At 64.7% G+C, this 57,671-nt stretch carries 46 protein-coding genes and 1 pseudogene (2 of these 47 cut by a window edge); 36 read left to right on the top strand and 11 right to left on the bottom strand.

Annotated features, from left to right (window positions below; all coding sequences use genetic code 11):
* The 3 genes from ACVILL_RS07465 to ACVILL_RS07455 form a co-directional block, all read left to right on the top strand.
* Nucleotides 1-1,510: the 3' portion of a SulP family inorganic anion transporter gene (locus ACVILL_RS07465; protein ID WP_456728482.1), read on the top strand. Its footprint begins 185 nt before the window's first position; 1,510 of the gene's 1,695 nt are visible here — the last part of the coding sequence; the start codon falls outside the window, past its left edge; the stop codon is at nt 1,508-1,510.
* A 187-nt stretch (nt 1,511-1,697) separates the two neighbouring features.
* On the top strand, nt 1,698-4,448 hold the full coding sequence (locus ACVILL_RS07460; protein WP_456728481.1) for a decarboxylase: 2,751 nt from the start codon (nt 1,698-1,700) through the stop codon (nt 4,446-4,448).
* A gap of 92 nt (nt 4,449-4,540) precedes the next feature.
* Nucleotides 4,541-4,975 (top strand): hypothetical protein, encoded by a 435-nt coding sequence (locus ACVILL_RS07455; RefSeq protein ID WP_456728480.1) that lies wholly within the window; start codon nt 4,541-4,543, stop codon nt 4,973-4,975.
* A 41-nt stretch (nt 4,976-5,016) separates the two neighbouring features.
* On the opposite strand, the gene ppk2 is transcribed toward ACVILL_RS07455, so the two are convergent.
* Together ppk2 and ACVILL_RS07445 are read right to left on the bottom strand one after the other, a co-directional pair.
* Nucleotides 5,017-5,817, bottom strand: a complete 801-nt coding sequence (gene ppk2, locus ACVILL_RS07450) for a polyphosphate kinase 2 (protein WP_456728479.1) — start codon at nt 5,815-5,817, stop codon at nt 5,017-5,019.
* A gap of 22 nt (nt 5,818-5,839) precedes the next feature.
* Nucleotides 5,840-6,295, bottom strand: coding sequence for a hypothetical protein (locus tag ACVILL_RS07445; RefSeq protein WP_456728478.1), 456 nt, complete (start codon nt 6,293-6,295; stop codon nt 5,840-5,842).
* 155 nt (nt 6,296-6,450) lie between these two features.
* Here ACVILL_RS07445 and ACVILL_RS07440 point away from each other — a divergent pair, with 155 nt between their 5' ends.
* The 8 genes from ACVILL_RS07440 to ACVILL_RS07405 all read left to right on the top strand — a co-directional run bounded on the left by ACVILL_RS07440 (nt 6,451) and on the right by ACVILL_RS07405 (nt 13,759).
* A complete protein-coding gene (locus ACVILL_RS07440) occupies nt 6,451-6,912 on the top strand; it encodes a hypothetical protein (RefSeq protein WP_456728477.1) in 462 nt (153 codons plus the stop codon).
* The gene (locus ACVILL_RS07435) at nt 6,905-8,137 is read left to right on the top strand and encodes an HlyD family secretion protein (protein ID WP_456728476.1); all 1,233 of its coding nucleotides are present in this window, start codon (nt 6,905-6,907) and stop codon (nt 8,135-8,137) included. The genes ACVILL_RS07440 and ACVILL_RS07435 overlap by 8 nt, the downstream gene beginning before the upstream one ends.
* A gap of 33 nt (nt 8,138-8,170) precedes the next feature.
* The gene (locus tag ACVILL_RS07430; protein ID WP_456728475.1) at nt 8,171-8,575 is read left to right on the top strand and encodes a hypothetical protein; all 405 of its coding nucleotides are present in this window, start codon (nt 8,171-8,173) and stop codon (nt 8,573-8,575) included.
* A 91-nt stretch (nt 8,576-8,666) separates the two neighbouring features.
* Complete coding sequence (locus ACVILL_RS07425; RefSeq protein WP_456728474.1) at nt 8,667-9,977, top strand: TAXI family TRAP transporter solute-binding subunit; 1,311 nt, start codon at nt 8,667-8,669, stop codon at nt 9,975-9,977.
* An 87-nt stretch (nt 9,978-10,064) separates the two neighbouring features.
* Nucleotides 10,065-11,750, top strand: coding sequence for a DUF3300 domain-containing protein (locus ACVILL_RS07420; protein WP_456728473.1), 1,686 nt, complete (start codon nt 10,065-10,067; stop codon nt 11,748-11,750).
* On the top strand, nt 11,747-12,679 hold the full coding sequence (locus tag ACVILL_RS07415) for a DUF2950 domain-containing protein (RefSeq protein WP_456728472.1): 933 nt from the start codon (nt 11,747-11,749) through the stop codon (nt 12,677-12,679). Before ACVILL_RS07420 ends, ACVILL_RS07415 begins: the two co-directional genes overlap by 4 nt.
* A gap of 28 nt (nt 12,680-12,707) precedes the next feature.
* On the top strand, nt 12,708-13,130 hold the full coding sequence (locus ACVILL_RS07410) for a hypothetical protein (RefSeq protein WP_456728471.1): 423 nt from the start codon (nt 12,708-12,710) through the stop codon (nt 13,128-13,130).
* 200 nt (nt 13,131-13,330) lie between these two features.
* Nucleotides 13,331-13,759, top strand: a complete 429-nt coding sequence (locus ACVILL_RS07405) for a universal stress protein (protein ID WP_456728470.1) — start codon at nt 13,331-13,333, stop codon at nt 13,757-13,759.
* Nucleotides 13,760-13,898: 139 nt separating this feature from the next.
* Here the strand turns inward: ACVILL_RS07405 and aspD are convergent, their stop codons facing one another.
* The gene (gene aspD / locus ACVILL_RS07400) at nt 13,899-15,524 is read right to left on the bottom strand and encodes an aspartate 4-decarboxylase (protein WP_456728469.1); all 1,626 of its coding nucleotides are present in this window, start codon (nt 15,522-15,524) and stop codon (nt 13,899-13,901) included.
* Between the two features lie 367 nt (nt 15,525-15,891).
* Here aspD and aspT (ACVILL_RS07395) point away from each other — a divergent pair, with 367 nt between their 5' ends.
* The gene (aspT, locus tag ACVILL_RS07395) at nt 15,892-17,583 is read left to right on the top strand and encodes an aspartate-alanine antiporter (RefSeq protein WP_456728468.1); all 1,692 of its coding nucleotides are present in this window, start codon (nt 15,892-15,894) and stop codon (nt 17,581-17,583) included.
* A 13-nt stretch (nt 17,584-17,596) separates the two neighbouring features.
* Nucleotides 17,597-19,291: an aspartate-alanine antiporter gene (gene aspT, locus ACVILL_RS07390; RefSeq protein WP_456728467.1), complete on the top strand. Its 1,695-nt coding sequence runs from the start codon at nt 17,597-17,599 to the stop codon at nt 19,289-19,291.
* A 55-nt stretch (nt 19,292-19,346) separates the two neighbouring features.
* Here the strand turns inward: aspT (ACVILL_RS07390) and ACVILL_RS07385 are convergent, their stop codons facing one another.
* Nucleotides 19,347-20,864: a helicase HerA domain-containing protein gene (locus ACVILL_RS07385; protein WP_456728466.1), complete on the bottom strand. Its 1,518-nt coding sequence runs from the start codon at nt 20,862-20,864 to the stop codon at nt 19,347-19,349.
* A 534-nt stretch (nt 20,865-21,398) separates the two neighbouring features.
* Here ACVILL_RS07385 and ACVILL_RS07380 point away from each other — a divergent pair.
* From ACVILL_RS07380 to ACVILL_RS07365, 4 genes are all read left to right on the top strand, one after another.
* On the top strand, nt 21,399-23,663 hold the full coding sequence (locus tag ACVILL_RS07380; protein ID WP_456728465.1) for a TonB-dependent siderophore receptor: 2,265 nt from the start codon (nt 21,399-21,401) through the stop codon (nt 23,661-23,663).
* Nucleotides 23,664-23,682: 19 nt separating this feature from the next.
* On the top strand, nt 23,683-24,828 hold the full coding sequence (locus ACVILL_RS07375) for a PepSY-associated TM helix domain-containing protein (RefSeq protein ID WP_456728464.1): 1,146 nt from the start codon (nt 23,683-23,685) through the stop codon (nt 24,826-24,828).
* A complete protein-coding gene (locus ACVILL_RS07370; protein ID WP_456728463.1) occupies nt 24,828-25,019 on the top strand; it encodes a hypothetical protein in 192 nt (63 codons plus the stop codon). The genes ACVILL_RS07375 and ACVILL_RS07370 overlap by 1 nt, the downstream gene beginning before the upstream one ends.
* 147 nt (nt 25,020-25,166) lie before the next feature.
* Entirely contained in the window at nt 25,167-26,456 is a 1,290-nt protein-coding gene (locus ACVILL_RS07365) for an MFS transporter (protein ID WP_456728462.1), read from the top strand.
* A 51-nt stretch (nt 26,457-26,507) separates the two neighbouring features.
* Here ACVILL_RS07365 and ACVILL_RS07360 read toward each other — a convergent pair whose 3' ends face one another.
* From ACVILL_RS07360 to ACVILL_RS07350, 3 genes are all read right to left on the bottom strand, one after another.
* Nucleotides 26,508-27,662 carry an OpgC domain-containing protein gene (locus tag ACVILL_RS07360; RefSeq protein WP_456728461.1) on the bottom strand — a complete coding sequence of 385 codons (1,155 nt, stop codon included), beginning with the start codon at nt 27,660-27,662 and terminating at the stop codon, nt 26,508-26,510.
* 156 nt (nt 27,663-27,818) lie between these two features.
* Nucleotides 27,819-28,433, bottom strand: coding sequence for a TetR/AcrR family transcriptional regulator (locus tag ACVILL_RS07355; RefSeq protein WP_456728460.1), 615 nt, complete (start codon nt 28,431-28,433; stop codon nt 27,819-27,821).
* A gap of 90 nt (nt 28,434-28,523) precedes the next feature.
* Complete coding sequence (locus ACVILL_RS07350) at nt 28,524-29,696, bottom strand: acyl-CoA dehydrogenase family protein (RefSeq protein WP_456728459.1); 1,173 nt, start codon at nt 29,694-29,696, stop codon at nt 28,524-28,526.
* Nucleotides 29,697-30,354: 658 nt separating this feature from the next.
* Here ACVILL_RS07350 and aspT (ACVILL_RS07345) point away from each other — a divergent pair.
* From aspT (ACVILL_RS07345) to ACVILL_RS07315, 7 genes are all read left to right on the top strand, one after another.
* Nucleotides 30,355-32,043, top strand: a complete 1,689-nt coding sequence (aspT, locus tag ACVILL_RS07345; protein ID WP_456728458.1) for an aspartate-alanine antiporter — start codon at nt 30,355-30,357, stop codon at nt 32,041-32,043.
* A gap of 40 nt (nt 32,044-32,083) precedes the next feature.
* On the top strand, nt 32,084-33,679 hold the full coding sequence (locus ACVILL_RS07340; protein WP_456728457.1) for a bifunctional aspartate transaminase/aspartate 4-decarboxylase: 1,596 nt from the start codon (nt 32,084-32,086) through the stop codon (nt 33,677-33,679).
* A gap of 100 nt (nt 33,680-33,779) precedes the next feature.
* Complete coding sequence (locus ACVILL_RS07335) at nt 33,780-34,877, top strand: asparaginase (protein WP_456728456.1); 1,098 nt, start codon at nt 33,780-33,782, stop codon at nt 34,875-34,877.
* A gap of 206 nt (nt 34,878-35,083) precedes the next feature.
* Nucleotides 35,084-36,532, top strand: coding sequence for a xylulokinase (gene xylB / locus ACVILL_RS07330; protein ID WP_456728455.1), 1,449 nt, complete (start codon nt 35,084-35,086; stop codon nt 36,530-36,532).
* A gap of 185 nt (nt 36,533-36,717) precedes the next feature.
* Entirely contained in the window at nt 36,718-38,241 is a 1,524-nt protein-coding gene (locus ACVILL_RS07325; protein ID WP_456728454.1) for a sugar ABC transporter ATP-binding protein, read from the top strand.
* Nucleotides 38,234-39,271, top strand: coding sequence for an ABC transporter permease subunit (locus ACVILL_RS07320; protein ID WP_456728453.1), 1,038 nt, complete (start codon nt 38,234-38,236; stop codon nt 39,269-39,271). The genes ACVILL_RS07325 and ACVILL_RS07320 overlap by 8 nt, the downstream gene beginning before the upstream one ends.
* A gap of 66 nt (nt 39,272-39,337) precedes the next feature.
* Nucleotides 39,338-40,285: an ABC transporter substrate-binding protein gene (locus tag ACVILL_RS07315; RefSeq protein ID WP_456728452.1), complete on the top strand. Its 948-nt coding sequence runs from the start codon at nt 39,338-39,340 to the stop codon at nt 40,283-40,285.
* A gap of 8 nt (nt 40,286-40,293) precedes the next feature.
* Here the strand turns inward: ACVILL_RS07315 and ACVILL_RS07310 are convergent, their stop codons facing one another.
* Nucleotides 40,294-40,836: a sigma factor-like helix-turn-helix DNA-binding protein gene (locus tag ACVILL_RS07310; protein WP_456728451.1), complete on the bottom strand. Its 543-nt coding sequence runs from the start codon at nt 40,834-40,836 to the stop codon at nt 40,294-40,296.
* Nucleotides 40,837-41,006: 170 nt separating this feature from the next.
* Here ACVILL_RS07310 and ACVILL_RS07305 point away from each other — a divergent pair, with 170 nt between their 5' ends.
* The 5 genes from ACVILL_RS07305 (at nt 41,007) to ACVILL_RS07285 (ending at nt 47,687) form a co-directional block, all read left to right on the top strand.
* Nucleotides 41,007-41,987 (top strand): AraC family transcriptional regulator, encoded by a 981-nt coding sequence (locus tag ACVILL_RS07305; RefSeq protein WP_456728450.1) that lies wholly within the window; start codon nt 41,007-41,009, stop codon nt 41,985-41,987.
* Between the two features lie 60 nt (nt 41,988-42,047).
* Nucleotides 42,048-42,854, top strand: coding sequence for an MBL fold metallo-hydrolase (locus tag ACVILL_RS07300; RefSeq protein WP_456728449.1), 807 nt, complete (start codon nt 42,048-42,050; stop codon nt 42,852-42,854).
* Nucleotides 42,855-42,939: 85 nt separating this feature from the next.
* Nucleotides 42,940-44,802, top strand: coding sequence for a molecular chaperone HtpG (gene htpG / locus ACVILL_RS07295; protein WP_456728448.1), 1,863 nt, complete (start codon nt 42,940-42,942; stop codon nt 44,800-44,802).
* Nucleotides 44,803-45,147: 345 nt separating this feature from the next.
* Entirely contained in the window at nt 45,148-46,353 is a 1,206-nt protein-coding gene (gene zigA / locus ACVILL_RS07290) for a zinc metallochaperone GTPase ZigA (protein WP_456728447.1), read from the top strand.
* Between the two features lie 185 nt (nt 46,354-46,538).
* Nucleotides 46,539-47,687, top strand: a complete 1,149-nt coding sequence (locus tag ACVILL_RS07285; RefSeq protein ID WP_456728446.1) for a DUF3095 domain-containing protein — start codon at nt 46,539-46,541, stop codon at nt 47,685-47,687.
* An 82-nt stretch (nt 47,688-47,769) separates the two neighbouring features.
* On the opposite strand, the gene ACVILL_RS07280 is transcribed toward ACVILL_RS07285, so the two are convergent.
* From ACVILL_RS07280 to ACVILL_RS07270, 3 genes are all read right to left on the bottom strand, one after another.
* Nucleotides 47,770-48,231, bottom strand: a complete 462-nt coding sequence (locus ACVILL_RS07280; protein WP_456728445.1) for a DUF2147 domain-containing protein — start codon at nt 48,229-48,231, stop codon at nt 47,770-47,772.
* 72 nt (nt 48,232-48,303) lie between these two features.
* Entirely contained in the window at nt 48,304-49,689 is a 1,386-nt protein-coding gene (locus ACVILL_RS07275) for an MATE family efflux transporter (protein WP_456728444.1), read from the bottom strand.
* Between the two features lie 156 nt (nt 49,690-49,845).
* Nucleotides 49,846-50,388 carry a GNAT family N-acetyltransferase gene (locus ACVILL_RS07270; protein ID WP_456728443.1) on the bottom strand — a complete coding sequence of 181 codons (543 nt, stop codon included), beginning with the start codon at nt 50,386-50,388 and terminating at the stop codon, nt 49,846-49,848.
* A 139-nt stretch (nt 50,389-50,527) separates the two neighbouring features.
* Between ACVILL_RS07270 and ACVILL_RS07265 the strand changes: the two genes are divergently transcribed.
* The 7 genes and pseudogenes from ACVILL_RS07265 to ACVILL_RS07235 all read left to right on the top strand — a co-directional run.
* Nucleotides 50,528-51,127 (top strand): superoxide dismutase, encoded by a 600-nt coding sequence (locus ACVILL_RS07265; RefSeq protein ID WP_016846956.1) that lies wholly within the window; start codon nt 50,528-50,530, stop codon nt 51,125-51,127.
* 264 nt (nt 51,128-51,391) lie between these two features.
* Complete coding sequence (gene crcB / locus ACVILL_RS07260; protein WP_456728442.1) at nt 51,392-51,778, top strand: fluoride efflux transporter CrcB; 387 nt, start codon at nt 51,392-51,394, stop codon at nt 51,776-51,778.
* Between the two features lie 1,097 nt (nt 51,779-52,875).
* On the top strand, nt 52,876-53,589 hold the full coding sequence (gene tolQ / locus ACVILL_RS07255) for a protein TolQ (protein ID WP_016846954.1): 714 nt from the start codon (nt 52,876-52,878) through the stop codon (nt 53,587-53,589).
* Between the two features lie 43 nt (nt 53,590-53,632).
* A complete protein-coding gene (locus tag ACVILL_RS07250) occupies nt 53,633-54,100 on the top strand; it encodes a biopolymer transporter ExbD (RefSeq protein WP_097676111.1) in 468 nt (155 codons plus the stop codon).
* Nucleotides 54,101-54,130: 30 nt separating this feature from the next.
* Nucleotides 54,131-55,063, top strand: a complete 933-nt coding sequence (locus ACVILL_RS07245; RefSeq protein WP_456728441.1) for a cell envelope integrity protein TolA — start codon at nt 54,131-54,133, stop codon at nt 55,061-55,063.
* Nucleotides 55,064-55,135: 72 nt separating this feature from the next.
* Nucleotides 55,136-56,461 (top strand): Tol-Pal system beta propeller repeat protein TolB, encoded by a 1,326-nt coding sequence (gene tolB, locus ACVILL_RS07240; protein ID WP_456728440.1) that lies wholly within the window; start codon nt 55,136-55,138, stop codon nt 56,459-56,461.
* A gap of 187 nt (nt 56,462-56,648) precedes the next feature.
* Nucleotides 56,649-57,671, top strand: a pseudogene (locus tag ACVILL_RS07235) (putative bifunctional diguanylate cyclase/phosphodiesterase); it runs 1,297 nt beyond the window's last position.

Raw genomic sequence — 57,671 nt, 5'->3', positions numbered from 1 at the left:
CTATCTGCTCGGGGGCCTGGGTTACGCCTTGCTGGGCTCGTCCCGTCAACTCGCGGTCGGGCCGACCTCGGCGATCTCGCTGATGATCGCCGGCGCCGTCGGCATATTGGCCGGCGGCGACGCCACGCGTTACGCGCAGATCGCGAGCCTCGTTGCCTTCAGCGTCGCAGTGCTCTGCCTGATTGCCTGGCTGTTCAGGCTCAGCCTGCTGGTGCGGCTCATCAGCGACAGCATTCTGGTGGGCTTCAAGGCCGGGGCGGGGCTCACCATCATCATGAGCCAGCTGCCGAGCCTGTTCGGCGTGGCAGGCGGCGGCCACAACTTCTTCGATCGCGCGATCAAGCTTGTCGGCCAGCTCGGCGGCACCAGGCCGCTGGTGCTCGGTATCGGCGCGGCTGCGACCGCGCTGCTCTTGCTCGGCGAGCGCAGGCTGCCTGGAAAGCCCGTGGGGCTGGCGGTGGTCGCGCTATCGATCGTGACTGCCGGCGCATTCGGGCTTGCAGACCTGGGATTGCCGGTGACCGGAGCGATCCCGACCGGATTGCCGACCATTTCGGTGCCGACTTTTGGCCTGCTCGAATTTGACGATCTGTTCCCCATCGCCGCGGGATGTCTCGTGCTGGCCTATGTGGAAGGCGTGTCGGCCGCGCGGAGCTTCGCCGCAAAGCACGGCTACGCGCTGGATGTGCGGCAAGAGTTCCTGGGGCTCGGCGCTGCCAATCTCGCTGCAGCCTTTGGACATGGCTATCCCGTCGCCGGTGGCCTGTCGCAATCGGCCGTCAATGACGCCGCCGGCGCGCGGACGCCGCTGGCGCTGGTGTTCTGTTCAGTAACCCTCGCACTCTGCCTGCTGTTTTTCACGGGCCTCCTGACCAACCTGCCGAAGACTGTGCTTGCCGCGATCGTTTTTTCGGCCGTTTACAAGCTGGTCGATATCCCGGCGCTCGCCAGAATGTGGCGGATCAGCCGGATCGACTTCTACGCTGCGGTCATCGCACTGGTGTCCGTACTATTCCTCGGGATATTGCAGGGCGTGCTGCTGGCGGCCATCGCGACGATCTTCCTGCTGCTGCTGCGCGCGTCGCAGCCCAACATCGCATTTCTTGGCCGCCAACCCGGCAGCGGCCGCTATTCCGACCGGGCGCGGCACGACGACGTCGAGCCTTTAACCGGGATCATCGCGTTCCGCCCGGAAACCTCGCTACTTTATATCAATGCCGAGACAATCTTCGAGACGGTGATGGCGGCATTGCAGGCGTCCCCCGACGTCAAGCTGGTGGCTTGCGACCTGTCGGCCTCGCCGTTCATCGACCTCGCGGGGTCGCGCATGCTGCATGACCTTCACCAGCAACTCGCATCGCGCCAAATCACATTCTGCATCGTTGGCGCGCACGCGCAGTTGCGGGATCTGCTTCAGGCGGATGGTCTTGCCGACAAGACTGACAGCAGTGACTGGATGCGCACGCTCGACAGCGTATTGAGCAACAGAAAGCCGCAGACAAACAGCTAGCATGCCGGCAGCGGGGACGGCTCTGAGCATTCCAGCTTTGTGCGGCGCAAGACGTTGCGATCACCCGGCGGCTACGAGGCCAGTCGCAATCCGGCTGCGGCTTGACCTGGATCAAAGGGCGCGATGGGCGCGGTACGTACGATCGGACAGGACCAGCGCCAAGATTGGGCAAGATTGGGAGAGATTGATGGCCCACGACGCGAAGCCGGCACAGCAGCGCATCGACCAGTTCTTCTCCGGACCCGGCGGACGAGCCGACAATTGGCGCGATCTGGTCGCCGCGGCAAAGGCGTGGAGCAACGGCGGCGACCGTGCGACGTATGACGCGGCGCTGTCGGCGCTCGCGGTCACGGAGGAGTTTCACGGCTACCCCGGGCTTCATTTGATCACGGCATTGAAGGAAGCCGCCTCGTCCGGCGACGCGGCCACGTCGCTGGCGCTGTCGACCAGGATTACGCAAGCTTTGCAGACCCGCTCGTTCCGCCACCACGCCGGCGATTGGAGTGCCGAAGGCGAAGGCGAGAACGGCGTTCCCGATCTGCTGCCGCCGACATTCGGCAATGCAGCGGCGCGCCGGCCATATTTCGAGACCCTGATCGTCACAGGCGTTGCGGCCCAGAGCTGGCCGGGCCTGTGCGCGGAATGGCGGAAGCTGCGGCGTCCGGTCGACGCCTTCATCTACGAGCCCGTGGTCGTCGGCAGCCTCGAGGACGCCTTCTGCGCCGCTATCCTGAACCCGAATATCGCAGCGGTCGTCATCAATGAGGGCTTCGCGCTGCGCTCGCGTCACGATGCGCCGGTGCTGCGATCCATGATGGCCGCAATGGGGCTCAACAATGAGGCGGACGCCTCTGCGCTGGAGCTGGCGCACGTCCTCAAGCGGGTACGTCCGGAGCTCGACATCTACCTGATGTCGAACCGCGATGTGGAAGCCATCGCCGGCAACCCCGAGGCCGATGTGGTGCGCCGGGTATTCTACTCAGTCGAGGATATCCTCGAATTGCATCTCTCGATTCTGGAAGGCGTGCAGGATCGTTTCGACACGCCGTTCTTCGACAATCTGAAGAAATATGCGCAGCGGCCAATCGGGACCTTCCACGCGCTGCCGATCGCGCGCGGCAAGTCCGTGTTCAAGTCGGACTGGATCCGCGACATGGGCGAATTCTACGGGCTCAACCTGTTCCTCGCCGAGAGCAGCGCGACCACCGGCGGCCTCGACAGCATGCTGGAGCCGACCGGCAACATCAAGAAGGCGCAGGAGAAGGCCGCGCGCGCACTCGGCGCCGACCGCGTCTATTTCGTGACCAACGGCACCTCGACATCCAACAAGATGGCGGTGCAGGCGTTGCTGGGTCCAGGCGACATCGCGATCGTCGATCGCAACTGCCACAAGTCGCACCACTACGGGATGGTGCTTGCCGGCGCGCAGCCGCTCTACGTCGAGGCCTTCCCGATGACCGAGTATTCGATGTATGGCGCGGTGCCGCTGAAGACGATCAAGCAGGCGCTGCTGAACGCGAAGGCCGATGGCCGGCTCGACCGGGTCAAGATGATCGACCTGACCAACTGCACCTTCGATGGTCACATCTACAACACGCGGCGGGTGATGGAGGAGTGCCTCGCGATCAAGCCGGATCTCATCTTCCTCTGGGACGAAGCCTGGTTCGGCTTCGCGCGGTTCTCGCCCTTCCTGAGGCGGCGAACCGCGATGGGCGCGGCCAACGAGATCGACGCATGGATGCGCGATCCGAAATCGGTTGCCGCCTACGAGAAACAGCAGGCCGAGCTCGGCAAGAACCCTCCGGACGAGGTGCTGCTCAAGACCAGGCTGATCCCCGATCCGCGCCAGATCCGGTTGCGCGTCTACCAGACCAATTCGACGCACAAATCGATGTCGGCGATCCGGCAGGGCTCGATGCTGGCGGTCAAGGACATCGAATTCCACACCGTCGAGGCGCAGTTCAAGGAGGCCGTCTTCACGCACGCCTCGACCAGCCCGAACCAGCAACTGATCGCAAGCCTCGACGTCTCGCGCCGGCAGATGGAGCTCGAGGGCTATGGACTGGTGGCCAATGCCATGGAGATCGCTTTCGCCATCCGCAATGCGGTCAACACCAATCCGCTGATATCGAGGTATTTCCGCGTGCTCGGCGCGGATGCCATGGTGCCCAAGGACTATCGCCAGAGCGGCTTCACCGACTATCTGGCGGCCGGCACCAACTGGGCGAGCGCCTTGAAGAGCCTGAACGACGACGAGTTCTGCCTCGATCCGACCCGCATGACATTGGTCTGCGGCACGGCCGGGTACGACGGCACGCAGTTCAAGGGGTTGCTCGCCGGCCGCTACAACATCCAGGTCAACAAGACCTCGCGCAACTCGGTGCTGATCCAGTCCAACATCAACAATACAAGGAGCGACGTCGCGCATCTTGTCCGGGTACTGGCCGAGATCTCCGGTGAGATCGACCGCAGCCTGGCCAAGGGCGGGGCGAACGCCAGGGTCGATTTCGACGCGCGGGTCAACAGCCTGATGAAGGACGTGCCCGACCTGCCGAACTTCTCGCATTTCCACGACGCCTATCGCGGCGATGCGGGCACGAAGACCAACGAGGGCGACATCCGCGGCGGCTTTTATTCAGCCTATGATGTCGCGGGATGTGAATATATTCGCCTGAACGATCCGGAAATCGACCGGCGTCTGAAGAACGGGCCCGATCTCGTCTCCGCGAATTTCGTGATTCCGTACCCGCCGGGCTTCCCGATCATGGTTCCCGGCCAGGTCATCACGCAGGAGACGATCGATTTCATGCGCAAGCTGGATGTGAAGGAGATCCATGGCTACGACGCGGCCGAGGGTTTGAAACTCGTGACGACAGAGGCGCTGGCCAGGATGGGCAAGCCGCGGGCGGCCGCGCCGAAGTTCAAGGCCGCATCATAAGGGGAAGAGATCACGCAAGGCTGCTTCGCATTCTTGCAGCGATGCTGCTTTGCGCGACAGGTCGTAACGCAACCGGTTTCTGGAGGGAAGTCATGAAGAAAGTGGAGTTGATCGGAGCTCTTGCTGCGCTGGTGTTGGGATCGGCCGGCTTGAGTACGCCGTCGCTGGCCGAAACCGGCTCGGTCGCCGTCATCTTCACCAAGGGCGGTTTCATCGTCGGTGTCGGAGGCGGCGAGGGCGTGTTGACCCTGCGGGGCAAGCACTATCCGTTCACGGTGTCGGGCATGAGCGTCGGCTTCACGATCGGCGCCTCGACCACCAAGTTTGTCGGGCGCGCTCTCAACCTCAGGGGCCCCGCCTCAATCGAAGGCTCTTACAGCGCTGCCGGTGCCGGTGGGGCGATCGCCGCCGGCGCCGGTGGCGTGCAGCTGCAAAACGCCAATGGCGTGATCCTGCAGCTCAGCGGCCCGAAGGTCGGCGCCGAAGTATCGGCCGCCGTGGGTGGCGTTTCGATCCGCTTGAAATAGGTCTGAAGGGCCAGGCCGCGCGCCGAGCGCGGCCTGTTCTTTCAATAACGTTCCTCGACGAAATTCATCCCGCGCAGACCGGCCTGATCGTTGTAGCGCCCCTTGTTGGAGCGCTTCGGCAGTTCGACCTTGTCGCGCTTGACCCGTCCGTGGGGAATGGTCTTCAGCAGGAACGAGATGCAGTTTAGTCGCGCCCGGCGCTTGTCGTCGGAACGGATGACGTTCCAGGGCGCGTGCTTCGAACTCGTCGCCTTGAACATCAGGTCGCGGGCGCGGGAATAGTCGTACCAGCGGCGGTAGGATTCCGTGTCCATCGGGCTCAGCTTCCACTGCCGCAGCGGATCGTCGATCCGCGCCCTGAAACGGCGCTCCTGCTCGTCCATCCCGACCTCGAGCCACAGCTTGATCAGGATGATGCCGCCCTCGATGATGTATTGCTCCATCTGCGGGCAAAGCGAGAGAAACCGCTTGTGCTCAGCCGCCGTGCAGAATCCCATCACATATTCGACGCCGGCGCGGTTGTACCAGCTGCGATCGAAGATGACGATTTCCCCGGCCGCCGGAAACTGCTGCATGTAGCGCTGGATGAACAGCTGGGACTTCTCACGGTCGGACGGCGCGGGCAGGGCGACCACACGAAACACGCGCGGGCTGACCTTCTCGGTGAGGGCCTTGATCGTTCCGCCCTTGCCGGCCGCGTCGCGCCCCTCGAACAGGATGATGACCCTGAGATTGTTCGCCTTCACCCATTCCTGAAGATGGCAGAGCTGGATCTGCAGCTTGTGCAGCTCTTCCTCGTAGTCCTTGCGCTTCATCTTCCCGGCAGGTTTGTCTTTCGCCATTGATGGCCATCCATCGTTTGAGCTAGTCGCCCCAGGCAATGACGATGCCGATGTCGCCGGGCGTGCCGCCGGGGTAATCGACGACCTGATAGCGGATGCGGTATCCGCGCGGCTGCAGATAGTCCGCCCAGAGCTGGTATATTTCCTTTGGAATACCAGTCAGCGTCTTCTCCCAGCCGGTTTCCATCTGATTGATGGCCCGCCCCTTGTCGGTGCACAGCGTGTTGGGAAATCGATAGACCTGCACTTCGGTCAAGCCGTTACGGACTGCGCGCTGAATCACCGTCGATGCCAGCTTGATCTTCTCGTCTTCGCTGAGCCCGGACGGCTTGCTCAGCCGTTCGATCAACGCGAGCTTCTCGGCTTCGACGGCGGCCGCGCGCTTGGCATGCTCCTCGGCCTTCTGCGCTTCCTGGAGCGCGGCCTGCTTCTGGATCTCGTGTGCATTCGGGATCAGGTCATCGATTTTGTCTCGCATGGCTGGGGACTCCTAGCCCGGTCTTCCACCTTGCCCCCGAAACGGTAGGCACCGGCCATCCGGCTTCCTTGATCCAAATCAAGCCGGCGCGATGAGATCCTCGGCACGGTCGATCAAGATTCGCTTGCGGTTCGAACGCAACTGGGAGACTTCGCTTGAGCGAACAGATTCATCCGCTGGCTCCGCATCATTTGCCCTTCTACCTGGCGCCAGCCAGCGGGACCGACGTGTGGATGGTGGCGATGGGAATTTTCCTGGTCGTCACCGTGCTGTATGTCGGCAATCTCTATTGGAAATTGCACAGCCTTCCCGAGCGGATGGCGCACAAATCGGAGAAGCTGCAGTTCGAGATCGTGGCGATCCTTGGCCTGATCGCGCTGTTCACGCACATCCACGCCTTCTGGGTCGCGGGTCTCCTGCTCGCGCTGATCGACATCCCCGACTTCGGCACGCCCTTGCGCAGCATCGCGGGGTCGGTGGAGAAGATCGCCGACGCGTCGGATGCAGGCACGAGCCCTGCGGGGAACAGCGGTGAGGCGCCGCATCAGTCGACCACGGGCGAACCAGGTCTGAGTGTATCTGACGCCGCCAAGCAGGAGGTGCAGGGCCATGCTTGAGCTCATCCTGTGCTCGCTGTTCACCCTCGTGCCCGACTACCTCTATCGTCGCTATGTTCAGGGCAAGCGATTCGGTAAGGAGATTACGTTCTATTCGGTCTGGTACGAGCTGCGCTGGGGCATCACCGGCTGCCTCATGCTGACGGTCGCGTTGATCACCACGATCTTCTATTTCCATCCGTCGACCACCAGCGCCGCACTGTTCTACCGGACAATTCCTATCCTTCCCGAAGGCTCGGGACGGGTTGCGGAGGTCAACATCGGCTTCAGTGCGCCGGTCAAGAAGGGCGAGGTCCTGTTCCGGCTCGACAGCTCGAAGCAGACTGCGGCGCTCGACACCGCAAAGCGCAAGGTGGCCGAAGTTGATGCTGCGCTGGTGTCGGCCGAAGCCGACGTCGCAAAGTCGGAGGCGCAGATCCAGGAAGCCAAAGCCGCCCATCAGCAGGCCAAGGACGAGCTCGACGTCAAGACCGAGCTGCAGCGTCGCAATCCCGGCATCGTTCCGCAACGCGACATCGAGAAGCTGCAAGTGCTGGTCGATCAGCGCCAGGCCGGCATCGATGCCGCCACAGCCATCAAGCAATCGGCAACGCTCCGCGTCTCGACGCTGCTGCCCGCGGAGAAGGCGAGCGCCGAGGCCGCGTTGGCGCAGGCGCAGGTTGATCTCGACAAGACGGTGATCCGGGCCGGCGTCGATGGACGCGTCGAGCAGTTCTTCCTTCGCACCGGTGACGTCGTCAACCCGCTGATGCGCCCGGCGGGCATCCTGATCCCGGCGGAAGCCGGGCGGACGTCGCTCCAGGCTGGTTTCGGCCAGATCGAGGCGCAAGTATTGAAGGAGGGCATGGTTGCCGAGGCGACGTGTGCGTCCAAGCCGTGGGTGATCATCCCGATGGTGATCACGTCCGTGCAGGACTACATCGCGTCCGGCCAGTTCCGTGGCGGCGAACAGTTGATCGAAGCCCAGAACATCGTCAGGCCCGGCACCATCCTGGTGTTCCTCGAGCCCTTGTACAAGGGTGGCCTCGAGGGCGTTACGGCGGGCAGCAGCTGCATCGTCAACGCCTATACGAGCAATCACGAAGTCATCTCGGCGAAGGAGACCGGCGCCGGGCAGGCGTTCGTTCTGCATGCGATCGACGCCGTGGGACTTGTGCACGCACTGTTGCTTCGCATCCAGGCCCTGTTGCTGCCGATCAAGACATTGGTCCTGAGCGGGCACTGACGGGCGGGCTTGTCGGCAGGGAGATATCGAATGATGAGCAGGAGAGTTTGGGCGGTGCTGTTCGCTGCCCTGATCGCCACGACGGATTCCGCCGGCGCCTTCGACCTGACCGGCGCGTGGGCGACGAGCGCCGATCAATGCCGGAAGGTGTTTGCGCACAAGGGCAGGGCGAACCAGCTGACCTTCACGAACTTCTCGGGCGTCTATGGCGGCGGGTTCATTGCCGAGCCCGACCGCCTCAGGGGCAAGTTCGAGAGCTGCAAGATCAAATCGCGCAAGGATGAAGGCCAGAATGTCAATATCATCGTCAGCTGCGCGTCGGGAATCATGGTATCGAACGTGCAGTTCTTCCTTAAGGCCGTCAACGACGATACCATCACGCGCCAATTCCCGGGCATCGAGGGGATGGAGGTGAACTATTATCGTTGCAAGATCTAGAGACGCCCGATCCCCGTGCCGGCCGAGCACGGCCGGACCCTTGTTGGCCGACGCCGAACCGATTGAGTAACGCGCCGTGGATCCGAGCCGGTTGCCGAGGTCATTGCGCATCGCCCTGGTTGCAGGACTTGTCCTGTTGGCGGGGGGCGCCGGCTTGCTGGCCTATCGCTGGTACGAGCGGCCGACCACCTTGACGATCGCGGTTGGCTCGCTGGATGGCGAGGCGGACAAGCTCGTCGCAGCGCTCGCCGGGAAGCTCGCCCAGTCGAAAGCGCCGGTCCGGCTCAGCCTGGTCCAGACGACCGGACCGCTTGAGTCCGCCAAGGCGTTCGCCTCCGGAAAAGTCGATCTCGCCGTCGTACGCGGCGATGTCGGCGATCTCTCGCAGGCCCAGGCCGTCATTGTCCTGACCCACGCAACCGTGCTGATGATCGCGCCGCCTGGCGCAACGATATCCGATGTGGCCGAGTTGAAACGGGCCACGATCGGGGTGATCGGCGCCGACGCCAATCAGAAGCTGATCAAGGTGCTGACCGACGAATACGACCTGACGCGGGCGGGCGTGACGTTCAAGCCGCTTGCCCCCGCGGACGCGCGCCGGGCTCTCGACACCAAGGAAGTCCGGGCGATCCTGCTTGTGGTCCCCTTGGCCGAAAAGTATCTGGGGTTGCTGCGCAGCGTCTTCGCGCACGCCGGGCGAACCGGCCCGGTGATGATCGCCATCGAGTCGGCCGGTGCGATCGCCGAGAAGGAGCGCGTTTATGAGAGCTTCGACGTACCGAAGGGAACGTTGCGTGGATCGCCGCCAATTCCCGCTGACGATCTGACGACGCTGCGGACCTCATTCTATCTGGTGGCGCAGAAGAAGCTTGGCAACGACGTGATCGGCGACCTGACGCAGTCGATCATGAACGCGCGACGAGACCTGCTTGCCGAACTGCCGGTGCTCTCCCAGATCGCTACGCCTGATACCGATGCCGGTGCCTACATCCCCGTGCATCCCGGGGCGGCGGCGGTCTATGAGGGGACCCGGGAGAGTTTTCTGGATCAGTGGGGCAATGCGATCTTCCTGGCGCCGATGATCGCGGGCGGGCTTGCGTCTGTGCTTGCGGCGGCGTGGAAATTCCTCCGGTCCGTCGAGGTACCGAGCCGCAAGGAGGCGCTCGACACACTGTATGCGCTGGGGCCCAGGGTCCGGGCGGCCGGGGATGAATCGGAGCTCGTGGTGATCGAGCGCGAAATCGATCAGGTGCTGCGTTCACAGCGCGAGCAGCCGGTTGCGGACGAGAAGGCCGAGCGTGCCGTCACTGCAGTCAACGTTGCCGCCCATCGGCTCGAGAACCTGATTCATGACCGCCGCATCCATCTTGCGTCGCGACAGCCGGGCCAGGCCGCAAGCTGATCGGAGCGAGATTTTCCTTGATCTTGATCAAGGAGGGGATGTGGCCCTGACCGATGCTGTCGACCGTCGGTGTCGATGGAGGTCGCGATGTTCCGTTGGGGCAAGACTCTGCTCGCGGTTTTGCTGGTGTCGGCAGTGCCGGCCGCCGCGGTCGCGCAGACCGCAGCCTCTCCGCCGGCCCAGACGGGCCAGCCGCAAGCCGCCGCTCCAGCGCAGCCAGCCGATCAAATGCTGAAACCCGAACAACTGGAAGCGCTGGTGGCGCCGATCGCGCTTTATCCGGACTCGCTGCTGGCAAACGTGCTGGCGGCGTCGACCTATCCGCTCGAAATCGTGCAGGCCGATCGCTGGCTGAAGGAGCGCAAGAGTCTGAAAGGCGATGCGCTGAAGGCAGAGGTCGACAAGCAGGCCTGGGACGACAGCGTCAAGGCGCTCGCCGGCACCGCCGACGTGCTCGCGATGATGAGCGATAAGATCGACTGGACCAAGAATCTGGGCGATGCCGTGCTGGCCCAGCAGGCCGACGTCATGGATGCGATCCAGCGACTGCGCAGCAAGGCGCAGGCCAACAACAAGCTGGTGACGACGAAGCAGCAGAAGGTCAGCGTCCAGACCCAGGAGAACAAGCAGGTCATCGTCATCGAGCAGACCGATCCGAACACGGTCTACGTACCCTATTACGATCCCGCGACGGTCTACGGCGCGTGGCCCTATACGGCCTATCCGCCGTATTACTTCGGCTACCCGTCCTATATCGGCGCCGGTGTGATCGCGGCAGGGCTAGCGTTCGGCGCCGGCTGGGCGATCGGACGCTGGGGAAACTATTGGGGCGGCGGCTGCAACTGGGGCAACCGCAACGTCTATGTGAACAATTTCAACAGGGTCAACAATATCGGCAATAGCTGGCAGCACAATCCGGCGCATCGCCAGGGCGTTCGCTACAACAACAGCAACGTTCAGCAGCGCTTCGGCGGCAACGCCAATCGGGCGGGCGCCGGCGATCGGATGAATTATCGCGGCCGCGACGGCCAGCAGGTTCTCAAGCCCGGCGGCGATCGTCCGGGCGGGGATCGCGCAGGCGATCGGGCCGGCGACCGCGGAGGCGATCGCGCCGGAGACCGTGCGGGTGATCGCGCCGGAGATCGCGCGAAAGGTGGCGACCGTGCTGGTGCGGGCGATCGCGCCAAAGGTGGCGACCGCGCGGGCGCCGGCAACAAGGCCAAGGGCGGTGGCGATCGCGCAAAGGCCGCCAACCGAAGCAGTGCAGGTAACCGCGCAGCTGCGGCGAATCGTGGCGGCGGTAGTCGCGGCGGCGCCATGAACGTGTCGTCCGGACGGGCGGCTGCGGCGGCATCGGCGCGCGGGCGATCGAGTATGGCCAGCATGCCGCGCGGTGGCGGCGCAAGTTTCGCCGGCCGTGGTGGCGGTGGCTTCGGCAGCGGCGGAGGCGGCTTCCGCGGTGGTGGTGGTGGTGGCGGCTTCCGGGGCGGCGGCGGACGGCGCTCGGACATCGCGCTCAAGCACGATATCGAGTTGCTCGGATATCTCGCCAATGGCCTCGGCTATTACCGCTTCAGCTATCTCGGTAGCAGCAGGGCCTATGTCGGCGTGATGGCGCAGGAGGTCGAGCGCATCATGCCGAAGGCGGTGATGCGTGGCGCCGACGGCTATCTCAGGGTCTATTACGACAAGCTCGGGCTCAAATTCCGCAGCTACACCGACTGGCTTGCCGCCGGCGCAAAGATCCCGTCCCCGTCGGAGGCATCACGATGACAGGCTCCTCGCACTCGCGACTGGATCGCTTTGTCTCCATCAGCGTTGCGGCGGCAGCAGCACTCGCCCTGCTGCTGTCCCCCGCTCGCGCCCAGCAAGGCTTCCCCAACCCCGAAGACGCGGCGTCTGCCCTGGCAACGGCGGTCAAGGCCGGCACCAGCAGGGCCATGCTGAAGGTGCTGGGCCGCGATGCTGCCGATATCATCGAGTCGGGCGACGATGTCGCCGACGCCAATGCGCGGCAACGCTTCCTTTCGGCCTACGACGACAAGCACGCGATCAAGGCCGACGGCAACAAGAAAGCCATTCTGATTCTGGGGAAAGACGACTTCCCATTCCCGATTCCACTCGTCAACAACAACGACGGCTGGAGTTTTGACGCCGCCGCGGGGCGTCGCGAAATTCTCTACCGCAGGATCGGCCGCAACGAGCTTGCTGCAATCCAGACCTGTCTTGCCTATGTCGACGCGCAGAACGAATACGCCGAGAAGGATCGCGGCGAGGGCGTGGGCGCCTATGCCCAGCGCATCGTCAGCAGACCGGGCAAGACGGACGGACTATTTTGGCGCGACGACAAGGATCCGAGCCCGCTCGGTGAACTGGCGGCGCAAGCTGCCGCGGAAGGCTACAAGGTAGGCGAGCAGAGCGTGCCGTATCACGGATACTACTATCGGATCCTGAAGGCTCAGGGCTCCGACGCCCCGGGCGGCGCGCTGAACTATGTGGTGAAGGGCAAGATGATCGGTGGATTTGCGCTGGTCGCCTATCCCGCCGAGTACGCCAATTCCGGCGTCATGACCTTCCTCGTCAGTCATGCAGGCACGGTCTATCAAAAGGATCTCGGCTCACGCACCGATTTCCTCGTCAAGCGCATGATCGTTTTCGATCCGGATCACACCTGGAAGAAAGTGGACCCTACCAATCCCTGAACGAAGAGGGGCTGCAGTGATACGAGTCATGATCCGTCCCGTCATACTGGCGGTTGTCGCGCTGGTGCTGCTGGTCGCGCCGTGCTTCGCGCAGGCGACAGGGCACGTCCAGGTCAAGTTCGTGAAGGCGGCGCTCATCGTGGGTGGGGGCGGCGGCACGGGCACGCTCATCTATCGCGGGCGGCACTATAAGTTCGTCGCGTCAGGCGTCAGTCTCGGCGTAGCCGCGGGCACGTCCGTGAGCTGGCTGGAAGGGACCGCCTCGGGCATCAGGGAGGTCAACGACTTCGCCGGCAGCTATGCGCTGGTCGGGGCAGGTGGCGCATGGGCTGCGGGCGTAGGCGGCGTAAGCCTGCGAAATGAGCACGGCGTGGTGCTCATGCTCAAAGGCCCGAAAGCGGGACTGGAGTTCGCCGCCAATCTGGGCGGCCTCACGATCTCGCTAAGGTGAACGCATGTACCATTTGCCCGATCCCGGTTGGGCGATAGGCTGCAGGTACGAGGTGTGTTGAAAGCGCCGCGCGACGAGATATCCGGGCCGCGGCGCGCTGAGCGATAGATTGATCTATCCCAAGACCGGATCCGGCTGGGAAGCTCAGCCTGCACTCGGGAGGCAGCGATACGTCATCCAGATCATCAGGAGGTGGAGGCATGTACCGGCACATTCTCATTCCGACAGATGGGTCGGAGCTAGCGGAGCACGGCGTGACGCATGGGTTGGCGCTGGCGAAATCGCTCGGAGCCAAGGTGTCGGTCATCTTCGTCGTGGAACCGTTCTCGGAAATTGGAGGGCGGTATCGTGAATTGCTCGCGAGATTCGTCGAGATCCGCAAGGAGGAGGCCACCCGCGCGCTCGATCACGCGGCACAGGCGGCCAAGTCGGCCGGCGTGCCTTGCGAAACAAGCCAGGTGGAGAGCGGACAGCCTCATCAAGCCATCATCGCAGCTGCCGAGGACAAAGACTGCGATCTCATTGTCATGTCATCGCACGGACGCAGCGGGCTATCCATGCTTCTCATCGGAAGCGTGACCAACAAGGTGCTGACGCAGGCGAAGACCCCAGTGCTGGTTTGTCAATGAGCGAGCCGATCGTCCGATAAAGATACGCCACCGCTCAGCCGACGCGATGTTCATCCATCGCGAACGCGCGTATCGACGGTGCGCTGGATCGAACCGGGGCGGCCCTAACCGCCGCCCCGGCCCGGCCCGATCTGCGCCGTCAGCGCTTTGCGGCTCCGCCTTTTGCCGCCTCGTAGGCATCGCGATAGCCTCTCGCGATCGCCCGAACGCCCCGTCCGATATCGTCATAGACATCATCGGACAGGTTCGCGAGCGACACGCGAAGCGACCATTCGGGCGCATCGAAGCCGCCGCCGTTCAACAGCACGATCCCGTGGGCTTCGGCCAGCCTGAACGCGAGATCCAGCGGGTGGACATTCTTCTTCAGGTATTCAACGGCATCGTCGCCGATGTTCTTTCGCGCCCAGAACTCGAAATCGATCAGGGCGTAATAGGCATCGTAGTGTGGATTCGGGGTCAGCTTGTCGGCAAGCCCGAGCCCGTCGAGCATCGACCAGAGGCGCTTGTTGACGATTTCCATGCAGGCCGCCTGATAGGCCTTTTTCACGTCCATCATCTCCGCGAGCGAGAACAGGCTCATCATCACCTGCTGCGGCAACGACAAGCCTGCGGTGTGATTGAGCGCGACGTCGCGGCTGTCGGCGACAATGCGGTCGATGAGCTTGAGTTTGCGCGGTTCCAGCGTGAGCGGCCCGTAGCGCTTGTCGAGCGCCTTCACGGCGTCGTCCGGAAGCTTGGCGATCATCTTGTCGAAGATGTTGTCTTCGTTGATGGCGATGGCGCCGAGCCGCCATCCGGTGCAGCCGAAATACTTCGAATAGGAGTAGACGCCGATGGTGTTGTGCGGCAGCTCGCCGAGCAGCGAGCGGAAATTGTGCACGAAGGTTCCGTAGACGTCGTCGGTGAGGATCATCAGGTCGGGGCGCTTGGTCTTGACCAGATTGGCCAACTTGGCGACCGTCTCCTTGCTCAACGCCATCCCCGGAGGGTTGGATGGATTGACGACGAAGAAGGCCTTGACCTTCGGATCCTCGAGCTTCTTGATTTCCTCGTCGGTGAACTGGAACTTGTTCTCCTGCGGAGCCCTGATCTGAACGACCTTCAGGTCGTAGTCTTCAAGATGCGTCATCTCGATGTAGGGCGTGAAAATCGGCGTCGCCAGCGCAATCGTATCGCCGGGCATCAGCAATCGATTGGCCTTCAGCGACTTGAACAGGTAGCACATCGCCGCCGTGCCGCCCTCGACCGCATAGATGTCGAACTTCCCGGCCGGCCGGGGCTCGCCGCAAACTGCCCACATCAGGTATTCGTGCACGATCTTTTCATTGTGCACCAGCATGCGATCCGGCACCGGGTAGTTGTCGCCGATGATCGAATCGACGAGCTCGTGGACGAAGGCGTCGGGATCGAAGCCGAACTTATCGACAGCAAAGGGCAGCATCTCCGTCAGGAAGCTCGCGCCCGGCATGTCCTTGTGCTGCTTGAGCCAGGCCTCGAACCGTCCGGCGATGCCCTTTGCCTGGGGCATGCCGCCGATGCCCGCGGGGTGCTCCATCACCCGCTTGCTCTCGGTGATGGCGAACTGTCCCAGCAGGAAGAAGCCTTCGCGTGGCGTCGTAGCGACCCAGTTGGGGTTGCCCCGCCCGGCGTTCAGGAAGGGCATCTGGCTCCGCTTCGAATTGCTCTTCGCGAGATTGATCAGCTCGTCCTTGATCTCGAAGGGGCTCAATGCCTCGAATTTCTTTAAGGTCAGAAGATCGGCCATTTTGATGCTCCTGAGGCGATGCAAGCTGCTGGAATGGAGGCGGACAGGCTCTTTGCCTGCGCAATCGCGCTCAACATGACCTGCCGCTGGTGACGCGCCTTGATCTATATCAAGGGTTGTCGCGCGGTCGACGCGACCGCACCGGTGAATGGCCGCGTCGCGACGCAATGGAGCGCGCGGGCCTTGTCGGCAAGACGATGACATCGCGAGGCGTTCATCGTCGCAGTTGACATAGATCAACATCCTTCTCGTCGACCGCTGCCTGATATCGATCGACACAGATGGCTTCGCCCTGCTTCGGCCCACCCTGCAAGAGCGAAGTGGGCGGCAAGCCGAAGCCCCCGGGACAGCATGAACGGGTGACATCATGATCGATTGGTTCTTCCAGACGCTCCGCACCTATCCCGAAATTGCGATCTTCGTCTCGCTGGCCCTGGGCTACTATTTCGGATCCTTCACCTATAAGGGGCTCGGTCTCGGCGCGGTCACCGCGACGCTGATCGCCGCGGTCATCATCGGCCAGATCGGAATCACCATTTCGGGTCCGCTCAAGCCGTTCTTCTTCCTGATGTTCCTGTTCGCCATCGGTTACGGCGTCGGACCGCAATTCGTCCGCGGCATTGCGCAGGACGGTGTCCCGCAGGCGATTTTCGCGGCGGTGGTTTGCGTCTTCTGTCTTCTCGCTGCGTATCTCGGCGCAAAGCTTGCCGGCTACGACGTCGGATCGGCCGTCGGGCTCTATGCCGGCTCGCAGACGATCTCCGCGTCGATGGGGCTCGCGACCGACGCGGTCAATCGCCTTGGTCTGCCTGCAGACGAAGCCAAGAAGCTGCTCGATGCCATGCCGGTCGCCTATGCCGTGACCTACATTTTCGGAACGGTCGGGTCGGCGATCGTCCTCGCCCTGCTCGGACCGGCGCTGCTCGGGATCGATCTCGAGACGGCATGCAAGAAGTATGAGGAAGAGCATGGCGGCAAGAAGCAGCTGGGCGGCCCGGGGACGGCCTGGCACCAGTTCGATGTGCGCGCCTATCGCGTTCATGAGCGCGGACCCGTCGCCGGCAAGACGGTCGGGCAGGCCGAGGCGCTGCTTCCCGATCATCGCGTCTTTATCCTCCGGCTCCGGCAAGGCGGGAGGATCGAGGAAGCAACCTCCGACACCGTGATTCATGCCGGCGATATCGTCGCCGTCGCCGGCCGCCGCGACGTGCTCGTGCAGCTGATCGGCGAGCAGGCGGAGGAAGTCGACGATCGTGAGCTGCTCGCGGTACCGATCGAGGGCGTCGACGTTTATGTGACCAGCAAGGACGTCGACGGAAAGACGCTCGAGGAACTGGCGAAGGCACCCGGCGCCCGCGGCGTCTTCCTGCGCAAGATCGCCCGAGGCGCGATCGCGGTCGAGATTCCGATCCTGCCGAACACCAAGATCAATCGGGGTGACATTCTCACGCTGGTCGGCCGCTCGTCCGATGTCGCTGCCACCACCAAGATGCTGGGCCGGCCGGACCGCGCGACTGACGTTGCCGACGTTGCGTTCATCGGCGCCGCCATCGCGATCGGCGCGCTCGTCGGCGCCTTCGTCTACAAGATCGGAAGCGTGCCGCTCACGCTGTCGACCTCCGGCGGCGCGCTGATCTCCGGCCTGTTCTTCGGCTGGCTGCGATCCGTGCACCCGACCTTCGGCCGCATCCCGTCACCCACCGTGTGGTTCATGAACTCGGTCGGCCTGAACGTCTTTATCGCTATCGTCGGCATTTCCTCTGGTCCGGGATTCGTCGCCGGCCTGCAGAAGCTCGGCTTCAGCCTGTTCCTCTGGGGCGTCGTCGTGACCACCGTGCCGCTGATTTTGGCGATGTACCTTGGCAAGTACGTATTCCGCTTCCACGACGCGATCCTGCTCGGATGCTGCTCCGGTGCGCGGACCACGACCGCCTCGTTGGGCATGATCAACGACCGCGCGAAGAGCCAGATTCCCGGCCTCGGCTATACCGTCACCTACGCGGTCGGAAACACGCTGCTGACGATCTGGGGCATGGTGCTGGTCATGATGATGACATAGCCGCGGTCCGACGATGTTGGCCTGGCTGCAGCAGTTTCTTGTCCGTTATCCGGAGCTCGCGCTGTTCCTGGTGATCGCGGCGGGATACTGGATCGGAAGCTTCAGGATCGGCGCGTTCAGCCTTGGCCCGGTGACGGGCTCGCTCTTCGCTGGACTGGCGGTCGGCGATTTCGCGCATGTGCCCGTCTCCAGCATGACCAAGTCGTTCCTGTTCCTGCTGTTCCTGTTCGGGGTGGGCTATTCGGTCGGTCCGCAATTCGTGCTGGCGATGAAGCGCGACGGGCTGAAGCCGGTGCTGATGGCCGTCGTCGTGAGTCTCACCGGCCTTGCGGCCGCGATCGTCGTGGCACGGGTGCTCGGTCTCGACTCTGGCTTTGCGGCCGGGCTCCTGTCGGGGGCGTTGAGCCAGAGCGCTGCAATGGGTACGGCGACCGACGCAGTCAATGGGCTGGCCGTGTCCGAGGCACAGCGCGCGTTGTTCGTCTCGCACATCGCGGTGGCCGATGCGGTTTGCTACATCTTCGGCTATGCCGGCGTGATTACGTTCTGCACGATCGTCGTTCCGGCGTTGCTGAAGATCGATCTGAAGGCGGAAGCGCTCAAGCTGGAACAGGCCTTGGGCATCACGCGCGCCAAGCCCGGCCTGGCGTCCGCCTGGCGCAAATTCGAGCTGCGCGCCTACCGGCTGGACCATGACGCGGCGATCGCCGGACGGACGGTTGCCGCCGCCGAAGCCCGCGTGCCCGGGCAACGCGTGTTCATCCACCGCATTCGTCGCGGCGAGCGCATCCTCGAGGCGGAGCCTGGAACGGTGCTCGCGGCAGGCGATGTCATCGCGCTGTCGGCACCGCGCCAGATCATCGTCGAGCTGATCGGACCGCGCGGCGAGGAGGTGGAGGACCAGGAACTCCTCGACATCCCCGTGGTCTCGGCCGATGTGTTCCTGATCAACGCGGAACTCGCGGGCAGCAGTCTCCAGCAGGCGTCGGAACAGAGCTGGACGCGCGGCCTCTATTTGCGCTCGGTGAGTCGGGGTGGTGAGGCGCTTCCCATCGCCGCCGGCGTCGTCCTGCAGCGCGGCGATTTGCTTCGCATCGTCGGTCCGGAAACTGCCGTGCTGAATGCGGCCAAGAACATCGGCGTCATAGTCGCGCCGAGCACCAGCATCGATTTCGTGGTGCTGGGGCTCGCGATCTTCTTCGGCGGCCTCGTTGGTGTTCTCGTGAGCTTTTCGGTTGGCGGTGTGACGATCTCGCTGAGCACCAGCGTCGGCACGCTGCTCGCCGGACTTCTGGTCGGCTATCTCCGCACGCGGCTGCCGTATTTCGGCCGGATCCCCGACGGCGCCATCAGCCTGATGACGTCACTCGGATTGGCCGCCTTCGTCGGCCTGACCGGAATTCATGCCGGCCCGATCTTCCTCTCCGCCCTGCGGGAGTCCGGCGTCGGCCTGCTGCTGGGCGGGATGATCGTGACCCTGCTGCCTCAGATCGTTGGCTTCTGCTTCGGCCATTTCATATTGCGCATGAACCCGATCCTCCTGCTGGGCGCGTTGACGGGAGCGCAAACGGTCACGGCCGCGATGGCTGCCATTCAGGAGCGTTCCGGTAGCTCCGTGGTGGTGCTCGGGTATACGCCTGCCTATCCGGTCTCGAACATTCTGCTGACCACCTGGGGATCGGTCATGGTCGTGGTTTTTGCTGGGTGAGCCGCAAGGCTCTCCGCTACTCGTTTCGTGCGAGTTTGGCTGCTTCAATTCCGGATCACAGCGCCGAACTGCCGGCGGCCGCCTCCGCCGCCACATCATCCACGTTCGGATCGGCTGCTGCCGTCGCCCAGGCCAGTTCGACGAGCGTCACGATCCGCCGGCCGGCGCCGTCGAGCTGGCAGACGATCAGGCCCTGTTCCTCGATGTAAGTCAGAAGATGCCGCGCACGGCGCAGCGAGTGGGTGCCGTAGGCGCGGGCGATCGCGGCATCACTCGGGCAGGGCCAGCCTTCCTTCGCCGCGCGCGCGATCATCATGAAGACGCCCTGCATGTCCTCGGGCAGGATCGCGGCACGCAGCGAGACGTCCTGCCACGCATCATCTTCCGCCATCTCGGCACCCAGCCCGGCGCGGGCGTGCGTCAGCATGCGGCGGAAATCGGCCAGCTCCGGCACCACGGCGCCGAGCCCCTCGATGCGGCAGCGGACCACGAACTCCTGATAGAGCACGCCGATGGCGCGGAAGCCCGCGTCGGGCTCGGCGAGTATGGCGCGTAGGATGCGGTCCAGCCGCTCCCGCCGTTCGGCCAGTTGCTCAGCGCTGAGTGGCTGCTCCTCCGCTTCGGGATTTGGCTCCGCTGCCGGTTGCTTGGCGGCCATCAGCTGGCTGAGCAGGTCCGGCGCGGGCGTCCGGCGCGGCGGCCTGGCGGTTGTTTCGGGCGGCGGCGCTGCGAGGATGATGGCGCGTGCGTCCTCAAGTACCGCTTCGGGCAGCGGCATCAGGCGTGGTGCGGCATTGCGCGGCTGCGTGTCGGTCGGGCCGATGCGCAGGCCGAGCGGACGGCGCGACAGCGCAGGTCCGAGCGCCATGAACTGTCCACGCTCGAGGTCGCGGAACGCTTCCGCCTGGCGCCGCTCCATGCCGAGCAGGTCGGCGGCGCGCGCCATGTCGATATCGAGGAAGGTCCGGCCCATCAGGAAGTTCGACGCTTCGGCCGCGACGTTCTTGGCGAGCTTGGCCAGCCGCTGGGTCGCGATGATCCCGGCAAGGCCACGCTTGCGGCCGCGGCACATCAAATTGGTCATCGCGCCGAGCGAAAGCTTGCGCGCCTCGTCGGTTACTTCGCCTGCGACCGCCGGTGCGAACAGTTGCGCCTCGTCCACCACCACCAGCATCGGATACCAGTGGTCGCGGGCGACGTCGAACAGCCCGCCGAGGAAAGCTGCGGCGCGCCGCATCTGGTTCTCGGCGTCCAGCCCCTCGAGATTGAGCACCGTGGAAACGCGATGGATCCGCACCCGCTCGCCGGCAACCTGCAGGCTGCGCTCGGTATGATCCTCGGCGTCGATCACGAGGTGGCCGAATCGCTCGGCCAGGGTGACGAAGTCACCTTCGGGATCGATGATGGTCTGCTGCACCCAAGGGGCGCTCTGCTCCAGCAGGCGCCGCAGCAGATGGGATTTGCCAGAACCCGAATTGCCCTGCACCAAGAGGCGCGTGGCCAATAGCTCCTCGAGGTCGATGGCCGCCGGGGCGCCGGCCGTCGTCTGTCCCATCTCGATCGCTACGGTCATGTCCCCGACTCAAATTGTCCTTGCGGAGACGCGGCTTAACAAGCCGATCGCGCCCCGTCGAGCGAACCGCAGCACCATCCCCAGGCATGACCGGGACGTGGACAGCCCTCACCGGGAAAGCGCCGCGGCGGTAGCCCGACGCCGCGGCCAGGTCGAGCGTCGCGTTGCCTCCGCGTGGTGGCGCCGAACTCGCGTGACCGCACGCGTTGCGGAAAGAGCGTAGCCGAACACCGTGTGTATCGTCCTGTGTCGGGAACCGTTTCTGAACGGTTCAGCGATGCGACCGTCATCGACAATTTTTTCCGATGCAAGCGGGAGTGGCGTTCCATCGTACCTTCGCGTCGCGAGACCGAATACGAAAGTCGAAGCTTTCACGGATTTTGGAAGCGCTCTAAGAGTGATTCTATCCAAACGTCGGCTGCGAATTCTTTTCTCCACGAAGCTGCGGCGTTACGGCTGCCTCATCGGTTGCATGGGGCGTGACGCGTGGGAATGCAGGGTGCTGGAGCGAGGGCTCCGATCGTTGTTTGTGTGGTGGCGTTGGCGGGATATGCGACGGCGGGGGCTGCGCAGACCGCGGGAAACGGCCAGGGCGCGGCGGCACTGCCGCCGGTGACCGTCGAGGCGCCGAAGCCGCGGACGCAAGCGCGCGTGGCGGCGTCGCGCAGTTCGCGCTCGGCGCGCACGAACCGGCCGAGGGCGGCTGCAAGCCGCAGCGTGCCGAACGCCTTGCCGCACACCGAGACGGCGGCGAGCCGCGGCACGTTCCTGCAGGGCGAAGGTCCGATCCAGGGCTATGTCGCGCATCGCACGCTGACGGGAACCAAGACCAATACCTCGATCCTCGAGGTGCCGCAGTCGATCTCGGTGATCGGCCGCGAGCAGATTCGCGACCAGGGCGCGCGCTCGGTGGCGCAGGCGATCAGCTACACGCCGGGCGTCGTCACCAACAGCCCGAACGACACGCGCTTTGAATCGCTGCGCATCCGCGGCTTCCAGCCGTTGCTCTATCTCGACGGCATGCAGTTGCCCTATGGTGCGAGCCAGTTCGGCCAGCCGAAGCTCGATCTCGCCCTGCTGGAGCGGATCGAGGTGCTGCGCGGGCCTTCGTCGTCGCTCTACGGCGCGGTCGCGCCCGGTGGCCTCGTCAATCTGGTCAGCCGGCTGCCGTCGGCCACGCCGATCAATTCGCTCGAACTGCTCGCCGACAACTGGGGCAAGGTCCAGGGCAATTTCGACGTCGGCGGCGCGAGCCCGAAGGGCGACCTGTTCTGGCGTTTCGCCGGCACGGTTCATGATGGCGGAACGCAGGTCGATTTCGTCAACGACTTCCGCGGCGCGATCGCACCGTCGTTCACCTGGAAGCCCGACCTCGACACCACGTTCACCTTCCTGAGCGGCTACCAGCGCGACATGACCGGCCTCACGCTGCAGTTCTACCCCGCGTCCGGCACGTTGCTGCCGAACCCGAACGGCCGCATCCCGCTCACCAAGTTCCTCGGTGAGCAGGGCTTCGATCATTTCGACCGCACGCAATATTGGGTGGGTTACCAGTTCGAGCACTCGTTCAACGAAGTCTGGACGGTGCGGCAGAACGTTCGCTATTTCGATCTGCAGACCAACACCTACGCGGTCGCCGGTGCCGGTGCGCTGGGCTCGACAGCGCTGCAGCCGGACCAGACGACGCTCAATCGTGGTGTGTTTTCGTTCCCGGAAAACGCCAACGCCGTCACCCTGGATAACCAGGCCGAGGCGCGTTTCTCGACCGGCCCGGTCGCCCATACCGTGCTGCTCGGCGCCGACTATCGTTACACCACCAGTGAACTCAAATTCGGCAGCGCCACGGCTCCGCCGATCAATCTCTACAACACGGTCTATGGTGCGTCGATCGCGATGCCGGCGACCACCATGAACACCGGCCAGCGGCAGAGCCAGGCCGGCCTCTATGTGCAGGACCAGATCGCGCTCGACCGCTGGCGGCTGACGCTGAGCGGCCGCAGCGACTGGGTCTCGACCGACACGTTGAACTTCCTGAAGGGGACGCAGCAGAGCCAGGACGATCAGGCATTCACCGGGCGCGTCGGCCTGAACTACGTGTTCGATTCCGGCATTGCGCCCTACATCGCGTATGCGACCTCGTTCCAGCCGACGCTCGGTCTGACGGCCAGCGGCGCCGCGCTGCGGCCGACCACGGCCGAGCAGGCCGAGATCGGCGTTAAGTACCAGCCTTTCGGGACCAACCTGCTGCTGACGGCCGCGCTGTTCGACATGACGCAGCAGAACGTCGTCACACCGGACCTGACCGCGACAGGGTTCAGCGTGCAGACCGGCGCGGCGCGCTCGCGCGGCGCCGAATTCCAGGCGCAAGCGAGCCTGACCGAAGGATTGAAGCTGGTCGCGTCCTACGCCTACACCGACACGCTGACGACCAAGAGCAATACGCCGTCGCAACTCAACAAGCACCTCATCATCCAGCCGATGAACCAGGCGGCGCTGTGGGCCGATTACACCTTCCAGCAGGGCCAGCTCGCCGGCTTCGGCTTCGGTGGCGGCGTCCGCTACATCGGCGATTCCTACGGCGATCTCGCCAACACGATCTCGATCCCGAGCTACACGCTGTTCGACGCCGCCGTGCATTACGACCTGTCGAATCTCGATCGCAGGCTGCGCGGCGTCTCGGTTGCGGTGAACGCCACCAACCTGTTCGACAAGTATTACGTCGCCTCCTGCACGACGCTGAATTCCTGTTTCCTCGGCTCCGGGCGGGCGGTGATCGGCAGCGTTCGCTACACCTGGTGAGGATGGAGGGCCGTTCCGCATGACGCCGCGATCGATCCGGATCTGGAAGCAGGTCCACAAGTGGACCAGCCTCGTCTGCACGCTGTTCCTGCTGATGCTGTGCGTGACGGGGTTGCCGCTGATCTTCCACGATGAGATCGATGCGGCATTGGGCGCCACCATCGAGCCCGATCAGGCTCCGGGCAACGCGCCGTTGCTGAGCTTCGACCGGATTATCGAGACCGCACGCGCGGCGCAGCCGGACCAGGTGGTGACGATCGTCGGTGCCGACGACGAGAATCCGATCTGGCACGTCTACATGGCATCGAGCGTTGCCGCGCCGAAAACCGAGGTCATCGTCAGCGTCGATTCGCGCACCGGACGGGTCCTCCACGTCGGCGCTGCCGCCCGTGGCGCCGTCACCAAGTTTCTGCTCGACCTGCATACCGACCTGTTTCTGGAGCAGCCGGGCATGCTGTTTCTTGGCGCCATGGGTCTTTGTTTCCTGCTCGCGATCGCCTCAGGAGTCGTCGTCTACGGGCCGTTCATGCGGCGGCTGGATTTCGGCACCATCAGGCCGCGCCGTCGCCTGTACTGGCTCGACATGCATAATCTGCTCGGTATCGTCATCCTGGCATGGACGCTCGTCGTCGGCGTGACCGGCGTCATCAACACGCTGTCCACGCAGATCGCCCAGCATTGGCAGCGGACCGAGCTCGTCGCCATGCTGGGTCCGTGGCGCAACGCGCCGGTGCCGCCGAAGCTCGCATCCGCGCAAGGCGCGATCGATACGGCGCTCGCGCATGCGCCGGGCATGAAAGTGCAGTCCGTTGCCATGCCTGGATCGCAATTTGCCGGTGGCCATCATTACGGCGTCTATCTCCGCGGCGACCAGCCGCTGACCTCGCGGCTCCTCAAGCCGGTGCTGATCAACGCGGATGACGGTACGTTTGGCGAAACCAGGGACATGCCGCTCTATGTCCAGGCATTGTTCGTGTCGCGTCCGCTGCATTTCGGCGATTATGGCGGCATGCCGCTCAAGATCATCTGGGCTTTGCTCGATCTCGCGACCATCGTCGTGCTCGGCAGCGGCCTCTATCTCTGGGCGGCGAAGCTGCGCAAGGCGCCGGCGCGTACGTCCGTTGCGGCGGGCCAGCCGCTTATCGCGGGCGCGGAGCGAGGCTGATGTCGATAACGAGGCGTTCGATCACGCAGGTCTTCCTGACGCCGGCGCTGATATCAGCCGTGATCGCCTTCGGGCTGGTGTCGGCGCTGCTCGGCGACGGCATCTGGGACCAGGCCTCCTGGCTGGCACTTGCCGTGCCGCTCGCTGTCATCGCCTTCTACCTGTTCCGGCGTTCCGCGCGTTCCTCCTAGCAGACGCGGGTGCTCGCGCTGCCGCGATGGCGTCGATGTGAATGGTGCCGCTATTCTCGTGCCGGATACCTCCGTCCCGTTTGCCGGAGGTGTTTCGTCGCGCAAACCCCGGCATAGTCCGCGCACAGAAGAAACGTGCGAGGAAACATGACTGAGAGCATCGTTGATGCCGTAGCGCCGTCGGTGGCGGCGCTTGGTGCGGTGTCGCCGCGAAAGGTGTTTTGGGCGACCTGGTTCGGCTGGATGCTCGATGGCTTCGATTCCTCGATGTATGCCTACATCCTGGTCAGCGCCTTGAGCGAATTGCTGCCTGCGAGCGGCATCGAGCCGAGCAAGGCCAATATCGGCATCTATGGCGGGCTGCTGTTTTCGATCTTCATGCTGGGCTGGGCCTGCTCGATGGTCTGGGGCTGGGCCGCGGATCGCTATGGACGCGTCAGGATCATGTGCTGGACGGTGCTGGTCTACTCGGTGTTCACGGCGTTGTGCGGGCTTGCGACCGGGATCGTGATGTTCGCATTGTTCCGCTTTGTCGCCGGCTTCGGCATCGGCGGCGAGTGGGCCGCGGGCACGCCGCTGCTGCAGGAATCCGTGCCGGAGAATACGCGGGTGCGGCTCGCCGGATGGCTGCACACGGCGACGCCGACTGGGCTGTTCCTCGCCGCCGCCGTCACGCTTGCCATCGGCAGCACGCTGGGCTGGCGCGGCATGTTCCTGCTCGGCATTTTGCCGGCGCTGCTGATTGCGTATCTGCGCAGCAACATTCCCGAGCCCGAACGCGACGCATCACGCGAGCAGCCTCCGGTCTCGGCGCTGTTTACCGGCGATCAGGCGCGGTCCACCTGGGCCGCAGCATTGATGATGGCCTGCATCATCTTCGGCCTGTGGTCGTCGAACTTCTGGGCGCCCACCGTGATCTCGACCAAGCTGGTCGCCGCCGGCGCAACGCCAGCGCATGCGCAGGAGATGGGCGCGGTGGCGGGCCTGATCACCAATGTCGGCACGTTGATCGGCTGCTTCATGGTGCCGTGGTTGACTGGCTGGCTCGGCAGCCGGCGCCGCACCGCGGTGCTATTCTTCATCGGCGGGCTGGTCTCTGTCGTCGTCTGCTATGAGGTCGCGATCGAATGGCTCGACAGCCTGACGCTGTTCATGATGCTGCTGCCGGTGCTCGGCTTCTTCACCAACGGCGTGTTCGGCCTGTTCACGATCTGGTTGCCGGAGATGTTTCCGTCCGCACTGCGCGGGTCGGGCTCCGGCTTCGCGTTCAGCATGGGCCGCGTGCTCGGCGCCGCCGGCCCGACCCTGATCGGCGCGCTCGCCGCGCGCACCGGCAGCTTCCCGCTGGCGATCTCACTGCTGTCGCTGATCTATGTGGTCGGCCTGCCCCTGATCCGGCTGGCGCCGGAGACGGCCGGCAAGCCGCTCGCGAGATAGCTGCGCGGCTTGCGCGTTGCGCGTGGGGCCGTCACGCTTCAAAGAGGGAGCTTACTCCGCCGGCTTGGCGACGGGTGCTGCTCTCGCGGGCGCCTTGTCGACCTTCTTCGACCAGGAGCGGTAATAGGCCAGCACGGTCATCAGCATGATGCCGACAGCGCTGACCACGATCTGCATCCAGAGGCTGCCGGAAACCTCGACCAGCACCACATGCGCGACCACGGCGAGGAAGACGCCCGAGCAGAACACCTCGAGCGACTGCTGACCGCATTTGATGATCGGCTGCATGATCGGCCATTCATATCCTGGCCATTCGCGCGGCAGGTAACGCGTGACGAAGAAGGCGAGCACCACGAAGTGCAGCACGCGATAGGGCGCGAGATTGGTCTTGTCGTTGGGATTGAAGGCGTCATAGAGCCAGGTCGGCATCGCCTGTCCTAGTTCCGGGAAACGGCCCGCCAGCGTCATGACCAGCGCGAACAGCAGATAGGCGCCGCCGAGCCACAGGAAGGCGCGCGAGCGGATGAAGGTGATCGATTCGCCGGCGCCGCCGAGCGCGAACCAGCCGCCGAACACGAACAGGAACTGCCAGCAGAACGGGTTGAAGTACCACGAGCCGTACGGATAGGCGGGCAGATTCCAGCCGAAATGGCGTGCCGCGAGGTAGAGCAGGAACGAGGCCAGCAGCGTCAGATTGAGCTTCCGCAGCATCGCCCACAGCACCAGCGGATAGCAGACCATCAGTGCGATGTAGAGCGGCAGCACGTCCATGTTGACCGGCTTGAACGCCAGGATCAGGCCCTGATAGAGCGTCTCGGCCGGGTTCTGCATGAAGCCCGCGACGTTGAACTCGTTCTCCAGATTGGGGTCGCGGTAGCGCTGGGCGAGATAACCGATCTCGGCGATGTAGATCACGAACAGCAGGACATGCGCGACATAGATCTGCCAGGCCCGCTTGATCAGGCGGGTGGCGCCGATCACGGTGCCGCGCTCGATCATCATGCGCCCATAGACGAAGGATGCGGTGTAGCCGGAGATGAACACGAACAGATCGGCCGCATCGCTGAAGCCGAAATTCTTCTGCGTGATCCAGTTCACCGCGTTGTTCGGGATGTGATCGAGATAGATCGCCCAGTTGGCGAAACCGCGCAGCAGATCGAGGCGATAGTCGCGGCCACGCGGGGGCAGAACAGCCTTGACGTCCATCGGTTCGCTCCCATCCCTGGTGCCCGCGTGTCCCGCCACGGGCCGCCCACAGCGTCATACTAGAACACGATCCGGACGGCTGTGTAACGGTTTTCTGGAGCTGTCGCTTGTACCGAACTGTCGTGATCTGCACTGCCGTACGCGTTGAAGTCGCGTCTAGTGCTGGACGAACCCGTTGTGAAGTGTGGTGAACAGCGCCTTGCCCTTCTTCACCAGGTCGTACTTGCGGCCGTAGAGCAGCCAGACCGCGGTGAGGTGGCACATCCCGCCCATCATCAGCGACATCGCGGTGTAGGGATCGAGATTGCGGCGATAAGTGCCGGCGCGGCTCGCCTGCTTGATCAGCTGGACATAGCGCAGCGCGTATTTGTCGACCGCCTTCTTGATCCGCGGCTCGGCGGCAAGCACGCTCGGCCAGATCTCCAGGAAGAACACGCGGCCCCAGCTCGGGTTGTCCTTGATGTACTGGAAGTTGGTCAGGAAGATGATGCGGAGCTGCTCGACGGGGTCGCCGCCCTTCACCAGCAGCGGCTCGGTCTTCTGATACAGCGCCTCGAAATTGCCCTCGGGAACGTCGAGCACCAGCGCGCGCTTGTCCTCGAAATAATCGTAGATGCTGGAGAGCGGCACTTTCGCCGCGGCGGCGATCTCGGTGAGCGAGGTGCCGTCGATGCCTCGCTCGCCGAACAGCCTGGTGGCTGCCGAGAGGATCTGCTCGCGCCGGTCGCGGCTGCGTTGTTGCTTGAGCTTGAGCGTCGTCCCCGAAGCCACCTTCGTCTCCTCGCGTCCCTGAAAAACAGTAAGGCAGCGGGACCGGAACACAAGCGCTATTGCGAAGGCATCCAGCGGTAAAGCGAGCCGTCAGGCCGGCGCGTTGCGCCGCTCATGGTTGCGGAATGCGTTGCGGGCGATGATCTGACGCATGATCTCGGAGGTGCCGTCCAGAATGCGCACCACCCGCGTTTCCCGCCAGATCCGCTCGATCGGCTGGTCTTTGGAATAACCGGCACCACCGAACAGCTGCATGGTCGTGTCGGCGATGCGCTGCACCATGTCGGCGCCGGTATATTTCGAGAGCGCTGCCGCCGCGGTGCGGGCGGCGGCGTCGCCCTGGTCGTAGCGCCAGGCGGCTTCATAGGCGACAAGGCGTGCGGCGTGCAGCGCGCTCGCCATGTCGGCGATCTGCCATTCGATGCCCTGATGATCGCGCAGCTTGCGCCCGAAGGTCTCGCGCTGCGAGACATGATCGAGCGCGTAGTCGAGAAGCTGGCTTGCCGCGCCGACGCAATAGGCGCCCCAATGCGTGCGTCCGGCATCCAGGCACCGCATCGCGATGGCGAATCCCTCGCCCTCCTGGCCCAGCAGGTTCTCCCGCGGGACGCGGCAATTCTCGAAGGTCACCTCGGCATGATCAGAGCCGCGCCCGGCGGCCATCTCGACCACGCGGCCGATGGTGAGGCCCGGCGTCTTTGCGTCCACGACAAAGGCCGCGATGCCCTTCGCGCCGGCCGACGGATCGAGTGTGGCGAACACGGTGAAGACGCCGGCGACCGGTGCGTTGGTGATGTAGGTCTTGCGGCCGTCGAGCACATAGTGGTCGCCGTCGCGCCGCGCCCGGGTCTGGATGCGCGCGGCATCCGATCCCGCGTTCGGCTCGGTCAGCGCGAAGCCGCCGATCACGCGCCCGCTGGCAAGCTCGGGCAGCCACCGGTCACGCACGGCGGGCTGCGCGAAGAACTCGATCGCCTTCGATCCGATATGAACGTTCACCCCGCTCAGATAGTAGAAGGCGGTGTGCGCTTTCGCGAGTTCCTCGATCGCAATGCAGCTGCCGAGCATCGAGAGGCCGAGCCCGCCGAATCGCTTCGGCGTGTTGGTGCCGAACAATCCCATCCGGCGCAGGCCGGCCATCGCGCGCTCCGGTACCTCGCCAGTGGCCTCGATCGCGGCGTCGTGAGGTTGAAGCTCGCTGCGCACGAAATCGCGCACCCGCTTTTGCAGGACGCGGAGGTCGTCGGGAAGCTCGAAATGCATGATGCACCAGAATTCGAATAATCTTCGAAAAAATGTGCGCCATCATTCCGCAAAAGTCAAAGGTTCAACACCAGAAGATCGGTGAGCTTGTGCCGTGCAGGCAATGGGACTCGTGAAAGGCCGCGCGATCCGCCGTCACCGCTCCGTCACATCTTCTAACCCGGCAGGTTGGTGCGCAGCACAAATCCGCTGCGTGCACGACAGATGGCATATCGTCGCGGCGGTAACGCCGTGCAGTGGAACTCGTGCGCGTCGCTGGCAACGGTTCGCCGTTGCGCTCAAATGAAATCAAAATGAAATAGTCGCGCACTAGTCGCGATGCCAATAGTATGCAATCATTCGGATCGGGGCTGCAATGCGGACCTGAACCGCTGACGTCGGCGGGTCAGGCTGTCGAGACATACAAGGGTATTCAGTTGATGCCGCTGTATCGCGTTCCGACGAACCCCGTCAGTCGTTGCTCGCTCAGTCGTTGCGTCCGTGCCGGCCGGCCACTCCATCGATCTCACACAACCGCGAACGATGCTTCATCGTCAGCGCCGCCGTTCCCTCGATCCCGTCGCCATTGACGGATCTGAATAGTCGCGGGCGAACGGTCCCCTCGCGAATGTAACCAAGACCTCTGATCGATTTGGATTGGCCACCACAGGAGGCGACGATGGAGTGGGTACAGCAGAACCTGAAGCAGGCGCCGGAGATCCTGCTGTTCTTGTCGCTGGCGGTCGGTTACTGGATCGGGCAGATCCACTACGGCAAATTCCAGCTCGGCGGCGTCGCCGGATCGTTGCTCGCCGCCGTCGCGCTCAGCCTGTTCGGCGTCTCCGTCGACAATGGCGAGAAGGCGCTGCTGTTCGCGCTGTTCATCTACGCGGTCGGCTTCGAAAGCGGTCCGCAGTTCTTCAAGTCGCTGGGCCGGCAGTCGCTGCGCGAGATCTTCCTTGCGGTGTTCACGGCGGTCGCCGGGCTGCTCACCGTGATCGTGATGGCAAAGCTGTTCTCGCTCGACAAGGGAACGGCCGCGGGGCTTGCCGCAGGCGGCCTCACCCAGTCGGCGATCATCGGCACGGCGGGCGATGCGTTGTCGCGGCTCGGGCTTGCCGCGCCCGAGGTGCAGAAATTGCAGGCCAACGTCGCGATCGGCTACGCGGTGTCCTACATCTTCGGCTCGCTCGGCGCGATCATCATCTGCGTCAACCTGCTGCCGCGCTTCATGGGCCGCGACATCCGCGACGATGCGCTGAAGGCCGAGGCGGAACGGCTGAAGGGCGCGGTCGTGTTCGGGCCGGGCGAAGCGCCCGCGCTGCCGGAGATCGTCGGACGCCTCTATGACGTCGGCGGCGGCGCCGGCAAGACCGTGGCCGCGATCGAAGGTTCGGCGGGCGACGCGACGATCACGGTCGAGCGCATCAAGCGCAAGGATCAATTGATCCCGGTCACGCCTGATGTCGCATTGAGGCAGGGCGACATCGTGCTCGTGGTCGGCCGGCGGGCCGGCGTGGTGGCGGTAGCTAGCGGGCTCGGCAGCGAGCTCGAGAGCGTGCCGGGCATGGAGCTGGTGATGGATACGCAGGACGTGATCCTGCGCAATCCGGCCTATGACGGCAAGTCGTTGGCCGAGATCAAGCGCTCCGCGACGGCAGCGCTTCGCCACGGCATCTATCTGATCGGCGTCGCTCGATCCGGCGAGCCGCTTGCGCTGAGCGACAGCACGGTCGTGAAGATCGGCGATGTGATCACCGCCTATGGCACCGAGCAGGACCTCAAGCGCATGGTCGCCGAGGCCGGATCGCCGCTCACCATCGACATCAAAACCGACTTCGTATTCCACGGTGCGGGCCTGGTGTTCGGTCTCCTGATCGGTTTGATCGTGATCCGCGCCGGCTCGATCCCGCTGACGCTCGGCGCCGGCGGTGGCGCGCTGCTGTCCGGCCTGCTGTTCGGCTGGCTGCGCAGCCGGCACCAGACCATGGGCAACATGCCGGCGCCGGCCTCGCAGATCCTGAAGGATCTCGGCCTTGCCGGCTTCGTCGCCGCGGTCGGCCTGCAATCCGGCCTGCAGGCGATCCACACCATCGCCAGCAGCGGTCTCACGCTGTTCCTGATCGGGGCCGTGGTGACGCTGGTGCCGTTGATCCTGGCCATGCTGTTCGGCCGCTACGTGCTGCGTTACGACAATGCGGCGGTGTTCGCCGGCGCGCTGTCGGGATCGCGTAGCGCCAATCCGGCATTCGGCGGCGTGCTCGACAAGGCCGGCAACTCCATCCCGACCGCTCCCTTCGCCATCACCTATGCGCTGGCGAACGTATTCCTGACCTTGCTTGGCCCCCTGATCGTCGCCTTCGCGTGACGGTGCGGGCCAGCGTTGTCGTAGTAAAGGAGAACCGAAAATGGCCAAAATGGACTATTCGCAATATTCCAAGCTGAGCCCGTTCGAACTCAAGGACAATCTGATCGCGCTCGCGTCGAGCCACGCCGATCGCCTGATGCTCAATGCCGGCCGCGGCAATCCCAATTTCCTCGCGACGGTGCCGCGCCGCGCCTTCTTCCAGCTCGGCCTGTTCGCGGTGTCGGAGGCGGAATTGTCCTTCTCCTACACGTCGGAGGGTATCGGCGGCCTGGCGCGCGCAGAAGGGTTGGCCGCGCGCTTCAACACCTTCGTGGCCGGCAATACCGACAAGCCGGGCGTGGTGTTTCTCGGCAAGGCGCTGTCCTATGTTCGCGACCAGCTCGGCCTGAACCCGGACGAGTTCCTGTTCGAGATGGTGGCCGGCGTGCTCGGCGCCAACTATCCGGAGCCCGACCGGATGCTGAAGGTGAGCGAGCGCATCGTGCGGGAATACGTCATTCGCGAGATGGGTGCGCGCGGCCTGACGAGCGAGGACGTCGATCTGTTCGCCGTCGAGGGCGGCACCGCGGCGATGGCCTATATCTTCAACTCGATGCGCGAGAACCGGCTGATCGCGCCCGGCGACAAGATCGCGATCGGCTCGCCGATCTTCACGCCTTACCTGGAGATTCCCGAGCTCAACGATTACCAGCTCAAGCAGGTGCTGATCGAGGCCGACGCGAAAACCGGCTGGCAGTATCCCGCCTCCGAACTCAAGAAGCTCGAGGATCCCGCGATCAAGGCCTTCTTCCTGGTCAACCCCAGCAACCCGCCGTCGGTGAAGCTCGACGACGCCGGCCTGCAAACGATCGCCGAGATCGTCAAGAAGCGTCCCGACCTGATCGTCCTGACCGACGACGTCTACGGCACCTTCGCCGACGATTTCAAATCGCTGTTTGCGATCTGCCCGCAGAACACGATCCTGGTCTACTCGTTCTCGAAATATTTCGGGGCGACCGGCTGGCGCCTCGGCGTCATCGCCATGACCCGCGACAATGTCATCGACCGGACGATCGCGGCACTTCCGGAGGCGGCGAAGAAGGAGCTCGACACCCGCTACGCGTCGCTGACGACCGAGCCGCGCAAGGTGAAATTCATCGACCGCCTGGTCGCGGACAGCCGTGCGGTCGCGCTCAACCACACGGCCGGGCTCTCGACCCCGCAGCAGGTGCAGATGGTGCTGTTCTCGCTGTTCAATCTGATGGACACGCGGCAGGACTACAAGCAGGCGGTCAAGGCCCTGATCCGGCGCCGCGATGCCGCGCTGTACGACAAGCTCGGCGTGGTGCGGAAGGATGACGCCGACAGCGTCGACTACTACACGCTGGTCAGTCTCGAGGATGTTGCGCGCGAACTGCATGGCGAGGCGTTCGCCGCCTGGGTGCTGAAGACCCAGAACCCGACCGAGATCCTGTTCCGCGTCGCCGACGAGACCGGCATCGTGCTGCTGCCCGGCAGCGGCTTCGGGGTCCAGCATCCGTCCGGCCGGGCGTCGCTCGCCAATCTGAACGAGTATCAATATGCTGCGATCGGCAGCGCGCTGCGCAAGCTTGCCGATGAGTATTACGACGACTACAAAAAGGCGGGTAAATCGTAACGCTGCCGGCGGTGCGGCTCACGCGACTTGTTCCGGGCCGGCGCCTTGCCTGGCGCGCGCCCCGGCTCCGATGCGACATGAATGGGGAAGGACAGGGACGATGCCGCTTTCGCTTCAACCAAACCTTTTGGCACGCACGATCATCGGTCTTGCCGCAGCCCTCATGATCGGGCTTGCCTCGCCGGCGTCAGCACAACGGGCCTCGGACACCACGCTCGCCCGCTTGCTCGTGCTCGGCACCGGCGGCACCATCGCGGGCCAGGCCAATGAACGCGCCGGCAATGCCTATGATTCAGGCAAGGTCAGCGCGGCGAACCTGATCGCGGCCATTCCGGGCATCGACAAGCTTGCCCAGATCTCGGCCGAGCAGATCTCCTCGATCGGCTCGCAGGATATGAACGACAAGGTCTGGTTCGACCTCGTCAAGCGCATCCGCGCGGCAATCGACAACAAGGAGGTCGACGGCGTCGTCATCACGCACGGCACCGACACGATGGAGGAGACCGCGTTCTTCCTCCAGAATGTGCTGGATACCGACATGCCGGTCGTGCTGGTCGGCTCGATGCGGCCCTCGACCGCGATTGGCGCTGACGGCCCGGCCAATCTCTACGAGGCGATGCGGGTCGCCTCGGCGCCGGAATCCCGCGGCCGCGGCGTGCTGGTGGTGCTCAACGACACCATCCATGGCGCGCGCCGGGTGCAGAAGACCAATACCACCAGCGTCCAGACGTTCCGCTCGCCCGATGCGGGGCCGGTCGGCTATGTCGACACCGGCTCGCTGCGCTTCCTGCAACCGGCCGTCACGATCAAGACGGCGAAGCTCAAGCTGCCGGATGCGCCGCCATTGCCGCGGGTCGACATCATCTATTCGCACGCCAACATGGACGCCGCGCCGATCGAGGATGCGGTCAAGCGCGGCGCCAAGGGCATCGTGCTGGCCGGCGTCGGCGACGGCAATTCATCGAAGGGCGCGATCGATGCGCTGGCTGCCGCGGCAAAGCAGGGTGTCGTGGTGGTGCGTTCGACCCGCGTCGGCTCGGGCTATGTGAACCGCAACGTCGAGGTCGAGGACGACAAGCTCGGCTTTGCCGTCTCGCTCGATCTCAATCCGCAGAAGGCGCGCGTCCTGCTTGAGCTCCTGATCGCCAACGGCGTCACCGATCCATCCGCGGTTCAGAAGGCTTTCGCACAGCCTTGATCGGCGATGTGAAGTGAGCACATTTGTCGGGCTCCCTCTCCCGCTTGCGGGGGAGGGTTGGGGTGGGGGCTCTCTCCGCGAGTCACAACGTGGAGAGAGCCCCCACCCGGATTGCATCTGCGATGCAATCCGACCTCCCCCGCAAGCGGGAGAGGTGCAGCGAGATCGTTTCAATCTGACCTCATATCCCATAGGCACGAGGCACCATGTATCTCGGGATCGATCTCGGCACCTCTGCGGTCAAGACCGTTCTCGTCGACGAGTCGCAGCGCGTGGTGGCGAGCCGCAGCCGGCCGCTGACGGTGGCCTCGCCGCGTCCGGGCTATAGCGAGCAGGACCCGGCGCAGTGGATCGCCGCCACCTTCGCGACGCTGGACGCGCTGAAGGCGGATCATCCGGTCGAACTGGCCAGTGTCGTCGGCATTGGCCTGTCCGGCCAGATGCACGGGGCGACGCTGCTCGATGCCGGCTTGAAGCCGTTGCGGCCCTGCATTCTCTGGAACGACGGACGCTCGGCGGTGGAATGCGGCGAACTGGAGCAGCGCTGGCCGGCGTTGCGGGCGACGACGGGCAACAAGGCGATGCCGGGCTTCACGGCGCCCAAGCTGCTCTGGGTCGCCAAGTACGAACCGGAGATTTTCGCGGCCACCAGGCTGGTGCTGCTGCCGAAAGCCTATCTGCGGCTGGTGCTGACCGGCGAGGCGATCGAGGACATCTCGGACGCCTCCGGATCGCTGTGGCTCGATGCGGCGCGACGGGACTGGTCCGACGACGCGCTGGCCGCGACCGGTCTGTCGCGCAGCCAGATGCCGCGGCTGGTCGAGGGCTGCGCGCCGGCCGCACGGCTCCTGAACGAATTGGCGGAGCGCTGGGGTATGACCAGGCGGCCGATGGTCGCCGGAGGTGCCGGCGACAATCCCGCGGGCGCCGTCGGCATCGGTGCGATCGGCCACGGCTCCGCCTTCGTCTCGCTCGGAACCTCCGGCGCGCTGCTGGCGCCGACCGATACGATCGCCGCCGATCCGGCACGCGCCGTGCACACTTTCTGTCATGCCGTTCCCGGAATGTGGATTCAGGCCGGCGCGATCCTCTCGGCGGCGTCGTGCCTGGCCTGGATTGCGCGGCTGTTGCGGACCCCCGAGGCCGAATTGCTGGCGCCGCTCGGGATGCACCCGAAGGCGCCCTCGCATGTCAGCTTCCTGCCCTACCTGTCCGGTGAACGGACGCCGCACGACGATCCCGACGTGCGCGGCATGCTGGATGGCTTGAGTCATGGCACCGATCGTGACGCCATTGTGCAGGCCGTGCTCGAAGGCGTCGCCTTTGCGCTCGCGGATTGCCGCGACGTGCTGGCCGATAGCGGAGTAGCGATCAAGGCGGTGGATGCCATCGGCGGCGGCTCGCGGTCGCGGTTCTGGCTTTCGGTGCTGGCCAACGTCCTCAACATCCCGGTGCATCGTTTTGCCGATGGCGAAACCGGCGCCGCGTTCGGCGCCGCGCGGCTCGGACGGCTCGCCGTCAGCGGAGAAGCGGTCGAGGCCGTCTGCATCGCGCCGCAGCGCGTCGAGACATTCGCACCTGACCGTGCGCTCGCGGAAGCCTATGCCGACCGGCTTCCGAAGTGGCGGAGCCTGTACCGGCCGCAACGCCGATGAAGGCCGTGGCGCCTCCGGCCGGCGGCCGGTTCCGCAACGCGAATCCGGTTCCCGACTTGTGATCGCGCGAAGGTATTGCTCTACGCAACGGCCTTTTGTTTAATGCGCGCGCCCGCAGAATAGAAAACAAGACGCGGGTGCGACGCGGCGCCGTCCTGGGCGCTGTGGCGCGGTGGGGAGGCAAGATGAACGACCCGATCCTCGAGATGCGCCGGGTCTCCAAGTCTTTCTTCAGCATCAAGGCATTGCGCGGCGTCGACCTCACGGTCTATCCGGGCGAAATCCACGCTTTGATGGGAGAGAACGGCGCCGGCAAATCGACGCTGATGAAGATCTTGTCGGGCGCCTACCGGCCCGATCCGGGCGGCGAAATCCGCATCGAGGGCCGGCCCGTGAGTTTCAACGGCCCGCATGCTGGCCACGCGGCGGGTATCTCGATCATCTATCAGGAGCTGTCGCTCGCCCCCAATCTCAGCGTCGCGCAGAACGTCTATCTCGGCCGCGAAGTCTCGCGTTTCGGGATGCTGGCGCGCGAGGCGATGGAGATGGCCGTCGGCCCGATCCTCGAACGGCTGGGCGCGAATTTCGCGCCGTCGACGCTGGTCGCCAGCCTTTCGATGGGCCAGCGCCAGCTGGTCGAGATTGCCCGCGCGTTGCACGCCCGCTCGAAGATCCTGATCATGGACGAACCGACCACCGCATTGTCGGCCGGCGAGAGCGAGCGGTTGTTCGGCCTGATCCGCCGGCTGCGCGCCGAGGGTCTTGCCATCATCTACATCTCGCATCGCATGGATGAGGTCTACGCGCTCGGCGACCGCGTCACGGTGCTGCGCGACGGCACGCTGGTCGGCTCGCTCGACAAGCCCGAGATCCGCGCCGACACCATCGTCCGGCTGATGGTGGGGCGCGATGTGTCGTCCTTCTACAAAAAGGAGCACGACCCGCATGCGCGGCATGGTGCGCCCGTGCTCGCGGCGGTCGACATCGCGGACGGACGGCGCGTCAAGGGCTGCTCGCTGACCGTGCATGCCGGCGAGGTGGTCGGTCTCGCCGGCCTGGTCGGCGCCGGCCGCACCGAGCTTGCGCATCTCATCATCGGCGCCGCGTCAAAGACCGCCGGCCATGTCGAGATCGAAGGACACGCGGTCGACATTCGCACGCCGGGCGAGGCGCTCGATGCCGGCATTGCCTATCTGACCGAGGACCGCAAGGCGCTCGGCCTGTTCCTCGACATGTCCTGCCTCGACAACATCAATCTCGCGATGCTCGGCCGCGACGCCAGGCTTGGCGGCATTCTCGACCGCGACAAGGCGCGGGACCGGGCCAGAAAGGCCTTTGCGGCGTTGGGCATCCGCGCCGCAGACATCCGCGCTGCGGCGGGTAGCCTCTCCGGCGGCAACCAGCAGAAGGTGCTGCTGTCGCGCCTGCTTGCGACGACGCCAAAAATATTGATCCTCGACGAGCCGACGCGTGGCGTCGATGTCGGCGCCAAGTCCGAGATCTATTCGATCATCGACAATCTGGCGAAGTCGGGCACGGCGGTGCTGGTGATCTCGTCCGACCTGCCCGAGATCATCGGCATCTGCGACCGCGTCATCGTGATGCGCGCCGGACAGATCGCAGGCGAAATCAAGCGGACGGCGACCGCGCCGCTCGACCAGGAGCAGATCATGGCGCTCGCAACCGGAATGGAGCAGCTCGATGCCTGACGACGGTGCTCCCGCGAAGGCCGCCGCCGCGCCCGGTCTCGCCGCCGCGCAGGAGACGAGGCGGCAGCGCACGCGGCTCTTGATCCGCTCGGCCGGCATGCTGCCGGTGCTGGTCCTGTTGTGCGTCGGCTTCCATCTGCTGTCGGACGGCCGTTTCTTCACCGCGCAGAATCTCGGCATCGTGGTGCAGCAGGCCGCCGTCAACACCGTGCTCGCGGCCGGCATGACCTTCGTCATCCTCACCGGCGGCATCGATCTCTCGGTCGGCTCCATTCTCGCGGCCTCCGCAATGGCCGGGCTGATCATCTCCAAACTTCCCGATTTCGGCGCATGGTGGTTGCCGGTCTCGGTGCTCACGGGTGCGGCCTTCGGCGTCCTCAATGGCGGCTTCATTGCCCTGCTGCGCCTGCCGCCCTTCATCGTGACGCTGGGGTCACTCACCGCCGTGCGCGGCGTGGCCCGCCTGCTGGGGGCCGACACCACAGTGTTCAATTCCTCGATCCCCTACGCCTTCATCGGCAACGGCTCGCTGGCGCTCGTTCCCGGCGTGCTGTCGATTCCCTGGCTCTGGGTGATCGCGTTGCTCGTGATCCTCGTCTCCTGGCTGGTGCTGCGCCGTACCGTGCTCGGCGTGCACATCTACGCGGTCGGCGGCAATGAGAGCGCGGCGCGGCTCGCCGGCATCAAGGTCTGGGCCGTGTTGATCTTCGTCTATGGTGTGTCGGGGCTGCTCGCAGGCCTTGGCGGCGCCATGCAGGCGGCGCGGCTTTACGCCGCCAACGGCCTGCAACTCGGCCAGTCCTACGAGCTCGATGCGATTACCGCCGTGATCCTTGGCGGCACCTCGTTCGTCGGCGGCATCGGTTCGATCTGGGGCACGCTGGTCGGCGCGCTGATCATCGCCGTGCTGTCGAACGGCCTGATCCTCACCGGCGTGTCCGACGTCTGGCAATATGTGATCAAGGGCCTCGTGATCATCGGCGCGGTGGCGCTCGACCGCTACCGGCTGCAGGGCTCGGCGCGGACCTGAGCCACAGGATTCGTCGCGGTCACTGGTCACCGCGCCGGAGCTTCAAACAGGCCAGGGAGGAAGCCAATGTTGAAGACGATCTCACTTGCCGGCGCCGCCGTGGCGCTAGCCCTGAGCTCCGCCCCGTGCTTCGCCAAGGAGCTCAAGTCGATCGGCATCTCGCTGGGCTCGCTGGGCAACCCGTTCTTCGTCGCTCTGTCGAAGGGCGCCGAGTTCGAGGCGAAGAAAACCAACCCCAACGTCAAGATCACGACGGTCGGCTTCGAGTACGACCTCGGCAAGCAGGTGACCCAGATCGACAACTTCATCGCCGCCGGCGTCGATCTGATCCTGCTCAATCCGGGCGATCCCAAGGCGGTCGGGCCGGCGATCAAGAAGGCGCAGGCTGCCGGCATCATCGTGATTGCGGTCGATACCGCGGCCGAAGGTGCCGATGCCACGGTGACCACCAACAATATCCAGGCCGGCGAGATCTCCTGCCAGTACATCGTCGACAAGCTCGGCGGCAAGGGCGACGTGATCATCGAGAACGGGCCGCAGGTCTCCGCGGTGATCGATCGCGTGGTCGGCTGCAAGAACGTGCTCGGCAAGAACACCGGCATCAAGGTGCTGTCCAGCGACCAGGACGGCAAGGGCTCGCGCGAAGGCGGCCTCACGGTGGCGCAGGGCTATCTGACCCGCTTTCCCAAGATTGACGCGATCTTCGCCATCAACGACCCGCAGGCGATCGGCACCGATCTCGCGGCGCGCCAGCAGAACCGCAGCGGCATCGTCATCACCGCGGTCGACGGCGCGCCCGACATCGAGGCCGCGCTCAAGGATCCCGGCGCGCAGCAGATCCAGGCCTCCGCCTCGCAGGATCCGTTCTTCATGGCGCGCCGCGCCGTGCAGATCGGCGTCGGCCTGCTCAACGGCCAGAAACCCGCCTCGACCGTCGAGCTGTTGCCGTCAAAGCTCGTGACGCGCGACAACATTGCCGCGTACAAGGGCTGGACGTCGGACCGCTCGCAGTAGCGGGCGCGTCACCGGCGCGGCTTTGACGCACCAGCCGCGGGCTTCGCCGGCGCTGGTTCCCGGGAGGCTTGCGCTGCTCGCCTTGCCGCGAGCAGCCGGCCGCGGGCCTCGGCGATGCGCGACACCACGGTGGTGACGGGAGAGCCGGTGACCTCGGCGATTTCCTTGTAGGTGAGATCGAGATATTCGCGCAGCGCGATGACCTCGTTGAGTGGCGCGGGCAGGTCGTCGATCAGTTGACGGATCGTCGAATCGCTACGTTGGCCGGACGTGGCGTTGTTGCCGGCAGCATCCGACGGTGCGCTGCGGCGGCCGCTCTTTTCCTGGCAGACGGTCTTGAGGATCGCGAGCAGCCACGGCCTGATGGCGCTGCCGCGAAAGCCGTCGAACTGGCGCAACGCGCGCTGGTAGCATTCCTGCACGGCCTGTTCGGCGTCCGCCTCGGTTCGCATCAGGATTTGGGCGAACGCATAGGCATCGTCGAGCCACGGCAGGGCAGCGTCACGAAACTGCTGCGCCGTTTTATTCCCGGCTTCCGCGCTTCGCATCATAGGGTTGCATCTCGTGAATAGCTTTACCGTCAATCGGCGGAGTGGTATCAGGCTCCCCGCCGGAGTCGTGGACCGTCGCGCCAAGCGTAGGGACAGGAACGACATGCGCACGCCGGGCGGCAAGCGATCGATCGTCGCGACTTGATCGATCGGCGTTCGGAGCATGGATCATGTCCGAGACACAGGTGCCCAACCGGTTCTCGATCTTCCATCATGGGTTGGCGAAAGGGCCGGCCTATGAAGCCTGGCGCGAGGGCATTTGCCGCGGCTTCTGCCGGCTCGACGTCGGCCCGGCCGACGACAACCGGATCGATTGCCACAACGAGTTCACGCTGCTGCACACGGTCGCGATCGCGACGCCGCGCGGCGGTTCGGCGCGCTTCGCCCGAACCCGTGCCCTTCTCGATGATGGCTGTGACGATCTGGTTCTTATCTTTGCGACCCGCGGCGCGGTCCAGGTCACACAAGGCAGCAAGGCAATCGCGCTCAAGCGCGGCCAGATGTGCCTCACCGAGATGAATGTCGTCGGCACCGCCGATCTCACCCAGTCCGGCAGTTTTACGACGACGCGGTTTCCGCGACGCCTGCTGCTACAGGTGGCGCCGTCGGTGGAGACGCAGCTGGCGCGGGCGCTCGGCCGCGAGCCGGCCTTGAGCGCAATGATCGAGCGCTATTCGGCGCTCTGCACCGAGCTTGCCGGCGATCTCGACGTGCCGGGCCAGCAGGCGGCGGCGCATCATCTCGCCGATCTGGTCGGTCTCATGCTCGGCAGCAGTGCCGAGCAGAAGGAATTGGCCGCAGGCGATGGCGTGGCGAAGGCGCGGCTCGATCTGATGAAGGCCGATGTCCTGAAGAATCTCGACAATGGCAAGCTCACGATCGAGGCCGTGGCAAAGGCGAACGCGCTGAGCACGCGCCAGGCGCAACGGCTGTTTGCTTCCGAAGGCACCACGTTCTCGGAATTCGTCCTCGAGCAGCGCCTGCTGCTGGCGCGCCGGCTGCTGCTGCACGAGCAGGGCGCCGGCCGCAAAATCAGCGACATCGCTTACACCGCCGGTTTCAACGACCTCTCTTACTTCCACCGTTCGTTCCGCCGGAAGTTCGGCATTGCGCCGGCGGAATTGCAGATGGAACTGGGACGCCGGCATTGAACGCCGGCTGCTGCTGACGTAGATCAAGAGATCAGCTTCATCCCAACGCGGGTGGTGTTAATGCCTCTCTGGACCTGCGAACAATGCGGCGCGCAATTTCCTGAAACCGCGGCGCCGCCGGCGTCCTGCCCGATCTGCGAGGACGAGCGGCAATATGTGAACTGGAAAGGGCAGGCGTGGCTGACCCGCGAGGAGCTCGCGCAGCGGTACAAGCTCGTCTGGCGCGACGATCTCGGCCTCGTCGGATTGGCGCTCGAGCCGTTCTTTGCCATCGGGCAGCGCGCGCTGCTGGTGCCGGATCGCGGCGGCTGCGTGATGTGGGACTGCGTGCCGCTGGCAACCGCCGAGGCGATCGCGCATGTCAAATCGCTCGGCGGGCTGAAGGCGATCGCGATCTCGCACCCGCATTATTATGGCGCCGTCGCCGACTGGAGCGCGGCGTTCGATGATGCGCCGGTCTATCTGCACGGCGACGACGCGCAATGGGTGACGCGGCCCTATCGGTCGATCGTGCCGTGGCAGGGCGACAGCCATCGCATCTCCGACGACATCCTGCTGGTGCGTGGCGGCGGGCATTTCGCCGGCGCCACCATGCTGCATTGGCGCAAAGGCGCCGACGGGCGCGGTGCGCTGCTGACCGGCGACATCGCGATGGTGGCGATGGACCGCCGCTCGGTCAGCTTCATGTATTCCTACCCGAACTACATCCCGCTCAATGCCACCGCGGTGCGCCGGCTCGCGCGGGCGGTCGAGCCACTGGCCTTCGACTGCATCTATGGCGCCTGGTGGGGCAAGAATATCGCCTCCGATGCCAAGGCGGCGTTCGACCGCTCGGTCGAGCGCTATATCGCCGCGATCACGGACTGACGGTTCCAGCGGCCTGTCTTGCCACACGCGTTGATCGCGCTATATCAGGGCTTTCCCGCCACCTCCCGTTTGTCCGAGTTTCCGCATGACCACAACTGCCGCCGCTGAATCCCAGCCGTTCCAGGCCGAGGTTGCCGAATTGCTGCACCTGATGGTGCATTCGGTCTATTCCGAGACTGACATCTTCCTGCGCGAATTGATCTCGAATGCGTCGGACGCCTGCGACAAGCTGCGCTACGAGGCGATCGCCAACCCGAATCTGATCACCGACGGCACGCCGCCGGAAATCAGGATCGTGCCGAACAAGGCGGCCGACACGCTCGCGGTGGTCGATACCGGCATCGGCATGGAGCGGCAGGAGCTGATCGACAATCTCGGCACCATCGCGCGCTCCGGCACCAAGTCGTTCCTGTCGAAGCTGACCGAGGCCAAGGATGGCGCCAATCTGATCGGTCAGTTCGGCGTCGGCTTCTATGCCGCCTTCATGGTCGCCGACAAGATCGTCGTCACCAGCCGCCGCGCCGGCTCGGACGAGGTGTGGGTGTGGACGTCGGAAGGCGGCAGCGGTTTCGAGATCGCCCCCGCAAGCGAGGAGGCCGCCCAGCGTGTCGCGCGCGGCACCGAGATCGTGCTGCATCTAAAAAAGGACGCCGCCAAATATCTCGAGGCCTACGAGATCGAGCGCATCGTCCGCGAATATTCCGACAACATCCAGTTTCCGATCCGGCTGGTGCCGGAGGAAGGCGAGCCGCGCCAGATCAATTCGGCAAGCGCGCTGTGGCAGCGCTCGAAATCCGAGCTGAAGCCGGAAGACTATGCGCAGGCCTACAAGCAGATCGCGGGTGCGTACGACGAGCCGGCGATGACCCTGCATTACCGCGCCGAGGGCCGGCAGTCCTACGCCGTGCTGCTGTTCGCGCCGTCGCAAAAACCGTTCGACCTGTTCCAGGTCGAGCGCAAGGGCAAGGTCAAGCTCTATGTCCGCCGCGTCTTCATCGCCGACGACGCCGAGCTGTTGCCGGCCTACTTGCGTTTCATCCGCGGCGTGATCGACAGCGAGGACCTGCCGCTCAACATCTCGCGCGAGATGCTGCAGAACAATCCGCAGCTCGCGCAGATCCGCAAAGCGGTCACCAGCCGCGTCGTGAGCGAGCTCGAGACGCTCGGCGAGAAGGAGCCCGAGACCTTCATCAAGATCTGGGATGCGTTCGGTCCGGTCATCAAGGAAGGGCTGTGGGAGGACTTCGAGCGCCGCGAGAAGCTGCTGGCGCTGGCGCGCTTCACCACGACGTCGGGCGAGAAGCGCTCGCTGAAGCAATATGTCGACGATTTCAAGCCGAACCAGACCGAGATCTATTACCTGGTCGGCGACAGCGTCGAGCGGCTGAAATCGAACCCGAAGCTGGAATCGGCGCGCGCCCGCGGCATCGAGGTGCTGCTCTTGACCGATCCGGTCGATGCGTTCTGGACCTCGGCGCCGCTCGACTTCGGCGGCAAGCCGCTGAAGTCGCTGAGCCAGGGCGATGTCGATTTCGGCCTGATCCCGCTCGCCGACGACAAGGACGACAAGAAGGACGAGCCCGCAGCCGACGCCGCGACCACGATCGCCGTGATCAGAGACGCGCTCGGCGAGCGCGTCTCCGACGTCCGCGCCTCGCAGCGGCTGACCTCGAGCGCGTCGTGTCTGGTCGCCGGCGGCGATGCACGCGACCGCGCGCTGGAGCGGCTGCTCGCCCAGCAGAACCGCGGCGAGATCACCAAACCGATCCTCGAGATCAATCTGCGCCACCCGCTGGTCGCGGCGCTCGCGACCGACGCGGCGCAGGCCAAGGACGTCTCGTTGCTGCTGTTCGAGCAGGCGCAGATCCTCGACGGCGAGATGCCCGACGATCCCGCCGCATTCGCCAGTCGCATGAACCAGCTCGTGCTGCGCGGGCTGGGGAAGTAGAGCGCTAGACCTGTCATGAGGATATGTCGCTCCGTCATTGCGAGGAGTGATAGCGACGAAGCAATCCATCCTTCCGCGTACGCGGGGCCGCGGATTGCTTCGCTTCGCGCGCAATGACGGGAAAATCGCCGGGATGAGCGGGCCGGCATCCGATAGGTATCCCGCGATAGGTGACCGGATTTCGCTGCGCTCCATCCGGGCTACGCTTTCATGAAGACATGAATTGACCGCGCCACATTCTGCGCTTGACAGGCCACGGCTCATCGATGTTATGTTATAACATAACATCAAGCGAATGCCGCATGTCCCGCCGCCGCCTATCCCTCCAGCAACTGTTTGATCTCGATGCAAAAACTCCCCGTCACCATCTTGTCCGGCTTCCTCGGGGCTGGAAAGACCACTTTGCTGAACCACGTTCTGACCAACCGCCACGGCCTGAAGGTTGCGGTGATTGTGAACGACATGAGCGAGGTGAACATCGACGCCGACCTCGTTCGCGATGGCGGTGCGAACCTGTCCCGGACTGACGAGAAGCTGGTCGAGATGAGCAATGGCTGCATCTGCTGCACGCTGCGCGACGATCTCCTGAAGGAGGTGCGCGCGCTCGCCGAGAGCGGCCGGTTCGATTACCTGCTGATCGAATCCACCGGGATCTCCGAGCCGCTGCCGGTCGCCGCGACCTTCGAGTTTCGCGATGAAGATGGCCAAAGCCTCTCCGACATCGCGCGGCTCGACACCATGGTCACGGTGGTCGACGCCGCCAATCTGCTGAAGGACTACGCCTCGACCGATTTCCTGAGCCAGCGCGGCGAGGCGCTCGACGGCGACAAGCGCACGCTGGTCGACTTGCTGGTCGAGCAGATCGAGTTCGCCGACGTCGTCGTGCTGAACAAGATCGATGCCGCGACACCGGCAGAGCGCGAGGCCGCCCGCACCATCGTGCGCGCACTCAATCCGGATGCCGATATCGTCGAGGCGAATTTCGCAAAAGTCCCGTTCGACCGCGTGCTCGACACCGGCCGCTTCGCCTATGAGCGCGCGCAGCAGCATCCGCTCTGGCACAAGGAGCTCTACGGCTTTGCCGATCACGTGCCCGAGACCGAGGAATACGGCATCAAAAGCTTCGTCTATCGGGCACGGCGCCCGTTCGATCCGGTGCGCTTCCACGCCTTCCTGCGCGAAAGCTGGCAAGGCGTGATCCGCGCCAAGGGCCATTTCTGGATCGCGACGCGCCCGGATTGGTGCGGCGAGCTGAGTCAGGCCGGCGCGATCGTCCGCACCGAAGGCCTCGGCTCGTGGTGGGCGGCGATTCCGCGCGAGCGCTGGCCGGATCATCCCGACTGGCATCTGATGATGCAGCGGAGCTGGAACGATCTTTATGGCGATCGCCGGCAGGAGCTGGTCTTCATCGGCTCCGGCATGAACGAGGACGACCTTCGCCGCCGTCTCGATGCCTGCCTTGTCGCTGGCAAGCCCGGCATGGACCCGCAAGCCTGGAAAAAGCTGCGCGATCCGTTTCCGCTGTGGCGACGGGCGGGCGAGGCGGCGTGAGCCGCACGCTGTAGCCCGGATGGAGCGTCAGCGTAATCCGGGTCTTCCACCGCGTGCGTGATTCCCGGATTTCGCTGCGCTTCATCCGGGCTACAGGGAGACCGGCTCGCGGCGAAACCCCGCCCCAATTCCCCGCGTATCTGCTACAGAGCCTGCTCTGGGCAAGGAAACCACACGGCGTTGCGATGGCTGGCGGCAGCGAGATCTTCTACGGCGGCATTCCGGTGTTTCGCGGCTTCGCGCGCCTGATGGATCCGGAGCTATATGCGCCGCTGCCCGACGACTGGACGGTCGGCGTCGCCGATATCGTGGAGTCGACCAAGGCGGTCGCGGCGCAGCGCTACAAGGCGGTCAACATGGCCGGCGCCGCGGTGGTGGCTTCCGTCACCAATGCGCTCGATGGCCGCGAATTCCCGTTCGTGTTCGGCGGCGACGGCGCGAGTTTTGCGGTCGCGCCCGCCGATCTCGAGCGCGCGCGCGAGGCGTTGGCCGCGACCGCGCGCTGGGTGCGCGATGATCTCGATCTGGTGCTGCGGGTGGCGCTGGTACCGATGGCTGCGATCCGCGCCGCGGGCTTCGACGTGCGCGTCGCGCGCTTCGGGCCGTCGGCCAATCTCTCCTATGCGATGTTCTCCGGCGGCGGCTTGGCTTACGCCGATGCCGCGATGAAGCGCGGCGAGTTCGCGGTCGATCCGGCACCTGCCGGCACGCAGCCCGATCTGTCCGGGCTGTCCTGCCGCTTCGAGGTGATGCCCTCAGTGCGCGGCGTCATCCTCTCGGTGCTGGTGTTGCCGGCGAAGAGCGCCGATCCGGCTTCCTTCCGCAAGGTGATCGAAGACCTCGTCGTCCGCATCGAGAAAAGCCCGGAGGCCGGACGGCCGGTGCCGCCGGGCGGCCCGCCGCTGCGCTGGCCCCCGCAGGGGATAGAGTATGAAGCGCGCGCGCGGCGCGGCGGCCCGCTCGCGCTGCGGCGTGCCACGGTGCTCGCGTTCACGCTGTGGGCCTACACGCTGATGCGGTTCAACATCCCGATCGGGAAGTTCGTGCCGAAGACCTATGTCCGGCAGGTGGTGGAGAATTCCGACTTCCGAAAATTCGACGACGGCCTGCGCATGATCCTGGATTGCACGCCGGAGCTCGCCGGCGAGATCGAGCAGCGCCTCGCGGCGGCCGCCGCGCAGCGCGTCGTGCGGTACGGCCTGCACGAGCAGGATGCCGCGATGATGACCTGCTTCACTCCGTCGGTGATGCGCGCCGACCACGTCCATTTCATCGACGGCGCAAGCGGCGGCTACGCCTCGGCCGCCACCGTGCTGAAGACGCGCGCGGCGTAGCAAGGGGTTGCTTTTCTAACCTCTCCCCGCTCCTCTGCGGGAGAGGTTAGAACGCTTCGCGCGACGACTACGCTTGGATCAATCAGCGCCCCACGCGCGACCAGGTCTCGCCGCCACACAGCGCGCCGACGCAGCCTTCGACGCGCAGCGTGCTCTCGCCGGTCACCGTGATGCTGCTCGCATAGGTGCCGCCGTCGTCGGCGTTGTAGATCTGGCCCGACCATTTGCCTGCGGCGACGGGATGCATGCCGGTGAACAGCGGCAGCCCGATGATCGGCCGGTTGGCCAGCGACGGGTTGGGGTTCTTGTTGTCGACCTGCGGCTTGCCGGTCATAGGATCGATCGGATCGCGCAGACTCACCACCACGCCGCAGATGCCGCCGCCGCATTTGCTGATCTTGACGCGGGCATCGCCCGCCTGGGTCTGCCAGACGCCGACAGACTCAGGCGCGCCCTGCGCATGCCCGGCAGGCACGGCGAATGCCGTCGCAACGATTGCGATCACGAATCCGAATCTGCTGGATCTGCTGGCCCCATGGCTCATCCCCCAAGAGGTCGGCCTGCATATCAAGTCGAACGATTTCTGCAATGTCATATTCGCGCGATCAGGCGGGCGTTATCCCCAGCGGGCCAGCCGGATCGATATGATGGTGGCGAGACCGAAGGCCACCATCGCGGCCCCGACCAGCGCAAACAGCATCCATGCCGGCGCGCTCACGGTTGCGAGCCACCAGCCGCCGATGCCGACCAGCAGCAGGCGGATGGTCCCGGCCAGCACCGGCCCGCCGACCTTGGCCGCGCCCTGCGAGGAGAAATAAAGGCAGACACCGACGCCGAAGAAGCCGAAGCCCGGGCCGGCCAGCGCGAAATAGGACGAGGCGGCTGCAGTCACGCCGGGATCGGTGGTGAACAGCGCAATCCACAGGGTCGGCTTCAGCGCGACCACAAGTCCCACCAACCCGACGACGAGTCCGGCGACGGTGCCGGCGGTCCACGCCACCTTGCGGGCCCGCGTGACGAGTCCCGCGCCGATCGCCATGCCGACCATCGGTACCGAGGCGACGCCGACCGCGAACGCGATCGGGATCAGCAGGAATTCCAGCCGCGAGCCCATGCCGTATCCGGCCAGCGTCTCGGTGCCGAAACCAGCCAGGATCTTGGTGAAGATCAGGATGGTCAGCACGCTCTGCAGCGGCGACAGGCAGGAGATCGCGCCGACCTTGAGGATGTCGAGGAACATCGCGCGCTGGAAGCCGAACGCGGCAAAGTCGAGCTTCAAGCGGCTGCGACCAGAGGCGAGGTACCAGGCGAGGAAGATCGCACCACAGGTGAAGGCCGCGAGCTGGCCGGCGGCGACGCCGCGCATACCGAGACTGGGCACCCCGAACAGCCCGAGCCCCAGCACGCCGCCGACCGCGATCTGGATCAGCGAGACGGTGATCAGCGTCATCGATGGAATCCGCATGTCGCCGGTGCCGCGCACCACGGAGCCGAGCGTGTTGACCAGCCAGATCGAGATCGCGCCGGAGAACAGCACCTGCGAGTAATGCAAGGACTGCTCGAGCACGCCGCCGTGGCCGCCGAGCAGCGCATAGAAACTGCGGCCGAAGCCGAGCATCATCACGGTGAAGAACAGGCCGAGGCCGACCCCGATGATCGCTGCATGCAGCGCCAGATCGGCGGCCCGCGCCCTGTCTCCGGCGCCGAGCGCGCGGCTGATCGCCGACGAGACGCCGCCGCCCATCGCGCCGGCCGACATCATCTGGTTCAGCATCGCGAACGGAAACACCAGCGCGATTCCGGCCAGCGGCTCGGTGCCGAGCCGGCCGATATAAGAGGTCTCGGCCACCGCGACCAGCGTCGAGCCGAACATCGCGATGGTGTTGGGGACCGCCAGGCGGAGCAGCGTCGGCAGGATCGGTGCCGTCAACAAATGATCGACCGGCACCGTAGGCGCCGCCGCGGCGGGACGGACGTCGTCGATCGAGGCTTCAATGGTCATGCGCTGGTCGCCTTCACCTTTCCCGCTTGCGGGAGAGGGGCGCAGTCTGCTCGCGGCCGCAGTCCGACATCACTTTATGAAAACCTACCATCAATAAATGATGGCCAACATCTTACGACCGACGCCGTCCGCAGGCCACCCGCGCCGGCGCAGGGGTCACCACGGCAGGCCGCATAGGTCGATCTTGCCCTGGCGCGGCGCGCGGACGATGTCGTTGACGAACGGCGCCATCGCCTCGAAGCGAATCTTCCCCGAGGGCTGTTCGCAAGTGACCTCGCCGGTGAAGGGATGCCAACCGCGCGCTTGATAGAACGCGAAATTGTGCGGCTCGCAGAATAAGATTGCAAATTTTACCGCATCGTTGGCACGAATGGTGTGCACGGCGGCGTCGAGCGCGAGTGACGCATAGCCGCGTCGGCGGCAGTCCTCGCGGGTCGAGACCCCGCCGATACCGCCGACATGCACCTTGTGGCCATTCCAGGTGATCGTCCGGAAATAGATACCGACATGGCAGGCCAGCCCACCGTCGTCGGGCGCGTCGAGCAGCACGCGCAAATCCGCGTGAGCCCATTTGATGTCGGCCCAAGATTGCTTCTCGGGCTTGTTCTCCATGACATCCGGGCTCCAGACCGTCCGGAGCAGGGGCTCGGCGCGCGGCCATGACGCATCTCCGTTGAGAATGTCGATTTCGATGCTCATCGTCCGGGTCCTTGGTCTGTCTTTGGGCTGTGCTGATCTGTCATAGCCGATCCGAAAATGCGGTGTTTCTCCGCCCTGGAACCTTCTATAAGGGGGACCCGTTAAGTGTAGTCTCCCACCCTCTGTTGGACATTACCCCATGACCTTCACGCTACCCGATCTGCCCTACGCCCACGACGCCCTTGCGCCCTACATGTCCAAGGAAACGCTGGAGTTTCACCACGACAAGCATCACCAGGCCTACGTCACCAACGGCAACAACGCGATCAAGGGGACCGAATTCGAAGGCAAGTCCCTCGAGGAGATCGTGAAGGGTTCGTTCGGCAAGAACGCGGCCGTCTTCAACAATGCCGGCCAGCACTACAACCATATCCACTTCTGGAAGTGGATGAAGCCGAATGGCGGCGGCAGCAAGCTGCCCGGCCGGCTCGAGAAGAAGATCAACGAGGACCTCGGTGGCTTCGACAAGTTCAAGGCCGACTTCGCCGCCGCCGGCGCCGGCCAGTTCGGCTCCGGCTGGGCCTGGCTGCAGGTCAAAGGCGGCAAGCTCGAGGTTGCCAAGACCCCGAACGGCGAGAACCCGCTGGTCCACGGCGCGGTGCCGATCCTCGGCGTCGACGTCTGGGAGCACTCCTACTATATCGACTACCGCAACCGCCGTCCCGACTATCTGAAGGCGTTCGTCGAGAACCTGGTCAACTGGGACTACGTCGACGAGCTGTTCGGCAAGGCCGGCTAAGCGTTCTCGTCGGACTTTCACGATCGGCCCTTCACCCTCCCCTGGAGGGGGAGGGTCGGTTCGCATGAAGCGAAGCGCAATGCGAACCGGGGTGGGGTGATCGCTCAACACGACTACTGTTCGAGTGGACAGACCGTCTCCCCACCCGCCCTCAATTCATTCGCGTCGACCGAAGAGCGAGCTATGCTCGTCTCGACCCCTCCAGGGGAGGGTGAAGTAGTGAGGAGTTCAGACTTCTCATGACACACACCAGCGGGGGCAATGGTGGGTAATGCGGCAAGCTATCTCCTCGTTTTCTTCGGCGGCGGTCTCGGCGCAACGCTGCGGCACCTGATCAATGTCACCTGCGCGCGCTGCATCGGCACTGCGTTTCCCTACGGCACCTTCATCATCAACATCACGGGCTCGACCGTGATGGGCCTGATCGCCGGCTATCTGGCCTTCAAGGGTGAGGCGTCGCAGCCGTGGCGACTGTTCCTGATGACCGGCATCCTCGGCGGCTACACCACCTTCTCGGCGTTCTCGCTCGACACTGCGCTGCTCTATGAGCGCGGCGAGCTTGGGCTAGCGATGCTGTACGTGCTAGGCTCGGTGCTGTTCTCGATCGCGGGATTGTTCGCGGGATTGGCGATCGTGCGGCATCTGACCTGAGTCTTTCTCCATCGTCATTTGGGAATTGGCGATACGGGTTGGACTGACGGTAAGGTGAGCACGCTGCTTAGGCTCCCTCTCCCCTTGCGGGAGAGGGTGGGAAGAGGGGTGGCTCCGGGCGAGCTGATCGATGAGTGCATCGCTCTCGCAACTTGTTTGCTTGTCGTCGTGACGATACGGAGAGAGCGCGTCGTGTGGCACCCCTCTCCCTAACCCTCTCCCGCAAGGGGAGAGGGAACCCTACCGCCGGGTGCGTCCCTCACGCGCGTGCCACTGAGTTGCCCGACGGCGCAAGCCAAAAATATTTCGCTTTATCAGAAGTTAAATTCAGTGTATAAGTTCGCCCGTCTCACCCGATCGAGGGGCGCTTCGCGGTCGTCACGAACGTGGGTCGAGATGCGGTGGACGCTGAGGTCGCGACTGACGAGGGCGGCTGATGCGGACGGTGAAGTCGTGTGGTCCTGACGCCCAAGTGGCAGGTGTCTCTTCACATTGCGCGGTGCGCGTGGCGAAGACGGTGACAAACAAGCCAAGTCTCGCCGGGGAGAGCACGAAGTAAGCCGTAGCCCATTGCGCAGGGAAAGCCGGGTTGTTTCCGGTTACACCTGTGGTCCTACCCCCGAGCTTTCTACCCTTTGCTCGGGGCCCATGGGTGCGATCGGCACCCGGCTTTCCCTGCGCCCTCTTCAAGAGAGAGGGCGGAACGACAAGCAAAGCTCGGACAAATCATGTCGCGAGAACGCGAAGGCTGACCCACGCAACATAGTTGGGGGACACCATCCTCCATGACGGGACGAACCGTTCATCCCGGGAACCCGCCAACCGGCTCGGCCGGCGGCATTTCCCGCCTCCAAATTTCCCTTTGGTAACCTCGCCTTAACCATGATTAGCGTTTGGTTAGGGTCGGAATGCCGCGTGAAAAGCCCTCGTTTTGACATGTTGGCAGGGGAAGCAGGGCCCGGCTTTGGACGGGCCCCCCATGCGACAGATGTAAGAGGCTCTCGCGCAGTTTTGCCGCGCCGGGCGCACGGCCGTCGAACCGGTGCCGATTGGCCGGCCCGCCTTATTGGGACACTTGCGTTGAGAGGATATTGCCGATGAATCCCGCCGATGTGGCTCAGTCAACTCTGCCACTGGCATCGAGCGATGTGTCGCTGATCGCGTTGTTTTGGCAGGCCCATTGGGTCGTCAAATGCGTGATGCTGGGACTTCTGTCCTGCTCGGTGTGGGTCTGGGCGATCGCGATCGACAAGATCCTGCTTTACGCCCGCACCAAGCGGGCGATGGACAAGTTCGAGCAGGCATTCTGGTCCGGCCAGTCGATCGAGGAGCTCTACCGGGCGCTCTCGGCCAAGCCGACCCAGTCGATGGCGGCCTGTTTCGTGGCGGCGATGCGGGAGTGGAAGCGCTCCTTCGAGAGCCAGTCGCGGTCGTTTGCCGGCCTCCAGGCCCGGATCGAGAAGGTCATGAACGTCTCGATCGCCCGGGAGGTGGAGCGGCTGGAACGCCGGCTGCTGGTGCTCGCCACCGTGGGTTCGGCCGGCCCGTTTGTCGGCCTGTTCGGCACCGTCTGGGGCATCATGTCGAGCTTCCAGTCGATCGCGGCCTCGAAAAACACCTCTTTGGCCGTGGTGGCCCCCGGTATCGCGGAAGCGCTGTTTGCCACCGCAATCGGCCTGATTGCCGCAATTCCGGCGACTATTTTCTACAATAAGTTCACTTCGGAGGTGAACCGGCAGGCCGCGCGCCTGGAGGGGTTCGCCGACGAGTTCTCCGCCATCCTGTCGCGTCAGATCGACGAGCGGGGCTGAGACTGGTGATGGTCACGATGGTCACTCTTGCGAGCGCACGATCATGGCGATGAGCATGGCAGGGTCTGGCGGTGGCAGACGCCGCCGCGGCGGGCGCAAGCCGGTCATGGCCGAGATCAACGTCACGCCGATGGTCGACGTGATGCTGGTGCTCTTGATCATCTTCATGGTGGCGGCGCCGCTGATGACGTCGAACATCGACATCGACCTGCCGGTCGCAAGCGGCGGCAAGTCGATCTCGTCGAACCAGCCGCCGCTGACACTGTCGGTCAAGCGCACCGGCGGCGGCTGCAACTCGAATGTCGAGCTCTATCTGGGTGATGCGCCGATCACGGCCGCCGATTTTCCGGCCAAGATCAAGGCTATCGGAGACGCCCGGTCGGATGCCGAGAAAGTGGTCTATCTGCGTGGCGACAAGGACGTCTGTTACACGGATATGATGAAATTGCTCGGGGAAGTCCGGGCCGCGGGATTCAAGGCGAATATCGTCATCATCCCGGAGGGTGGATAACCACCATGGCTAGGCACGGGGAAGCCTGATTTGAAGGTCAAGGTCGACAAGACTCTGGCGGCATCGATTGTCCTGCACGTCCTCGTGATCGGGTGGGGCCTCGTGTCGTGGTCGACCAAGGCGTACGTGATGCCGGAAGAGGAATCCGTTGCCGTCGACGTGATCTCGCCCGACCAGCTCTCCCATGTCATGGCCGGCCAGAAGGACGGCAAGAAGGAAAATCCCAAGCCGCTGGTCGACAAGGTCGCCGAGGCCAAGCCGGTCGACGACACCGTCGGCAAGGTCGACGAGAAGAAGCCGCCGGTCGTGACCGACATGGCGCCGCAGCCGGCGCCGAAGGTGGAGAAGCCGGAAGACAAGAAGCCGGATCCGCCCAAGAAGGTCGAGAACAAGCCAAAGGAAGAGCCGAAGCCGGTCGAGAAGAAGCCGGACCCGGTGAAGCCCGACCCGATCGCCGAAGCGATCAAGAAGGAAGAGAAGAAGCCGCCGCCGAAGCCGGTCCAGCAGGCCGCCAAGCCGCCGCCGGAGCAGAAGCCGAAGGATCGCGTGTTCGACCAGAGCAAGATCGCAGCACTGCTCGACAAGCGCGACCCGACGCGCGCCGCGGCGACCGGGGATGCATTGAACGCCAACGCCGCGCTCGGCACGGCGAAGGGCAAGGCTGCCGACAACTCCGCGACCTGGGGCGCGATGTTCAAGCAGCAGGTCGAACGCTGCTGGAAGAAGCCCTATGGCGGCATCGAGGCGCAGCAGACCGAGGCGGTGTTCTCGATCAAGCTGAAGCGCGACGGCTCGCTCGAGGGCATGCCGGTGCCGGAAGGCACGCCGTCGACGCCCTATCTGCGCGTCTATCAGGAGAGCGCGCTGCGCGCGATCATCGAATGCCAGCCGTATAATCTGCCGGCGGCCTTCTTCGACGAATGGAAGTATTTTGCGCCGGTGTTCACAGAGCGAAAGACCTGAGGGCAGCCGCGTCGCTTGGCCAATAGCAAACAAAGTTTACCGACAATGACCGACCAGAATGATTGGCGTGCAATGACGTTCCGCCTCAATCGCCGACAGATGATCTCCGGAATGGCCGCGCTTGGCGCGCTCGCCGGCAGCCGCAGCGCCTTCGCCCAGAAACGCATCATCGTTCCCGAAGGCGACTTCGCGCCGCTGCCGATCGCGATCCCGAATTTTGCCGCCGGCACGCCCGGCGACACCGAGGTCGGCGTCGGCGTGACGCAGGTCATCACCAACAATCTGAAGCGCAGCGGATTGTTCGCACCGATCGATCAGGCCGCTTTTCTCGAGAAGCAGATCAACATCGACGCGGCACCGAACTTCAACAACTGGAAGAGTGTCAACGCGCAGGCGCTGGTGACCGGCCGGATGACGCGCCAGGGCAACGGGCGGGTGAAGGCGGAATTCCGGCTCTGGGACGTCAACACCGGCCAGCAGCTTGCCGGCCAGCAATATGACACCTCGGCCGAATACTGGCGCCGTATCGCGCACATCATCTCCGACCAGATCTACGAGCGGCTAACCGGCGAGAAGGGCTATTTCGACACCCGCGTCGTGTTCGTCGACGAGAGCGGCACGGCGGATCGCCGCGTCAAGCGGCTGGCGCTGATGGATCAGGACGGCGCCAATGTGCGCTATCTGACCCGCGGCTCGGACCTCGTGCTGACGCCGCGCTTCTCGCCGTCGACCCAGGAAATCACCTATATGGAATTCGGGCAGGGCGACCCGCGGGTCTATCTGCTCAATATCGAGACCGGCCAGCGCGAGATCGTCGGCAACTTCCCGGGCATGTCGTTCTCGCCGCGCTTCTCGCCGGACGGCCAGCGCGTCATCATGAGCCTGCAGCAGGGCGGCAACTCCAACCTGTTCGTGATGGATCTGCGCTCGAAGTCGATGACGCGGCTGACCGACACGCCGGCGATCGACACCTCGCCGTCCTACGCGCCCGACGGCACAAAACTCTGCTTCGAGTCCGATCGCGGCGGCAAGCCGCAGATCTATGTGATGCCGGCCACCGGCGGCGGGGCGCAGCGCATCTCGTTTGGTGACGGCACCTATTCGACGCCGGTGTGGTCGCCGCGCGGCGACTACATCGCCTTCACCAAGCAGGGCGGCGGGCAGTTCGCGATCGGCATCATGAAGCCGGACGGCTCGGGCGAGCGCATCCTGACCTCGGGCTTCCACAATGAAGGCCCGACCTTTGCGCCGAACGGCCGCGTCGTGATGTTCTTCCGCGATCCCGGCGGCAACAGCGGCCCGTCGCTGTTCACCATCGACGTTTCCGGGCGCAACGAATTGCGGGTACCGACCCCGGGCTTTGCTTCCGATCCCGCCTGGTCGCCGCTGTTGTCGTGAGCGCGCGCGCGCCTGCTCCGGGGAACCCCGGTGCAGACCGACACTTCTTACCTAGCGCACGGAATCTTATGGTGAATTTCGGCCGCTGCGAGTTCCCGGCAACAACTCGCTAACGATATTCCCTCAGAAAGACTTCACCTGCGACCGCTAGAACTACGCAGCCGGAAAGGGACGCGTACGTCTACAGATGCAGTTGGTGGATCAGAAACGACGAGGCAACCAGGACGAGCTGGAGCCGGTGCTCTACGCTGCCCTCGTCGATTCGATGCGCCAGAACTTCTGGGCGATGTTCCTCGGCAGCGTCGCCACCGCCTCAGCCGCCGTGATGACCGCGCTCAAGACCGGCAATCCTCTGCTGTGGCCGTTCGCCTTCCTGATCGTCGCCATCGGCACCGCGCGCGCGATCTGGATGCGCAAGTACGACGAGGGGCAGGGCGGCGGGCTGACCTATGAGGAAGCCAGAGTCTGGGCGCCGCGCTACTCGATCGGTGCGATTGTCTACGCCATGGTGCTCGGCGCCTGGTGCTTCGTTACCATCCTCGGCAGCGACGATGCGATTGCCCATATGCTCTGCGTCGCGGTGACGGTCGGCTACACGGCCGGCGGCGCGGCCCGCAACTACGGTCGGCCGCGGCTGCTCCAGCTCCACGTGCTGGTCGCCTGCGGACCGATGTCGATCGCGCTGGCGCTGCATGGCGACTTCTACTACATCGGCCTGTCGATCCTGCTCGTGCTGTTCTTCCTCGGCCTGAAGGGCATCAACCTCAGCCTGCATGCGATCTTCGTCAAGGCGCTGACCGCGAGCTTCCGCGAGGCGGCGCTGGCCCATCAGTTCGATACCGCGCTCAACAACATGCCGCACGGCCTGTGCATGTTCCGCGCCGACGGACGCCTTGCGGTGATGAACCACCGCTTCATCGAGATGATGCAGCTGTCGGACGACTTCGTGCAGCGCGGCCGATATCTGCAATGCCTGCGTGCTGTCCGGCGCGATCTCGGCGGCGGCCGCGCAGCAGATCCTCTACGAGATCGAGAGCTCGCAGCGCGGCGACATCGTCACCAGCGATCCCGACCCGGCGCAGAACCGTTCGCTGGACTGGACGTTCCAGCCGATGGCCGGCGGCGGCACCGTCCTGCTGGTCGAGGACATCACCGAGCGCAAGGACGCCGAGGCCCGGATCAGCCACCTCGCGCGCTACGACGAACTGAC

It is taken from the genome of Bradyrhizobium sp. USDA 3364 (assembly GCF_054056355.1).
This window is presented reverse-complemented; position numbering and strand designations above follow the sequence as displayed.

What these genes read in the sequence shown, in the direction of transcription:
- ACVILL_RS07410 (WP_456728471.1), top strand. Translation starts at nt 12,708, where the DNA reads ATGATCCGTCCCGTCATACTGGCGGTTGTCGCGCTGGTGCTGCTGGTC.
- ACVILL_RS07365 (WP_456728462.1), top strand. Translation starts at nt 25,167, where the DNA reads ATGACTGAGAGCATCGTTGATGCCGTAGCGCCGTCGGTGGCGGCGCTT.
- ACVILL_RS07320 (WP_456728453.1), top strand. Translation starts at nt 38,234, where the DNA reads ATGCCTGACGACGGTGCTCCCGCGAAGGCCGCCGCCGCGCCCGGTCTC.
- ACVILL_RS07430 (WP_456728475.1), top strand. Translation starts at nt 8,171, where the DNA reads ATGAGCAGGAGAGTTTGGGCGGTGCTGTTCGCTGCCCTGATCGCCACG.
- zigA (WP_456728447.1), top strand. Translation starts at nt 45,148, where the DNA reads ATGCAAAAACTCCCCGTCACCATCTTGTCCGGCTTCCTCGGGGCTGGA.
- ACVILL_RS07325 (WP_456728454.1), top strand. Translation starts at nt 36,718, where the DNA reads ATGAACGACCCGATCCTCGAGATGCGCCGGGTCTCCAAGTCTTTCTTC.
- tolB (WP_456728440.1), top strand. Translation starts at nt 55,136, where the DNA reads ATGACGTTCCGCCTCAATCGCCGACAGATGATCTCCGGAATGGCCGCG.
- ACVILL_RS07420 (WP_456728473.1), top strand. Translation starts at nt 10,065, where the DNA reads ATGTTCCGTTGGGGCAAGACTCTGCTCGCGGTTTTGCTGGTGTCGGCA.
- ACVILL_RS07315 (WP_456728452.1), top strand. Translation starts at nt 39,338, where the DNA reads ATGTTGAAGACGATCTCACTTGCCGGCGCCGCCGTGGCGCTAGCCCTG.
- tolQ (WP_016846954.1), top strand. Translation starts at nt 52,876, where the DNA reads ATGAATCCCGCCGATGTGGCTCAGTCAACTCTGCCACTGGCATCGAGC.
- aspT (WP_456728467.1), top strand. Translation starts at nt 17,597, where the DNA reads ATGTTGGCCTGGCTGCAGCAGTTTCTTGTCCGTTATCCGGAGCTCGCG.
- ACVILL_RS07270 (WP_456728443.1), bottom strand. Translation starts at nt 50,388, where the DNA reads ATGAGCATCGAAATCGACATTCTCAACGGAGATGCGTCATGGCCGCGC.
- ACVILL_RS07285 (WP_456728446.1), top strand. Translation starts at nt 46,539, where the DNA reads ATGGCTGGCGGCAGCGAGATCTTCTACGGCGGCATTCCGGTGTTTCGC.
- ACVILL_RS07335 (WP_456728456.1), top strand. Translation starts at nt 33,780, where the DNA reads ATGCCGCTTTCGCTTCAACCAAACCTTTTGGCACGCACGATCATCGGT.
- aspT (WP_456728458.1), top strand. Translation starts at nt 30,355, where the DNA reads ATGGAGTGGGTACAGCAGAACCTGAAGCAGGCGCCGGAGATCCTGCTG.
- ACVILL_RS07280 (WP_456728445.1), bottom strand. Translation starts at nt 48,231, where the DNA reads ATGAGCCATGGGGCCAGCAGATCCAGCAGATTCGGATTCGTGATCGCA.
- ACVILL_RS07360 (WP_456728461.1), bottom strand. Translation starts at nt 27,662, where the DNA reads ATGGACGTCAAGGCTGTTCTGCCCCCGCGTGGCCGCGACTATCGCCTC.
- ACVILL_RS07435 (WP_456728476.1), top strand. Translation starts at nt 6,905, where the DNA reads ATGCTTGAGCTCATCCTGTGCTCGCTGTTCACCCTCGTGCCCGACTAC.
- xylB (WP_456728455.1), top strand. Translation starts at nt 35,084, where the DNA reads ATGTATCTCGGGATCGATCTCGGCACCTCTGCGGTCAAGACCGTTCTC.
- ACVILL_RS07350 (WP_456728459.1), bottom strand. Translation starts at nt 29,696, where the DNA reads ATGCATTTCGAGCTTCCCGACGACCTCCGCGTCCTGCAAAAGCGGGTG.
- aspD (WP_456728469.1), bottom strand. Translation starts at nt 15,524, where the DNA reads ATGGCCGATCTTCTGACCTTAAAGAAATTCGAGGCATTGAGCCCCTTC.
- ACVILL_RS07455 (WP_456728480.1), top strand. Translation starts at nt 4,541, where the DNA reads ATGAAGAAAGTGGAGTTGATCGGAGCTCTTGCTGCGCTGGTGTTGGGA.
- ACVILL_RS07265 (WP_016846956.1), top strand. Translation starts at nt 50,528, where the DNA reads ATGACCTTCACGCTACCCGATCTGCCCTACGCCCACGACGCCCTTGCG.
- ACVILL_RS07250 (WP_097676111.1), top strand. Translation starts at nt 53,633, where the DNA reads ATGGCGATGAGCATGGCAGGGTCTGGCGGTGGCAGACGCCGCCGCGGC.
- aspT (WP_456728468.1), top strand. Translation starts at nt 15,892, where the DNA reads ATGATCGATTGGTTCTTCCAGACGCTCCGCACCTATCCCGAAATTGCG.
- ACVILL_RS07375 (WP_456728464.1), top strand. Translation starts at nt 23,683, where the DNA reads ATGACGCCGCGATCGATCCGGATCTGGAAGCAGGTCCACAAGTGGACC.
- ACVILL_RS07300 (WP_456728449.1), top strand. Translation starts at nt 42,048, where the DNA reads ATGCCTCTCTGGACCTGCGAACAATGCGGCGCGCAATTTCCTGAAACC.
- ppk2 (WP_456728479.1), bottom strand. Translation starts at nt 5,817, where the DNA reads ATGGCGAAAGACAAACCTGCCGGGAAGATGAAGCGCAAGGACTACGAG.
- ACVILL_RS07340 (WP_456728457.1), top strand. Translation starts at nt 32,084, where the DNA reads ATGGCCAAAATGGACTATTCGCAATATTCCAAGCTGAGCCCGTTCGAA.
- ACVILL_RS07445 (WP_456728478.1), bottom strand. Translation starts at nt 6,295, where the DNA reads ATGCGAGACAAAATCGATGACCTGATCCCGAATGCACACGAGATCCAG.
- ACVILL_RS07460 (WP_456728481.1), top strand. Translation starts at nt 1,698, where the DNA reads ATGGCCCACGACGCGAAGCCGGCACAGCAGCGCATCGACCAGTTCTTC.
- ACVILL_RS07415 (WP_456728472.1), top strand. Translation starts at nt 11,747, where the DNA reads ATGACAGGCTCCTCGCACTCGCGACTGGATCGCTTTGTCTCCATCAGC.
- ACVILL_RS07305 (WP_456728450.1), top strand. Translation starts at nt 41,007, where the DNA reads ATGTCCGAGACACAGGTGCCCAACCGGTTCTCGATCTTCCATCATGGG.
- ACVILL_RS07405 (WP_456728470.1), top strand. Translation starts at nt 13,331, where the DNA reads ATGTACCGGCACATTCTCATTCCGACAGATGGGTCGGAGCTAGCGGAG.
- ACVILL_RS07370 (WP_456728463.1), top strand. Translation starts at nt 24,828, where the DNA reads ATGTCGATAACGAGGCGTTCGATCACGCAGGTCTTCCTGACGCCGGCG.
- ACVILL_RS07385 (WP_456728466.1), bottom strand. Translation starts at nt 20,864, where the DNA reads ATGACCGTAGCGATCGAGATGGGACAGACGACGGCCGGCGCCCCGGCG.
- ACVILL_RS07310 (WP_456728451.1), bottom strand. Translation starts at nt 40,836, where the DNA reads ATGATGCGAAGCGCGGAAGCCGGGAATAAAACGGCGCAGCAGTTTCGT.
- ACVILL_RS07275 (WP_456728444.1), bottom strand. Translation starts at nt 49,689, where the DNA reads ATGACCATTGAAGCCTCGATCGACGACGTCCGTCCCGCCGCGGCGGCG.
- htpG (WP_456728448.1), top strand. Translation starts at nt 42,940, where the DNA reads ATGACCACAACTGCCGCCGCTGAATCCCAGCCGTTCCAGGCCGAGGTT.